Source organism: Pimelobacter sp. 30-1 (assembly GCF_018831735.1).
Lineage (GTDB): Bacteria > Actinomycetota > Actinomycetes > Propionibacteriales > Nocardioidaceae > Nocardioides.
This window is the reverse complement of record NZ_NHTS01000001.1, coordinates 1-55852: the sequence shown is the minus strand read 5'-3', so window position 1 is coordinate 55852 and position 55852 is coordinate 1. Positions and strand designations below refer to the sequence as shown.

Annotated in this window: 55 protein-coding genes and 1 tRNA gene (1 of these 56 cut by a window edge); 24 read left to right on the top strand and 32 right to left on the bottom strand. The window is 69.6% G+C overall.

From position 1 onward, the window contains the following. On the bottom strand, window positions 1-35 hold the start of the coding sequence (locus tag CCO04_RS00280) for an ABC transporter substrate-binding protein (RefSeq protein ID WP_215812099.1). It extends 1534 nt beyond the left edge of the window; 35 of the gene's 1569 nt are visible here — the first part of the coding sequence; the start codon lies at window positions 33-35; its stop codon lies beyond the left edge, outside the window. A gap of 222 nt (window positions 36-257) precedes the next feature. On the opposite strand from CCO04_RS00280, the gene CCO04_RS00275 reads away from it, so the two are divergent. Next, the gene (locus CCO04_RS00275; protein WP_215812098.1) at window positions 258-1475 is read left to right on the top strand and encodes an aminopeptidase P family protein; all 1218 of its coding nucleotides are present in this window, start codon (window positions 258-260) and stop codon (window positions 1473-1475) included. A 3-nt stretch (window positions 1476-1478) separates the two neighbouring features. Further along, complete coding sequence (locus tag CCO04_RS00270) at window positions 1479-2159, top strand: GntR family transcriptional regulator (protein ID WP_215812097.1); 681 nt, start codon at window positions 1479-1481, stop codon at window positions 2157-2159. Between the two features lie 14 nt (window positions 2160-2173). On the opposite strand, the gene CCO04_RS00265 is transcribed toward CCO04_RS00270, so the two are convergent. From CCO04_RS00265 to CCO04_RS00250, 4 genes are read right to left on the bottom strand one after another with little or no spacing between them, the layout of a single operon-like run. Next, window positions 2174-3583, bottom strand: a complete 1410-nt coding sequence (locus CCO04_RS00265) for a DUF1116 domain-containing protein (RefSeq protein WP_215812096.1) — start codon at window positions 3581-3583, stop codon at window positions 2174-2176. Then, a complete protein-coding gene (fdrA, locus tag CCO04_RS00260) occupies window positions 3580-5136 on the bottom strand; it encodes an acyl-CoA synthetase FdrA (RefSeq protein ID WP_215812095.1) in 1557 nt (518 codons plus the stop codon). Before fdrA ends, CCO04_RS00265 begins: the two co-directional genes overlap by 4 nt. Next, window positions 5133-5750, bottom strand: a complete 618-nt coding sequence (locus CCO04_RS29555) for an ankyrin repeat domain-containing protein (protein WP_215812094.1) — start codon at window positions 5748-5750, stop codon at window positions 5133-5135. The genes fdrA and CCO04_RS29555 overlap by 4 nt, the downstream gene beginning before the upstream one ends. Continuing rightward, window positions 5747-6679, bottom strand: a complete 933-nt coding sequence (locus CCO04_RS00250) for a DUF2877 domain-containing protein (protein WP_215812093.1) — start codon at window positions 6677-6679, stop codon at window positions 5747-5749. Before CCO04_RS00250 ends, CCO04_RS29555 begins: the two co-directional genes overlap by 4 nt. 105 nt (window positions 6680-6784) lie before the next feature. Here CCO04_RS00250 and CCO04_RS00245 point away from each other — a divergent pair, with 105 nt between their 5' ends. The 7 genes from CCO04_RS00245 (at window position 6785) to CCO04_RS00215 (ending at window position 13687) form a co-directional block, all read left to right on the top strand. Then, window positions 6785-7732, top strand: a complete 948-nt coding sequence (locus CCO04_RS00245; protein WP_215812092.1) for a carbamate kinase — start codon at window positions 6785-6787, stop codon at window positions 7730-7732. Window positions 7733-7771: 39 nt separating this feature from the next. Next, window positions 7772-8425 (top strand): GntR family transcriptional regulator, encoded by a 654-nt coding sequence (locus tag CCO04_RS00240; RefSeq protein ID WP_215812091.1) that lies wholly within the window; start codon window positions 7772-7774, stop codon window positions 8423-8425. A gap of 664 nt (window positions 8426-9089) precedes the next feature. Beyond that, the gene (locus CCO04_RS00235) at window positions 9090-10091 is read left to right on the top strand and encodes an ABC transporter substrate-binding protein (RefSeq protein WP_215812090.1); all 1002 of its coding nucleotides are present in this window, start codon (window positions 9090-9092) and stop codon (window positions 10089-10091) included. Then, entirely contained in the window at window positions 10088-10894 is an 807-nt protein-coding gene (locus tag CCO04_RS00230) for an ABC transporter ATP-binding protein (protein ID WP_215812089.1), read from the top strand. Before CCO04_RS00235 ends, CCO04_RS00230 begins: the two co-directional genes overlap by 4 nt. Continuing rightward, a complete protein-coding gene (locus CCO04_RS00225) occupies window positions 10881-11765 on the top strand; it encodes an ABC transporter permease (RefSeq protein ID WP_215812088.1) in 885 nt (294 codons plus the stop codon). The genes CCO04_RS00230 and CCO04_RS00225 overlap by 14 nt, the downstream gene beginning before the upstream one ends. 90 nt (window positions 11766-11855) lie before the next feature. Further along, window positions 11856-12410: an HD domain-containing protein gene (locus tag CCO04_RS00220; protein ID WP_215812087.1), complete on the top strand. Its 555-nt coding sequence runs from the start codon at window positions 11856-11858 to the stop codon at window positions 12408-12410. 107 nt (window positions 12411-12517) lie between these two features. Then, the gene (locus CCO04_RS00215) at window positions 12518-13687 is read left to right on the top strand and encodes a mandelate racemase/muconate lactonizing enzyme family protein (protein WP_215812086.1); all 1170 of its coding nucleotides are present in this window, start codon (window positions 12518-12520) and stop codon (window positions 13685-13687) included. Window positions 13688-13740: 53 nt separating this feature from the next. Here the strand turns inward: CCO04_RS00215 and CCO04_RS00210 are convergent. After that, window positions 13741-13824: transfer RNA gene (locus tag CCO04_RS00210), tRNA-Leu, on the bottom strand. Between the two features lie 180 nt (window positions 13825-14004). Between CCO04_RS00210 and CCO04_RS00205 the strand changes: the two genes are divergently transcribed. The 7 genes from CCO04_RS00205 to pknB are packed head-to-tail and all read left to right on the top strand — an operon-like array spanning window position 14005 to window position 23187. Next, on the top strand, window positions 14005-14754 hold the full coding sequence (locus CCO04_RS00205; protein ID WP_215812085.1) for a DUF3662 and FHA domain-containing protein: 750 nt from the start codon (window positions 14005-14007) through the stop codon (window positions 14752-14754). Further along, window positions 14747-15211, top strand: a complete 465-nt coding sequence (locus CCO04_RS00200; protein WP_215812084.1) for an FHA domain-containing protein — start codon at window positions 14747-14749, stop codon at window positions 15209-15211. Before CCO04_RS00205 ends, CCO04_RS00200 begins: the two co-directional genes overlap by 8 nt. 3 nt (window positions 15212-15214) lie before the next feature. Next, window positions 15215-16750 carry a PP2C family serine/threonine-protein phosphatase gene (locus CCO04_RS00195; RefSeq protein WP_215812083.1) on the top strand — a complete coding sequence of 512 codons (1536 nt, stop codon included), beginning with the start codon at window positions 15215-15217 and terminating at the stop codon, window positions 16748-16750. A gap of 17 nt (window positions 16751-16767) precedes the next feature. Beyond that, window positions 16768-18132: an FtsW/RodA/SpoVE family cell cycle protein gene (locus CCO04_RS00190; protein WP_215812866.1), complete on the top strand. Its 1365-nt coding sequence runs from the start codon at window positions 16768-16770 to the stop codon at window positions 18130-18132. Further along, window positions 18129-19658, top strand: a complete 1530-nt coding sequence (locus tag CCO04_RS00185) for a penicillin-binding protein 2 (protein WP_215812082.1) — start codon at window positions 18129-18131, stop codon at window positions 19656-19658. Before CCO04_RS00190 ends, CCO04_RS00185 begins: the two co-directional genes overlap by 4 nt. Then, window positions 19655-21184, top strand: coding sequence for a serine/threonine-protein kinase (locus tag CCO04_RS00180; protein ID WP_215812081.1), 1530 nt, complete (start codon window positions 19655-19657; stop codon window positions 21182-21184). The genes CCO04_RS00185 and CCO04_RS00180 overlap by 4 nt, the downstream gene beginning before the upstream one ends. Then, complete coding sequence (gene pknB / locus CCO04_RS00175) at window positions 21181-23187, top strand: Stk1 family PASTA domain-containing Ser/Thr kinase (protein ID WP_215812080.1); 2007 nt, start codon at window positions 21181-21183, stop codon at window positions 23185-23187. The genes CCO04_RS00180 and pknB overlap by 4 nt, the downstream gene beginning before the upstream one ends. Here pknB and CCO04_RS00170 read toward each other — a convergent pair. Further along, entirely contained in the window at window positions 23117-23923 is an 807-nt protein-coding gene (locus tag CCO04_RS00170; protein ID WP_215812079.1) for a DUF881 domain-containing protein, read from the bottom strand. The genes pknB and CCO04_RS00170 overlap by 71 nt on opposite strands. Window positions 23924-24003: 80 nt before the next feature. On the opposite strand from CCO04_RS00170, the gene CCO04_RS00165 reads away from it, so the two are divergent. Then, a complete protein-coding gene (locus CCO04_RS00165; RefSeq protein ID WP_257753017.1) occupies window positions 24004-24510 on the top strand; it encodes a cell division protein CrgA in 507 nt (168 codons plus the stop codon). A 316-nt stretch (window positions 24511-24826) separates the two neighbouring features. Here CCO04_RS00165 and CCO04_RS00160 read toward each other — a convergent pair whose 3' ends face one another. Next, on the bottom strand, window positions 24827-25729 hold the full coding sequence (locus tag CCO04_RS00160; RefSeq protein WP_215812078.1) for a rhomboid family intramembrane serine protease: 903 nt from the start codon (window positions 25727-25729) through the stop codon (window positions 24827-24829). 19 nt (window positions 25730-25748) lie between these two features. Continuing rightward, window positions 25749-26258: a peptidylprolyl isomerase gene (locus CCO04_RS00155; protein ID WP_215812077.1), complete on the bottom strand. Its 510-nt coding sequence runs from the start codon at window positions 26256-26258 to the stop codon at window positions 25749-25751. Between the two features lie 106 nt (window positions 26259-26364). On the opposite strand from CCO04_RS00155, the gene CCO04_RS00150 reads away from it, so the two are divergent. Then, window positions 26365-26745: a hypothetical protein gene (locus CCO04_RS00150; RefSeq protein ID WP_215812076.1), complete on the top strand. Its 381-nt coding sequence runs from the start codon at window positions 26365-26367 to the stop codon at window positions 26743-26745. A 29-nt stretch (window positions 26746-26774) separates the two neighbouring features. Here the strand turns inward: CCO04_RS00150 and CCO04_RS00145 are convergent, their stop codons facing one another. Together CCO04_RS00145 and CCO04_RS00140 are read right to left on the bottom strand one after the other, a co-directional pair. Then, entirely contained in the window at window positions 26775-27110 is a 336-nt protein-coding gene (locus CCO04_RS00145; protein WP_215812075.1) for a DUF3817 domain-containing protein, read from the bottom strand. After that, window positions 27107-27901 (bottom strand): SURF1 family protein, encoded by a 795-nt coding sequence (locus CCO04_RS00140; protein ID WP_215812074.1) that lies wholly within the window; start codon window positions 27899-27901, stop codon window positions 27107-27109. Before CCO04_RS00140 ends, CCO04_RS00145 begins: the two co-directional genes overlap by 4 nt. Before the next feature lie 338 nt (window positions 27902-28239). On the opposite strand from CCO04_RS00140, the gene CCO04_RS00135 reads away from it, so the two are divergent. From CCO04_RS00135 to CCO04_RS00125, 3 genes are read left to right on the top strand one after another with little or no spacing between them, the layout of a single operon-like run. After that, entirely contained in the window at window positions 28240-28962 is a 723-nt protein-coding gene (locus tag CCO04_RS00135; protein WP_215812073.1) for a FadR/GntR family transcriptional regulator, read from the top strand. Next, entirely contained in the window at window positions 28959-29654 is a 696-nt protein-coding gene (locus tag CCO04_RS00130) for a sterol desaturase family protein (RefSeq protein WP_308281090.1), read from the top strand. Before CCO04_RS00135 ends, CCO04_RS00130 begins: the two co-directional genes overlap by 4 nt. An 11-nt stretch (window positions 29655-29665) precedes the next feature. Next, complete coding sequence (locus CCO04_RS00125) at window positions 29666-30460, top strand: MBL fold metallo-hydrolase (protein ID WP_215812072.1); 795 nt, start codon at window positions 29666-29668, stop codon at window positions 30458-30460. On the opposite strand, the gene CCO04_RS00120 is transcribed toward CCO04_RS00125, so the two are convergent. The 7 genes from CCO04_RS00120 to CCO04_RS00090 all read right to left on the bottom strand — a co-directional run bounded on the left by CCO04_RS00120 (window position 30441) and on the right by CCO04_RS00090 (window position 38010). Further along, the gene (locus tag CCO04_RS00120) at window positions 30441-31385 is read right to left on the bottom strand and encodes a hypothetical protein (protein ID WP_215812071.1); all 945 of its coding nucleotides are present in this window, start codon (window positions 31383-31385) and stop codon (window positions 30441-30443) included. The two genes, CCO04_RS00125 and CCO04_RS00120, sit on opposite strands and share 20 nt — an antisense overlap. Before the next feature lie 107 nt (window positions 31386-31492). After that, complete coding sequence (locus CCO04_RS00115) at window positions 31493-33100, bottom strand: alpha/beta fold hydrolase (RefSeq protein ID WP_215812070.1); 1608 nt, start codon at window positions 33098-33100, stop codon at window positions 31493-31495. Between the two features lie 112 nt (window positions 33101-33212). Then, a complete protein-coding gene (gene egtD, locus CCO04_RS00110) occupies window positions 33213-34190 on the bottom strand; it encodes an L-histidine N(alpha)-methyltransferase (protein ID WP_215812069.1) in 978 nt (325 codons plus the stop codon). After that, complete coding sequence (gene egtB, locus CCO04_RS00105; RefSeq protein ID WP_215812068.1) at window positions 34187-35473, bottom strand: ergothioneine biosynthesis protein EgtB; 1287 nt, start codon at window positions 35471-35473, stop codon at window positions 34187-34189. Before egtB ends, egtD begins: the two co-directional genes overlap by 4 nt. A gap of 53 nt (window positions 35474-35526) precedes the next feature. Next, window positions 35527-36195, bottom strand: a complete 669-nt coding sequence (locus CCO04_RS00100) for a response regulator transcription factor (RefSeq protein WP_215812067.1) — start codon at window positions 36193-36195, stop codon at window positions 35527-35529. Next, a complete protein-coding gene (locus CCO04_RS29550; protein WP_215812066.1) occupies window positions 36192-37310 on the bottom strand; it encodes a histidine kinase in 1119 nt (372 codons plus the stop codon). Before CCO04_RS29550 ends, CCO04_RS00100 begins: the two co-directional genes overlap by 4 nt. 13 nt (window positions 37311-37323) lie before the next feature. Beyond that, the gene (locus CCO04_RS00090) at window positions 37324-38010 is read right to left on the bottom strand and encodes a DUF2306 domain-containing protein (RefSeq protein ID WP_215812065.1); all 687 of its coding nucleotides are present in this window, start codon (window positions 38008-38010) and stop codon (window positions 37324-37326) included. Window positions 38011-38137: 127 nt separating this feature from the next. Here CCO04_RS00090 and CCO04_RS00085 point away from each other — a divergent pair, with 127 nt between their 5' ends. Next, window positions 38138-38542 carry a VOC family protein gene (locus CCO04_RS00085; RefSeq protein WP_215812064.1) on the top strand — a complete coding sequence of 135 codons (405 nt, stop codon included), beginning with the start codon at window positions 38138-38140 and terminating at the stop codon, window positions 38540-38542. On the opposite strand, the gene CCO04_RS00080 is transcribed toward CCO04_RS00085, so the two are convergent. Both CCO04_RS00080 and CCO04_RS00075 read right to left on the bottom strand, forming a co-directional pair. Further along, on the bottom strand, window positions 38473-39186 hold the full coding sequence (locus CCO04_RS00080; protein ID WP_215812063.1) for a helix-turn-helix domain-containing protein: 714 nt from the start codon (window positions 39184-39186) through the stop codon (window positions 38473-38475). The two genes, CCO04_RS00085 and CCO04_RS00080, sit on opposite strands and share 70 nt — an antisense overlap. 33 nt (window positions 39187-39219) lie before the next feature. Further along, window positions 39220-40290: a hypothetical protein gene (locus CCO04_RS00075; RefSeq protein WP_215812062.1), complete on the bottom strand. Its 1071-nt coding sequence runs from the start codon at window positions 40288-40290 to the stop codon at window positions 39220-39222. Between the two features lie 437 nt (window positions 40291-40727). Between CCO04_RS00075 and CCO04_RS00070 the strand changes: the two genes are divergently transcribed. Beyond that, window positions 40728-40934: a hypothetical protein gene (locus CCO04_RS00070; RefSeq protein ID WP_215812061.1), complete on the top strand. Its 207-nt coding sequence runs from the start codon at window positions 40728-40730 to the stop codon at window positions 40932-40934. Between the two features lie 95 nt (window positions 40935-41029). Here the strand turns inward: CCO04_RS00070 and CCO04_RS30055 are convergent, their stop codons facing one another. Further along, window positions 41030-41206 carry a hypothetical protein gene (locus CCO04_RS30055; RefSeq protein ID WP_215812060.1) on the bottom strand — a complete coding sequence of 59 codons (177 nt, stop codon included), beginning with the start codon at window positions 41204-41206 and terminating at the stop codon, window positions 41030-41032. 65 nt (window positions 41207-41271) lie between these two features. Between CCO04_RS30055 and CCO04_RS30050 the strand changes: the two genes are divergently transcribed. Beyond that, window positions 41272-41802, top strand: a complete 531-nt coding sequence (locus CCO04_RS30050; protein ID WP_374196918.1) for a tyrosine-type recombinase/integrase — start codon at window positions 41272-41274, stop codon at window positions 41800-41802. On the opposite strand, the gene CCO04_RS00055 is transcribed toward CCO04_RS30050, so the two are convergent. From CCO04_RS00055 to CCO04_RS00005, 11 genes are all read right to left on the bottom strand, one after another. Then, entirely contained in the window at window positions 41791-42726 is a 936-nt protein-coding gene (locus tag CCO04_RS00055) for a hypothetical protein (RefSeq protein WP_215812058.1), read from the bottom strand. The two genes, CCO04_RS30050 and CCO04_RS00055, sit on opposite strands and share 12 nt — an antisense overlap. Further along, complete coding sequence (locus CCO04_RS29545; RefSeq protein ID WP_215812057.1) at window positions 42716-44470, bottom strand: AAA family ATPase; 1755 nt, start codon at window positions 44468-44470, stop codon at window positions 42716-42718. Before CCO04_RS29545 ends, CCO04_RS00055 begins: the two co-directional genes overlap by 11 nt. A gap of 59 nt (window positions 44471-44529) precedes the next feature. Next, the gene (locus CCO04_RS00045; protein WP_215812056.1) at window positions 44530-44739 is read right to left on the bottom strand and encodes an excisionase family DNA-binding protein; all 210 of its coding nucleotides are present in this window, start codon (window positions 44737-44739) and stop codon (window positions 44530-44532) included. 1 nt (window position 44740) lies between these two features. After that, the gene (locus CCO04_RS00040) at window positions 44741-44953 is read right to left on the bottom strand and encodes a DNA-binding protein (RefSeq protein ID WP_215812055.1); all 213 of its coding nucleotides are present in this window, start codon (window positions 44951-44953) and stop codon (window positions 44741-44743) included. 95 nt (window positions 44954-45048) lie between these two features. Continuing rightward, complete coding sequence (gene mobF, locus CCO04_RS00035; RefSeq protein ID WP_308281089.1) at window positions 45049-47712, bottom strand: MobF family relaxase; 2664 nt, start codon at window positions 47710-47712, stop codon at window positions 45049-45051. Between the two features lie 201 nt (window positions 47713-47913). Next, on the bottom strand, window positions 47914-48561 hold the full coding sequence (locus CCO04_RS00030; RefSeq protein ID WP_215812054.1) for a hypothetical protein: 648 nt from the start codon (window positions 48559-48561) through the stop codon (window positions 47914-47916). Beyond that, window positions 48558-50060, bottom strand: coding sequence for a class I SAM-dependent DNA methyltransferase (locus tag CCO04_RS00025; protein WP_215812053.1), 1503 nt, complete (start codon window positions 50058-50060; stop codon window positions 48558-48560). Before CCO04_RS00025 ends, CCO04_RS00030 begins: the two co-directional genes overlap by 4 nt. Beyond that, a complete protein-coding gene (locus CCO04_RS00020; RefSeq protein ID WP_215812052.1) occupies window positions 50057-51106 on the bottom strand; it encodes a hypothetical protein in 1050 nt (349 codons plus the stop codon). Before CCO04_RS00020 ends, CCO04_RS00025 begins: the two co-directional genes overlap by 4 nt. Beyond that, window positions 51091-51765, bottom strand: a complete 675-nt coding sequence (locus CCO04_RS00015; RefSeq protein WP_215812051.1) for a hypothetical protein — start codon at window positions 51763-51765, stop codon at window positions 51091-51093. Before CCO04_RS00015 ends, CCO04_RS00020 begins: the two co-directional genes overlap by 16 nt. Next, a complete protein-coding gene (locus CCO04_RS00010; RefSeq protein WP_215812050.1) occupies window positions 51762-52991 on the bottom strand; it encodes a restriction endonuclease subunit S in 1230 nt (409 codons plus the stop codon). The genes CCO04_RS00015 and CCO04_RS00010 overlap by 4 nt, the downstream gene beginning before the upstream one ends. Then, a complete protein-coding gene (locus CCO04_RS00005; RefSeq protein ID WP_215812049.1) occupies window positions 52988-55747 on the bottom strand; it encodes a DEAD/DEAH box helicase family protein in 2760 nt (919 codons plus the stop codon). The genes CCO04_RS00010 and CCO04_RS00005 overlap by 4 nt, the downstream gene beginning before the upstream one ends. Window positions 55748-55852: the final 105 nt, after the last annotated feature.

The window sequence follows — 55852 nt, the reverse complement described above, 5'->3', positions numbered from 1 at the left end:
AGGCCGAGCGCCATCTTGGTCCGATTCGTGCTCACTCCGTGCTCCTTGTGTCCGGGTCGGCCTGTGAGCAACCTCACCCGGCCTGTATACATACAACACCACATGGCCGGCAATCCGCACAAGCCTTTCATGTAACTTTCTAAGCACTTAAATATTACGGAGGGCCTTGCTAGCGTGGGATTGGGCGCCAAACGGGCTCCCATCGGCGACACGCCACCGGCTGCGCCGTCATCCATTTGGTATACGAGGAGACCGCTGTGACCGAGTTCCCCACCGTGACGACCGCCGAACGGGACCGGCGCTACGCCGCCCTGCGCGCCCTCATGGACGAGCGCGGCATCGACGCCGTCCTCGTCTCGGGCCAGGGGCGCGACCAGCTCGACCGCTACCTCACCAACGAGGGCACCCGCAGCTACTGCGTCCTGCCGCGGCACGGCGACCCGGTGTCCGTCGTACCGACGGGCAACATCACGCTCGGCCGGTTCGACGAGCCCGGCAGCCGCTACGAGCGCTGGGTCGCCGACCAGCGGCTGACCCGGCCGGGCCACCAGCTCGGCGACGTCCTGGCCGACCTCGGGCTCACCGCGGCGACCATCGGCGTCGTCGGGCTGCGCAGCCGGGCGCCGGCCAGCATCGCCGGGACCATCCCGTTCGGCACCTGGCAGCGCGTCCTCGAGCGGCTCCCCGCGGCGACCTTCGTCGACCTGCACGCCGAGTACGAGCAGCTGATGCTCGTGCACAGCGACGAGGAGCTGGCGATGATCCGGCACTCCGCCGCCATCGGCGAGGCGGCCTGCGCGGCGATGATCGCGGCCGCCGGGCCCGGGGTGCGCGAGTCCGAGATCGTCGCGGCCGGCATGCAGTCGGTCACCGCCGCCGGCGGGCTGTGGCTCAACGGCCCGCAGCGCAGCGGCGCCGAGCGGCTCGGCTGGGCCGGCGCCGACTGGCCCTGGATGGGCGGCGGCTCGCGAGTGCTGGAGAAGGGCGACGTCTTCGGGGCCGAGCTGTTCACCCTGTACGGCGGCTTCGAGTCCCAGCAGCAGGTGGAGATCTCGATCGGCGAGCCCGACGACGTCCACCGGCGCCTGGAGGACGTCGCGGTCGAGGCCTACCGGCGCGGTGTGGACTACCTGCACGTGGGCGGTACCTTTGCCGAGCTGTGCGAGGTGATGGAGAGGCCGCTACGAGAGGCAGGCGCCTGGAACATGGGACCCGTGGTGCAGACGGTCTCGCCGGTGATCTACAACGGCGCGACCCACGTCGGGCTCGACCTGCAGCCCGCCCTGGCCGGCGTACCGCTCCCGCACACGACCCCGCGCGACGGTGACTTCGTGATCGAGCCGGGTGTCGCCTTCGCCTTCGAGCCCAACGCCTGCCGCGACCGCGCGCGGGTGAGCATCGGCGGCACCGTGATCGTCACCGGTGCCGGCGTCGAGGAGCTCAACACCCTCTGCCTCCAGGTCAACGTGGTGTAGTCGATGAGCCTGCCCCTGCACACCCACGGCGACGAGCTCGAGGACGACCTGCTGGTCGACCGGATCTACGTCGACCTCCTCGAGCGCATCGTCTCCGGCGTCCTCGCCCCGGGCGAGCGGCTGCGCGAGGTCCATCTCGCGACCCTGCTCGACGTCTCCCGGATCCCGGTCCGCGAGGCGCTGCGCCGGCTCGAGTTCGACGGCCTGGTCGAGATCCGGCCGCGCCGGGGTGCGACCGTGCGCCAGCTGACCATCGCGGACGTCGAGGAGCTCTTCGACGTCCGCGAGGCGCTGGAGGTCCTCGTCGCGCGGCTCGCGGCCCGGCACATCTCCGAGCACGGCATCGCCCTGCTCGACGAGGCGCTGGCGCAGAGCCAGGAGGCCCACCTCTCCGGCGACGACCGCCGGATCGCGGCAGCCAGCGCGCGCTTCCACGAGGTCATGCTCGAGCTCACCGGCAGCAGCCTGCTGAAGTCGCTGATGCGCATGGTCTCCGGCCGCGTGCACTGGCTGTTCCGGCTCACCACCTTCCGCGGCGACCACGGGCACCGCGCCGAGCACGACGCGATGCTCGAGGCCATCCGCAACGGCGAGGAGGAGATCGCGGCGGCCCTGGCCTATGCGCACGTCGCGCGCGGCCGGCGTCCCTCGATCGACGCCTTGCGGGCCATCCTCGACGGCTGAGGCCCGCCCACCCTTCAGGCGAGCGCGAGCAACGCCTCGGCGAAGGCCTCGGCCGGCGGGTGCACGATGCCGGCGCCGATCATGCCGATGCCCGGCTCGCGGTGCGCGATCGCGGTGTTGATCAGCGGCAGCACGCCGGTCTCGACGACCTTGCGCACGTCGATGCCGGTGGGGACCCCCATGAAGTCCAGCGCCGGGATCGTGATGTTGGGGTTGTTGGCCACGGTGATGGCGTTCATCGTGCGCGAGTGGCCCATCGCCTCCTGCACCGTGCCGCCGACGAGGGCGACGATGGCGGGCGCCGCGGCCATGGCGAACCCGCCGACGCCGTACGTCTCGGTGATGGCGGAGTCGCCCATGTCGAGCCCGGAGTCGGCCGGGGTGTAGCCGGCGAACATCGGCCCGACGACCTGCTGCGCGGGACCGGTGAACCAGCGATCACCCGTGCCCGAGACCCGGATCCCGAAGTCGACGCCGTTGCGGCACATCGCCGTCACCACGGTGGATCCCTCGACACCGGCCGCGGCGTCCGTGGCGGCCTTGGCCGCGACCATCCAGGTCGGTCCGGAGAAGTAGTCCGACGACGCCACGAAGTCGAGCACCTCGCGCTTCTCCTTCGTGGAGAACGACGTCTCGACGATGTAGGGCGTCAGCGCCTGGATCAGCAGGGTCGTGCCCGCCACGTTGCGGTTGTGCGCCTCGTCGCCCATGTGCAGCGCCTGGGAGAGCAGCAGGCGCAGGTCGAGGCCGTCCTCGTCGAGCGCGGTCGCGGCCGCCAGCACCGGGCCGAGGACGTCGCGCATCCAGCGCAGCCGGTCGATCACCGACGCGTCGTTCGCCCCGAACCGCAGGATCTTCGAGAGCTGCTCGGAGAGGTTGGAGTAGGCGGTGTTGCCGTGGGTGCGGTTGGTGACGCGGTGCACCCACATGCTGGCGCTGGTCACGCCGGCCATCGAGCCGACCGACTGGTGCTCGTGGCACGGGGAGAAGGTGATCTCGCCCGAGCCGGCCAGCTCGTCGGCCTCGGCAAGGTCGGCGGCCAGGCCCTCGAAGACGAGGGCTCCGGTCACCGCACCCCGCATCGGGCCGCACATCCGCTCCCAGGTGATCGGCGGGCCGGCGTGCAGGATCGTCGTCCGGGTCATCCCCGGCACGGTGTCGATCGCCTGGCCGAAGCCCTCCAGGAACGGCTGCGCGGCCAGCATCCGGCCCACCGCCACCTCGTTGGCGGCGTCGATCCGCTCGGCGACGTCGGGGCGCTCCAGCCGGGCGAGCGCCGCGACCAGCGCCGGGTCGCCGCCACCCGGCGGCCGCCAGTCCATCCGCACCGGTACGGCGCCCTGCGCGGCGAGGTCGTCGGCGAACATGTCGAGGCCGAGGTTGACGGGCCGCAGGCCGCCGGAGAACAGGCTGTCGATGCTCATCGGTGGGCACCCTTCATGACGAACTCACGGGCCAGCAGGCCCAGGTTGGTGGACGAGGAGGCGATCGTGACGCCGGCCTCCTCGAGCTGGGCGACCTGGCCGGCGAGTGCCGGGGTGTCGAGGTCGGTGCCCAGCACGTAGCCGAGGATCTCCAGGTGGTGTCCGCGTGCGGCGGCCTTGGCCTGGGCCTCCCGGATCGCCGGGAGGGTGACGCCGACCGGGTCCTCGTGGGCCCCGAAGCCGAGGACGAAGTCCATCGCGATGACGCCCACCTCGGGGTCGTCGGCCTCCTCGACGAGGCGCTGCAGACGCACCGACGGATCGATCATCGGGTGCGGGCGGCCGTCGGTGAAGTCGTCGTCGCCCAGGTCGAGGAAGGTGTGGGCGCGCGAGGCGTCGGCCGCGGTCAGCACCCGGGCCGGGTCCTTCTGGATGTTGGACCAGACCTCGTCGTACGTCGCGAGCGCGGCGAACATCGCCTCGTCGCACAGGGTGCCGCCGCAGAACAGGCCGCGGACGTACTTCTGCTCGGGGGCGAGCTTGCCCCGGACCTCCTCGATCAGCGGGAGGTTGAGCGCGTGCAGGTCGAGCGTGGACTCGTCGACCCCGGTGGCGAGAACGGCCGCCAGCGCGGCGGGCTTGGTCCCGGCGACCACCTGCACGTTCGGGTAGCCCGACTCGGTGCGCGGCGAGCCGAGGAAGCAGACGACGGCGGGCTTGCCGGTCGCGCCCAGGACGCCGAGGACCTTGTCGGCGACCTCCGCGGCCGGCGGCTTCGAGACGACGACGATGACGTCGGTGCCCGGATCGGCGGCCAGCGCCTCGATCCCGTCGATCATCATGAGCCCGCCGACCTCGGCGGACAGGTCGCGACCCCCGGTGCCGATCAGCTGCGAGATGCCGCCGCCGAAGTCGTGCACCCGCACCGAGATCTCCTGGCTGCCGGTGCCGGAGGCACCCACGATGCCGATCGAGCCGCGGCGCACGGCGTTGGCGAACGCCAGCCCGGTGCCGTCGATGATCGCCGTGCCGCAGTCGGGCCCCATGAGCAGCAGACCGCGGTCGTGGGCGAGCCGCTTGAGCTCGATCTCGTCCTCGACCGGGACGTTGTCGGAGAAGATCATCACGTGCTTGCCGGCGGTGAGCGCCGTGCGAGCCTCACGGACCGCGAACGCGCCGTTCACCGAGATCAGCACCAGGTTGCTGTCCGGGGCCTCCTCCAGGGCGCCGGCGAGCGTGCGGTGCCGGATCTCTGCGGGACCGTCGCCACCGGTGGGCCGGCGGGCGAGGATCGCCTCGACCTCGCCGATCGCGGCCGTGAGCTCCGCGTCGTCCCCCGCGACGTCGACGACGATCATCAGGTCGCTGGGCCGGGCCTCGGTGATCGCCGGGTCGGCGATGCCGAGGTTGGCCAGGACCTCCTTGTTCATCGGGGTCGCCATCGCCAGGAACGCCTGGGTGACACCTGCGACGGCGTTGGCTCGGGTGCTCATGGACATCAGCGACACCGAGTCGAGGTAGGTGTTGCGCCGGATCTCCACGTGCCGGGTCATCGCGTGGCCTCCTCGAGGTGGCGCTCGATGACGGCGGCGAGGTCGTCGAACCCGCGCTCCCGGGCCAGGGCGAGCGGGGTGACCCCCCACTCGTCGGTCATGCCGGGCTTGGCCCCGTGCGCGAGCAGGAGCTCGGCGGTCTGCTGGCGGACCGGCCCGCCGTCGCCGAGGATGATCGTCTCGATCAGCGCGGTCCACCCGACGCTGTTCGTCAGGTTGACGTTGATCCGGGTGTTCTCCAGCAGGTAGCGGACGATCTCGAGGTGGCCCTTCTCCGCGGCCGGCGTGAGGCCGTTGCCGCCGAAGCGGGTCCGCCGGGTCAGGTCCGTCCCGGCCTCGACCATGATCCGCACGAGCTCCAGGTCGTCGTGGATGCAGCCGTGCAGGAACGGGTTGAAGCAGGTCTGGTCCTGGGCGTCGATGTCGACGCCGGCGGCGACGAGGAAGCGGACGACGTCGTGGTGCCGGCCGCGGGCGGCGGCGAGGATCGCGCTCACCTCCTCGCGGTCCACCGCGTCCCGGTCCGCGCCGGCCGCCAGCGCGGCCCGGACGCCGTCCAGGTCGCCGGCCGCCGCTGCGGCGAGATAGCGCTCGTCGACGGGGGATGTGCTCACCGGTACTCCTTCAGGTCGGGGGTCAGGTCCGCCGCGGCGAGGAGGCCGAGGCGGACGCCCTCGAGCACGTCGGTGCCCGAGGTGTGGCCGATCGCGCGGACGGCGAGGACGGCGGCGCGAAGGTCCGGTCCGCCCGGCGCCGTCGTGGCGATCGTGGTCAGCAGGTCGTGGATCCGCCACCGGGCGCGGCCGGCCGCCGCCTCGGCCAGCATCGCCGCACCGACCGCGGTGGTGCGCTCCTCCAGCGGCGTGCCCGCGGTGAGGGCGCGCGCGATGCCGTCGCGGACCGCGCCGAGCCGGCCCTCGTCGGCCGCGGCCACCACCGCCAGGCCGGTCAGGACGTCGTCCCCGCTCGGGGTGAGGCCGGCGCCCAGCCCGACGAGGGCGGCGGCGGCCGCGGAGACGGCGGTAGTGACGGCCGCGGGGTCGTGGTGACGGATGGCCGCGGCGAGGCCGGCGGTCCGTCGTCCCAGCACCTCGGCGGCCGCGGCCTCGAAGGGGGACCGCTCGGCCGGCGTCGGCAGCAGGCCCGCGATCACCGCGGCCGCGGCGCGCAGCCGGTCGGGGCCGAGGGCGGAGAGATCCGTGGTCGGCGGCTGCCGGCGCTCGGCACCCGCCAGGACGACGTCCACACCGGCGGGTTCAGGACGGAGCACGGGGCCCGGGCCGAACCGGACCGTGTCACCGCGGTGCCAGCGAAGCGCAGGCCAGGCGGCGGCGTCGACCCGGATCGTGCGCGGCGCGTCGTCGAGGACGGCACTGGCCAGGCAGCAGAGCAGACCGTCGGGGGTGCGCAGGTTGATCACGTGCTCGTGCACGGAGTGGACCTCCCCCCGGCGACCGTCCTCAGGCAGCCGCGCGACGAGGTCGGCGTCCACGGAGACGGCCGCGACCTGTCGCACCGCCTGCTCCTGCACCGCCACCGTCACCTCGGGCTCCTTGGTTCGCGACCGGCGGATCACCGCCGAGCAAGAATGGTATACCATTCTTGCAGTTGGTATACCAAACAAACTCAGGCATCGGAGAGGACGTTCATGCGAGTCGTCGTAGCACTGGGGGGCAACGCGCTGGCGCGCCGTGGCGAGCCCATGACCGCCGAGCACCTGCGGGCCAACGTCCGCTCGACGTGCCAGGCGCTGGCCGAGCTGGCCCGCACGACCGAGCTGGTGATCACGCACGGCAACGGACCCCAGGTCGGCCTGCTGGCGCTGCAGAACCTCGCCTACCAGGACGTCGCGGCGTACCCGCTCGACATCCTCGGCGCCGAGACCCAGGGCATGATCGGGTACGTCGTCCAGCAGGAGCTCTCCAACGCGGTGCGCGGCGAGCGCGAGGTGGCCGGCATCCTCACGACCACGGTCGTGGCCGAGGACGACCCGGCCTTCGACCGGCCCACCAAGCTGATCGGGCCGCAGTACTCGGCCCACGACGCCGCCGAGGCGGCCGCGGCGTACCGGTGGACGATCGCCAAGGACGGCCCCGCGTTCCGCCGTGTCGTCCCCTCACCGCAGCCGCTGGCCATCGTCCAGGCGCCCCTCATCCGCCGACTCCTCGAGGGCGGCACGCTCTGCGTGTGCGTCGGGGGCGGCGGCGTACCGGTCCGGCTCGACAGCCAGGGCCGCCAGGTCGGCGTCCAGGCGGTCGTCGACAAGGACCAGGCGAGCGCGGCCCTGGCCGCCGAGATCGGCGCCGACCTGCTCGTCATGCTCACCGACGGCGACTACGTGAGCGAGAACTGGGGCACCCCGGACCAGCGCGACATCGTCACCGCCTCGGCCGACGCCATCGCCGCCCTGGCCTTCGCGGAGGGCTCGATGCAGCCCAAGGTCGACGCCGCGATCCGCGTCGCCCGCGCCGGCGGCCGGGTCCTCATCGGCCCCCTCGACCGCCTCGACGACCTGCTGGCCCGCCGGATCGGCACCGAGATCGTGCCGACGCTCGACGAGGGCATCGTCTTCCTCGGCGCGGAGGCCACCGGCTGAGACGCTACGCTCGGCGGCGCGCGAGGAGAGGCGGACACGGTGGGACCAGCGGCTGAGGCGCCCCAGGAGTCCGCCCGGGTGGCGGAGTGGCTCCGCAACCAGATCATCGACGGCGCGCGCCCGCCCGGCAGCAAGCTCATCGAGCGCGACCTCGCCACCGAGTTCGGCGTCAGCCGGGTGCCGGTCCGCGAGGCGCTCAAGCTGCTCGACGCCGAGGGCCTGGTCACCCTGCGCCCCCGCACCTGGGCCGTGGTCCGGGAGTTCTCCCCCGATGACCTCGCCGAGCTCGACGAGGTCCGCTCGGCCCTCGAGGTCCTCACCTTCCGCCTCGCCGCCCAGCGCCGTACGGGACCCGGGCTGGCTCGCCTGCGCGTCGCCCTCGACGCCGAGCTCGCCGGCGCCCACGCCGCCGACCCCGTCGCCGCCCGCCGCGCCGCCGCCGACTTCCACGAGATCGTCACCGACCTCGCCGGCAACCGCCTCCTGAGCGAGCTCACCCAGACCATGCGCAGCCGCCTGCGCTGGCTCCTCGGCCAGCACGACGACCTCCTGCACGTCACCGAGGAGCACCAGGTCCTCTACAACGCCATCGCCGCCGGCGACGTCGACGACGTCGAGCGGCTGGTGCTCGCCCACATCGCGAGCAGCCACCGCCAGCGGGCCGAGCACGAGCGGGCCCGACGCGGCGGGTGACGCCCTCGGCTTGGCGGCGTGGGGCGACGGCCCGGTCCTGCCGACGGACGCGTTCGACGAGCAGCAACGGACCGTCCGAGGCACCGACGACGTCGCCAGTTGTGCACGCTCTCGAAGCGAACGCCAGGGGCAACGGAAATCGTTGACAGGAGATATCTCACATGCCAACATGGCGTATCGCTTGACGTGAATAGGGTTCTGCAAGCGGTCGAGATGTAGATCGACGGTCACGGTGATGCCGAGTGCCCCGGTGGCCGACCTTCTGCTGACGTATCCAACCGTTCGATGCACGCCGTGAATGGCGCGTGACGGACGCTACGTCAGGAAGGAGTCGATCCGAATACCTCACCATCTGTTGCGGCTCATCCCCTTTGGGTCGCACTCGCCGCTCAGTATCCGGGCCGTCGTCGGCCGTTACTGAGAACGCGACCCCCCGTCTCTGATTCGACGTCGTTCCCGCGACGTCTTTTCGTGACGCCCTGAATTTGGGCCCGAGCCTCTTTGGCGACCCAAAAATCCGATCGCTGCCTACAAGTGAGGAACGATGAAGACCATTTCAAAGTTTGTGCTCAGCGGATTGACCGTTGTTCTCGGATTGACCATCAGCGCGTGTGGTTCGGACTCGAACACCGCCGACAAGTCGGCCCGCCAGCCGGTGGAAGGCGTGGCCGACATCGCGGGCTACGCCCCCGACGACGAGGCATGTCAGCGGAACAAGGATGCCGGGAAGATCACCTACATCTCGTCCTACAGCTACGCCGCCAGCGGCTCGATCATGGACGTCTTCATGGCGCGAGACCTGGGCTACTACGACGCCCTGTGCCTCGACGTCGAGATGAACACCGCCGGTGCCTCGGGCCAGCAGCTGGTCAACGCCAACAAGGCCCAGTTCACCTCCGTGGGGTCGGCACCGAGCGTCCTGGACACCGTGGCGAACGCCGACAACATCACCGCGGTGGCGACCTACGGCACCACCGACCCCCACTGCATCCTGGCCAACAAGAGCATCAAGACCCTCAAGGACCTGGAGGGCAAGCGACTCGGCTACTTCACCCAGGTCGCCCCGGTCGCCCGGGCACAGCTCGCCAAGGCCGGCGTCGACCTGGACAAGGTGAAGTTCACCAAGATCACCAACTACGACCCGACCATCGTCACCCGGGGCACGATCGACGCCGAGATCGCCTACGCGTCGAGCCAGTGCGCCAGCCTCAAGGAGCAGGGCATCGAGTTCAGCGAGTTCCTGCCGGCCGACGCAGGCGTCGAGAGCACCTACAGCGTGATGGAGGTGAACTCGACCTTCCTGAAGGAGCACCGGGAGACCGCCGCCGACTTCATGCGGGCCACGCTGAAGGCGCTCCAGTACTGCCTGGACAACGAGGACAAGTGCGTGGAGCACGTGACCGAGCTGGCCCAGGAGGACAACCAGGGCGACTCGTTCCCGCTGGACCAGCAGAAGCGGACCTGGGCCGTGGAGTCGCAGTGGATCCGGGACAGCACGGTCAAGCCGCTGGGTGCCCACACCCGCGAGGAGTGGGAGGCGGCCGCTGCGCTGACCCTGGAGTTCAGCGACGTCAAGGAGATCCCGGATCTGGACACCGTGGTCGACTTCGACCTGGTCACGGACTTGTACGACGCCGACGACGTGCTGATCTGGCCGGGCGAATGAACGCGGCGCTGACCACCACGGGTGCCGAGGTCCTGGCACGAGGAGTCACCAAGAGGTTCGGCGTCCGGGGCCAACCGGTCACGGTTCTCGATGACGTCGATCTGCGGATCGCCCCGGGCGAGTTCGTCTCGGTGATCGGCCCCAGCGGCTGCGGGAAGTCCACCCTGCTGCGCATCATCGCCGGCCTCCTGGACGCCGACGAGGGCTCGGTCGCGATCAACGGCGAGACAGTTCCCCAGGCGATCCGCCACAAGACGATGGGACTGGTGCCGCAGACCCCGGCCCTGCTGCCGTGGCGCTCGGTGCGCGACAACGTCCTGTTGCCCACCCAGGTGAACACCGCTGCCAACGCGGGCCGCAACCTGTTGGACGTCGACGAGCTGCTCACCTCCTTCGGCTTGGGCAACGACCTGCGCAAGTACCCGCGGCAGCTGTCCGGTGGCATGCAGCAGCGCGTCGCGATCGCACGCGCCTTCGTGTTCGACCCGCCCGTCCTGCTCATGGACGAGCCGTTCTCGGCCCTGGACGAGATAACGCGGGACCAGCAACGCCTGGGGCTCCTGGACTTCTGGCAGTCCAACCGCCGGTCGGTCATGTTCATCACGCACTCGGTTCCCGAGGCGATCCTGCTCTCGGACCGCGTGGTGCTGATGGCCGCTCGACCGGGACGAATCGCCGAGATCACCGAGATCGACCTGCCCCGACCCCGGGACGAATCGGTGTTCCTGAGTCCGCAATTCCGTGAGTACGAGATCCGCATCCGCGAGGGGCTGAGGAGGGTGATGAAGAATGCCGAGCACTGAGAACGTGTCCAGCGCGATCGTGGAGCTGGAGCAGACGCGTCGACCACGTGCCGAGAAGGCCGCCGGAAAGTCCGTGAGGAGTGCGGCGCCCAAGTCTTCCGCCCTGGCGCGGTGGCGTTTCGGTCTCTGGGTTCCGCCCCTGGTCACCTTTGTGCTGCTGGGGATCTCGTGGGAGTACGTGGCCCACTCGAACCCCTTCGTCATCCCGCCCCTGGGCAATGTCGTCGAGAGCATCACCAACGACCCGAGCGCCTACTGGAACAATCTCCTGGTCACCCTGAAAGAGGTGGCTGTTGGAGGCGGGGCCGCGATCGTCCTGGGTTATCTGCTGGCCGTTCTGATGTGCGAGTTCAAGATCCTGGAACGCGCTCTCATGCCGGTCGTGATGGTCATCATGGTGACCCCGGTCATCGCGATCGCTCCGGCCCTGGTGGTGGCCTTCGGATTCGGGATGCTGCCCAAGTACATCGTCACCATCATCGTGGCGATCTTCCCGATCCTGATCAACTCGCTGGCCGGGCTCAGGGCGGTGGACCCGGGCACGCTGGACGTGCTCCGGGTGGTCGACGCGAGCAGGTGGGAGATCTTCTGGAGGCTCCGGTTCCCGGGGAGCATGCCCTACTTCTTCGCCGGGCTGAGGATCGCCATCCCCTTCGCCATCATCGGGGCCGCGGTCGCCGAGTTCGTGGCTGCCGGAGAGGCGGCCGGCTTGGGAGCCATGGTCTCCATCGCCGCATCCCAGGCGAACCTCGAGGTGACCTGGGCCGGGATCTCGATGTTCTGCGTGCTCGGACTGCTCTTCGTCGCCGCGTTGACGCTCCTGCGCCGTCGGATCCTGTGGTGGGACAACCACGGCCGCGCCCCCAAGTAGTGCCAGAGCCGGCCCGAGGCCCGCGCACACGGGCGGCCGGCAGTGACGTTCAAGAGTCCACACATGAGTGAGAGAAGAAAGGTGTTCGTTGTGAACGACGGAGTCAAGTTCACCAGCATGATCGAGTCCACGAAGGAGGACTGGGACCTCATCACGCCGGGCTGGGCGACCGAGCAGAGCAAGGTGCCCGAGCACGCCCTGCAGATGTTGCGGACCCTGGGGGACGCCAAGGGCGAGTTCCCGATCACCCGGCTCGAGCACTCCCTGCAGACGGCCACCCGCGCCGAGGCAGACGGTCGGGACGAGGAGTACATCCTCTGCGCCTTGCTGCACGACATCGGGGACGTGATGGCTCCGGCCAACCACCCCGACATCGCCGCGGCGATCCTGAAGCCGTTCGTCTCCGAGGCGAACCACTGGATGGTCGCCAACCACGACGTCTTCCAGGGGTACTACTTCTGGCACCACCTCGGGTGGGACCGCAACACCCGGGAGAAGTTCCGTGGCTCCGAGTACTTCGAGTACACCGAGGAGTTCTGCTTCAAGTACGACCAGGCCGCGTTCGACCCGGACTACACGAGTGCCCCGCTGGAGCACTTCGAGCCGCTGGTGCACAAGATCCTGTCCCGCAGGAACTCGTTCTGACCGGCGGGGGCGGGGCCGGCTCGAGCCGGCCCCGCCCCCGCTTGCCGCGCCCCGGCCCGGTGTCGCCGGGGAGCTCGTTCATCACGATCCGGAGTGGAGGAGGAGAGATGTCGCTGCCTGCGTTCAGGGTCGAGGACCTGCGTGTGTACGACTTCGAGTTCGACGGGTTGCCCCACGCCATGGTGCGGGTGCGACTCGACCAGGGGGTGACGGGATTCGGCGAGGCGAGCGACGGATACGGGTTCGCCCATCCCGGCCTGCTGCGCACGATCGTCCAGGACGTGCTGGCTCCGCTGCTGGGACGACCGGGCCTGGTCTCGGTGCCCCAGGTCGCCGGTCTCCTGAAGTCGGAGCTACGGCGCCGCCCCGGCCTCGCCGGCCCGGTCGGCCACGCCGTGAGCGCGGTCGAGATGGCCCTGTGGGACGCGGTGGGTCGCCGGGACGGGCGCAGCGTGCGCAGCATGCTGGGCGGCCACCGGGAGCGGCTCGGGGTCTACGCCTCCAGCCACTTCCTCTTCCAGGGCGATGCCGACTGGCACGTGCACCACCTCGAGCCCTGGCTGGCGCGCGGGGTGAGCGCGGTCAAGCTCCGGCTGGGGCTGGACTGGCGTACGGACCTGGCGACCCTGGCTCAGGTGCGCGAGCGACTGGGGCCGGCGGTCGACGTCTTCGTGGACGGCACCGAGCACTACAGCCTGGACACGGCCCTGCGGGTCAGCCGAGCCCTGGCCGACCTGGGGGTCTCGATGTTCGAGGAGCCCATCCCCCAGGAGCGGCACCTGGGCGTGCAACGGCTGGTGGACCAGTCCGCGGTGGCGATCGGGTACGGCGAGCACTTCGGCATGGCGGGGGACTACGACCGCGCCGTCAGGGACGGGCGTGCCGACGTCCTCCAGCCGGACCCGGCCACCTCCGGAGGGCTGCTCGAGATGGTGCGGATCGGGGAGATCGCCGAGCGGGCCGGCGTCCCGGTGATGCCGCACTCGGCCGCCGGTCCGGTCGCCTTCGCCGCGAACCTGCACGCCTCCAGTGCCCTCACGACGCTCCGCCTGGTCGAGTTCCCCTACTCGATGGCGGCGCCGTGGCACGAGATCCTCGACACGAACCCCTTCACCCTCGAGCACCTGGAAGCAGGTGCGTTCGCGGTGCCGACGGGGCCGGGACTGGGCATCGAGGTGGACGAGGCCGCACTGGCCGGACGCTCCACCCGGGTCGTCGACATCGAGGTGCCGGCCAGCACGGCTGCCTGGACCGACTGGTCCCAGGGCAACGTCTGACCTGCGCTGAAAACGCACGAAGCCCCAGGTGATCACCTGGGGCTTCGTTCACGTGCGCGAGGGGGGAGTTGAACCCCCACGTCCTTTCGGACACACGGACCTGAACCGTGCGCGTCTGCCTATTCCGCCACTCGCGCGTGAAGCCCCGCAAGGTTAGCCCAGTCCGGCCGCCGCACCCAAAACCAGGCCGCACCGACCCCCACCTGCCGACGGTGAGAGGGTGAAGGTCCCGGGGGGACGGGGGCGTCACCGATACGATCGACAGACCCGTCGACGGCGGGACCGTCGAGCGAGCCGTGCGAGAGGAGGGCAGGGACGTGGGGGGTTTGCAGCGCTTCGAGCAGAAGCTCGAGCAGGCGATCTCGGGCGTGTTCGCGCGTACGTTCCGTAGTGCCGTCCAGCCGGTGGAGATCGCGGCGGCCCTCCAGAGGGAGCTGGACAACAAGGCGCAGGTGCTGTCGCGGCAGCGGCGGTTGGTGCCGAACAGCTTCATCGTCGAGCTCTCCGGGGGGGACCTGGAGCGGTTGGCGCCGTACGACTCGACGCTGGCCGGTGAGCTGGGAGAACAGCTGACCGAGCACGCGGAGCTGCAGTCGTACGTCTTCCCCGGGCCGATCCGGATCGGGTTCGAGTCCGCGGACGACCTGGGGACCGGGCGGTTCCGGGTGCGGAGCCAGGCGGAGGCGGCGGTGACGGGGCACTCCCGGCGCGCCGGGGGGCAGCGGACCCGGGCGGTCCTCGAGGTCAACGGCACGCAGCACCCGCTGCAGGCGCCGGGCCTGGTGGTCGGCCGGGGGAGCGAGGCGGACCTCCGGATCAACGATCCCGGGGTGAGCCGGCGGCATGCGGAGTTCCTGATCACGATGGAGCAGGCGGCCGGAGTGGCGCCGGGCGAGGGTCCGGTGCACGTCGAGGTCCATGACATGGGCTCGACCAACGGCATCCGGGTCGATGGGCAGAAGGTCGCGCGGGCGACGCTGCGGGACGGGTCGCGGGTGCAGATCGGGCACACGTCGCTGGTCCTGCGGTTGCTCCAGGAGGCGGACCGAGAGGTGGACGTTGTCTGAGCTGACCCTGTTCCTGGTCAGGATCGCGTATCTGGCGATCCTGTGGATCTTCGTGCTCTCGGCCATCTCGGTGATCCGCTCCGACATGTTCGGGGCGCGGGTCCCGGCGCCGGCCGCGCCCGGCAAGCAGCCGAAGCCGCCCAAGACCTCCTCGCCGCGCCGTGGGCAGCCCACGCACGTCGCCGTCGTCCAGGGCGTCAACACCGGCATCACGGCCGACCTGGCGCAGGCGCCGATCCTGATCGGGCGCGGGAACGACGCCGCGATCCGCCTGGACGACGACTACGTCTCCACGCGGCACGCGCGGATCGTGTCCTCCGGCGGCCAGTGGTACGTCGAGGACCTCGGCTCCACCAACGGCACCTATCTCGGCAGCCAGCGGCTCACCCAGCCGGTCCCGGTGGGCCTGGGCTCGCAGATCCGGATCGGGAAGACCATCGTGGAGCTGAGGAAGTAGGGCATGTCCGAACCCGGCAACGAGGCCTCCCCCGACGCGCTGGCCCCGGACGAGACGTCCGGCGCTGCACCCGAGACGCCTCCCGAGGCCCCGCCCGAGACCGTCGACGTCCCCACGCCGGCGGCCCGGCCGCTGCTCCAGCTCCGCTTCTCCGCGGTCTCCGACGTGGGCCGGGTCCGCAAGGACAACCAGGACTCCGGGTACGCCGGCCCCTGGCTGCTCGCCGTGTGCGACGGTGTCGGCGGCGCGGCCCGCGGTGACATCGCCTCCAGTACGGCGGTCGGCGAGCTCCGCCAGCTCGACGAGCCGCCCGGCTCGGCCGACGTCCTCGACCGGGTCAACGACGGCATCCACGAGGCCCACAACGCCATCGGCGCCCAGGTCGACCACGACCCCGCCCTCAACGGCACCAGTACGACGGCCACGGTCGCCCTCTTCGACGGCAACCGCCTGGCGATCGGCCACGTCGGCGACTCCCGCGCCTACCTCCTGCGCGACGGCGAGCTCTCCCAGCTCACCAACGACCACACCTTCGTCCAGAGCCTCATCGACGAGGGCCGGATCACCGAGGCCGAGGCCCGGGTCCACCCCCACCGCAACCTCATCCTCAAGGCCCTCGACGGCCTGCACGAGGTCGAGCCCGACCTGTTCGCGCTCGAGGTCGTCGCCGGCGACCGCCTGTTCCTGTGCAGCGACGGCGCGTGCGGCGTCCTCGAGGACGACCGGATCACCGAGCTGCTCTCCGACGGCTCCCCCGAGTTCACCGCGATCGAGCTGGTCCGGGCCAGCCTCGACGCCGGCAGCTCCGACAACGTCACCTGCGTCGTCGCCGATGTCGTCGACCCGGCCGCCACCGCGGCGGAGTCCCCCGCCGACCTGCCCGCTCCCCAGGAGCCGCTGGTCGTCGGTGCGGCCGCCGACCTGGGGCGGCGCCGGCCGCGCGCGCTGTTCCGCGGGCACCGCTCCGGTGACACTGGTGAGCTCGAGCCGGTCACCGCCGAGATCCCCGAGGGCATCGACCGGGCGATCCCGGCCGACCCGCCGCTCGACAGCGAGGCGCTGCGCTACGCGCCCCAGCCGCCGCCCCGCTTCGTGTGGGCCCGCCGGCTGCTGGCGGCGGCCGTGGTGATCGGTCTCGGCTGGATCGCCGTCGGTACGGCGTACTGGTGGAGCCAGCAGCAGTACTACATCGGCGAGGACGACGGCCACGTCGTCATCTACCGCGGCCTCAACGTGCCCGGCCTGTCGAGCGTCTACCGGGTCTCCGACCTCGAGATCGAGCAGCTCCGCGACTCCACCCAGGAGCAGATCCGCGGCGGCGACATGATCTTCGACAGCTTCGAGCGCGCCCGCGACGAGGTCACCCGGATCGGCCAGAACGCCCGCCAGAGCGACCCGGCCACCGACCCGAGCACCGACCCGAGCGCGCCCACGACGACGTCGACCACCGCGCCCCCCGCCTCGGAGGCACCGACCGCGCCGTCGACCCAGGGCGGCGCCGCCGACCTGACCAGCGTCGCCCCCGGTGGCGGTTCGTGAGCGCCAACTCCGCCCTGATGGGTTTCGTGCACCGCCGCCGGCGGGGTGCGGAGCTCTTCTTGCTGATCCTGGCGCTCATCGTCGGGATCGGCGCCTACGCCGCGGTCGGCCTCGGCGTCGACGGCGAGGTCCCCACCAACCTCCTCGGGTACGGCGGCTGGCTGGCCATCCTCGTGGTCGGCGCCCACATCGCGGTCCGCCTCGTCGCGCCGTACGCCGACCCCGTGCTGCTCCCCGTGGTCGCGGCCCTCAACGGCCTCGGCCTCGCCGTCATCCACCGGATCGACCTGGCCCGCGACACCAGCCTGGCCAGCCAGCAGCTGACCTGGATGACGCTCGGCGTCGCCCTCTTCATCGGCACGCTCATCGCGCTGCCCGACCACCGCCTGCTCGCGCGGTTCACCTACACCTCGGGCCTGGCCGCCATCGTGCTGCTGATCCTGCCGATGATCCCGGGCCTGGGCACCTCCATCAACGGCGCCAAGATCTGGATCTCCCTGGGGCCCTTCAGCTTCCAGCCCGGCGAGGTCGCCAAGCTGCTGCTGGTCATCACGTTCGCCGGCTACCTCGTGGTCCACCGCGACGCGCTCGCGCTCGCCGGACGCCGGGTCGTCTTCGTCGACCTGCCCCGCGGCCGCGACCTCGGCCCGATCCTGATGATGTGGGTGGTCAGCCTCGGCATCCTCGTGCTCCAGCGCGACCTGGGCTCGAGCCTGCTGTTCTTCGGCCTCTTCCTGATCATGCTTTACGTCGCCACCGAGCGACCGGGCTGGCTGGTGGTCGGCGGGCTGCTCTTCTTCGGCGGCGCGACGGTCGCCTTCCGGATCTTCGCCCACGTGCAGAACCGGGTCGACATCTGGCTCGACCCGTTCGCGGACCCCAACGGCAACGGCTACCAGCTCGTCCAGGCGCTCTACGGCTTCGCCTGGGGCGGCCTGATGGGCCGCGGCCTCGGCGAGGGCATGCCCCAGCGGGTGCCCTACGTCGAGTCGGACTTCATTCTCGCCGCCATCGGTGAGGAGCTCGGTCTCACCGCGGTGATCGCGATCCTGCTGCTCTACGGCCTCGTCGTCGAGCGTGCGCTGCGCGCCGCGCTGATCTCGCGCGACGGCTTCGGCAAGCTCGTCGCGACCGGCCTGGCCGCGGTCGTCGCGCTGCAGGTCTTCGTCGTCATCGGCGGCGTGACCCGGCTGATCCCGCTGACCGGTCTGACCACACCCTTCCTGTCGTACGGCGGCTCCTCGCTCGTCGCCAACTGGGTGATCGTGGCGATCCTGCTCCGCATCTCCGACCAGGCCCGGCGGCCGCTGCCCGACCTGACCGCCGATGCCGACGACCCCGACGTGGAGGCCACCCAGGTGGTCAAGGCGGTGCCGCGATGAACAAGCCGATCCGCACGGTCTCGATCTTCTGCATGTTCCTCTTCCTCGCGCTGATGGCGAACGTGACCTACGTGCAGTTCTGGAAGGCCGAGGACTACAACACCGACCCGCGCAACGCCCGGGTCGCCGAGGCGTCGTTCAGCCGCGAGCGCGGCCAGATCCTGGTCGGCGACGAGCCGGTCGCGACCAGCCGGCCCTCCGACGACCGCTACAAGTACCTGCGCGTCTACCCGGCCTCGGGCGCCCGGATGTTCGCGCCGATCACCGGCTACCTCCAGCTCGGCAGCCAGACCGGCATCGAGCGCAGCCAGAACGCCGTGCTCACCGGCGAGGACCCCCAGCTGTTCGTGACCCGGCTCGTCGACCTGCTCAAGGGCGACCAGACCCAGGGCGGCAATGTCGTGCTGACGCTCAACGCGGCAGCCCAGAAGGCCGCCTTCGAGGGACTGCGCGACACCCTCGGCCCGCGCGGCGAGGGCTCGGTCGTGGCGATCCAGCCCAAGACCGGGCGGGTGCTGGCGATGGCGTCCTACCCGTCGTACGACCCCAACGAGCTGGCCACCCACGACTTCAAGAGCGCGGCCTCGGCCTACGAGCGCCTCGACAAGGACCCGCGCGACCCGCTGGTCAACCGGGCCATCCAGACCCGGCTGTTCCCGGGCTCGACGTTCAAGCTCGTCACCGCCGCGGCGGCGATCGAGAGCGGCAAGTACCACGGCGACGACCAGGTCCCGGCCGGGGCGACGTACCAGGCGCCGGGGACCACGCGCACCATCGGCAACGACGGCCGCAGCCAGTGCAACCCGAGCAAGATCTCGTTCGCGACGGCGCTCGACTGGTCGTGCAACACGACCTTCGCGCACCTGGCCGTCGAGGTCGGGCCCGAGAAGATGCGCGAGCAGTCCGAGAAGTTCGGCTTCAACAGCAACTACCTGCTCGACCTCAAGGGTCAGGCCCAGTCGGTCTACCCGACCGGCGTCCCCCTCAGCGAGAAGGACGGCGGCGGCACCCGCGAGCTCAGCGACGCCGAGACCGCGCAGACCGGCATCGGCCAGTTCGAGGTCCAGTCGACGCCGCTCCAGATGGCCATGGTCACCGCCGCGATCGCCAACCAGGGCACGCTCATGCGGCCCTACCTGGTCGAGCAGGTGCAGACCGCGGGCTTCGACGTGCTGCGCACCACCGAGCCCGACAAGCTCAACGACGCGGTCTCGCCCCAGACCGCCCGTGAGCTGACCGACCTGCTCGTCTCGGTCGTCGACAACGGCACCGCCTCGCCCGCGGCGATCCCCGGCGTCAAGGTCGCCGGCAAAACCGGTACCGCGCAGCGCACCTCCACCCGGTGCTCGGCGGGCGGCAAGCCCCCCTACGCGTGGTTTGTCTCGTACGCCCCGGCGGACAACGCCGAGGTGGCCGTGGCCGTCATGATCGAGGAGGCGCCCGACCGGGCGTGCAACGAGATCGCCGGCGGCCAGCTCGGCGGCCCGATCGCCAAGGCAGTGATGGAAGCGGTGCTCAAGAAGTGAACGACGTCCAGGGCAGCTACGCCGACCAGGCCGGTCGCTACCGGCTCGACTCCCGCATCGCCACCGGCGGTATGGGTGTCGTCTGGCGGGCGACCGACACCCGGCTCAACCGGCCGGTCGCGGTCAAGGTGCTCAAGGCCGAGTACGCCCACGACCCGATGTTCCGCACCCGCTTCGACGGCGAGGCCCGCAGCGCCGCGGCGCTCCACCACCCGGGCATCGCCGGCGTCTACGACTACAGCGCCGGCGACGACGACCACCCGCCGTACCTGGTGATGGAGCTGGTCGACGGCCAGCCGCTCTCGACGCTGCTCGCCGGCGCGCGCAACAGCGGCCGCACGCTCGACGTGGCGGTCGTCCAGGACCTGATGGCCCAGGCCGCCGACGCGCTCGGCGTGGCCCACCGGGCGGGCATCGTGCACCGCGACGTCAAGCCGGCCAACCTGCTCGTCACGCCCGACCGCAAGATCAAGATCACCGACTTCGGCATCGCCCGTGCGGCCGACTCGGTCGCGCTGACCCGGACCGGCTCGGTGATGGGCACGCCCCAGTACCTCAGCCCGGAGCAGGCGCGCGGCAACCCGTCCACGCCCGCCTCCGACGTCTACTCGCTCGGCGTGGTGACCTTCGAGTGCCTGACCGGACGCCGTCCGTTCGAGGCCGAGACGCCTGTCGCCACCGCGCTCGCGCACCTGCAGCAGCCGGTGCCGCAGCTGCCCCCCAACATCCCGGGCCCCCTCGCGGCCGTCGTACGACGAGCGCTGGCCAAGGAGCCCGCCGAGCGGTACGACGACGGCGCGGCCTTCGCGGCCGCCCTGCGCGACCCGTCGGTCGCGGCCGCCACCGGCGCGGCGTCCTCCCCGCTCGGCGACGACGACGGCACCCGGGTGCTCACCGGCGTCGTCCCGCCGGTCCCCGTCCCGGTGCCCACCCCGGGCCCCCGCACGCCCGCCGAGCCGATGCGCCGCCTGGACACACCGGCCGCCTACGCCGGCGACGACCCGGGCGAGGAGCGCCGCAAGTCGCCCTGGCCGATCGCCATCGCGGTGATCCTCCTGGTGGTCGCGGCGGTCGCGATCGCCGCGGTGCTCATCGGCCGCGGTGGTGGCGACGACGACCCCGACGCCGGCACCACGCCGACGACGGAGCAGACCACCGAGGACACCCCGACCGAGCCGACGACGCCGACCGAGCCGACGACGCCGACCGAGCCGACCACGCCGCCGACGACCCAGGACACCTCGGTCTCGGTCGACGAGGACGAGTACACCTGCTTCAAGGACTACCGGGTCGCCGTCGCGGACCTGCGCGCCGAGAAGCTCAAGGTCAGCTGGGAGCAGGACAGCCAGCCCAACGACGGCACCTGCGCCGCCGGCACGGTGTCGCGCTTCTCACGCAGCGGAGACCTCAACCAAGGCGACTCCATCATCGTCTACTACTGGGGCGAGCCGGAGCCGACCGACACCCCCACCGACACACCCACCGACACCAGCAGCCCGCTGACCCTTCCGAGAGGCACGGAATGAGCACTCCCCCGACCGAACCCGGTTCGGGCCGGCCCGTCGTCGGCGGGCGGTACGAGCTCGGCGAGCTGCTGGGCCGCGGCGGCATGGCGGAGGTCCGCAAGGGCACCGACACCCGCCTCGGCCGCGTCGTGGCGGTCAAGCGACTGCGCTCGGACCTGGCCAGCGACCCCACCTTCCAGGCCCGGTTCCGCCGCGAGGCGCAGTCGTCGGCCTCGCTCAACCACCCCGCGATCGTCGCCGTCTACGACACCGGCGAGGAGCGCACGGCGCAGCCCGACGGCAGCACCGAGGTGGTCCCCTACATCGTGATGGAGCACGTCGCCGGCCGGACGCTGCGCGACATCCTGCGCGAGGGGCGCAAGATCCTGCCCGAGCGTGCCCTCGAGATCACCAGTGGTGTGCTCTCGGCGCTCGACTACAGCCACCGCGCGGGGATCATCCACCGCGACATCAAGCCCGGCAACGTGATGCTGACGCCGTCCGGCGACATCAAGGTGATGGACTTCGGCATCGCGCGCGCGATGAGCGACGCCCAGTCCTCGATGACCCAGACCGCGGCCGTGGTCGGCACCGCGCAGTACCTCTCCCCCGAGCAGGCGCGCGGCGAGACCGTCGACTCCCGCTCGGACGTCTACTCCGCCGGCTGCCTGCTCTACGAGCTCCTCACCGGGCGGCCGCCGTTCGTCGGTGACTCGCCGGTGGCCGTGGCCTACCAGCACGTCCGGGAGCCCGCCGTACCGCCGTCGCGGCACGAGGACGACCTCACGCCCGAGATCGACGCGATCGTGATGAAGTCCCTCGCCAAGCGCGTCGAGGACCGCTACCAGTCCGCCGCGCAGATGCGCGCCGACATCGAGCGCTACCTCGCGGGCCGTCCGGTCCAGGCCGTCGCGCCGGAGTCGACCGGCGTCACCGCCGCCGTCCCGCCGACCCCGCCGCCGCCCGCCGGCGGCGAGACCGCCATCCGCCCGCCGCTGCCGCCCGCGCGCGATGACGAGCGGCGCAGCAAGGTCGGCCTGTGGGTGGTCCTCGGCCTGCTCATCGCCGCCATCATCGCCACCGCCTACATCGTGTGGCCCCGGCTCTTCGACGACACCCCGACCGACAAGCGGGTGCCCAACGTCGTACGGATGAGCGAGGAGGACGCGCGCAACGCCATCGGCGAGGCCGGCCTCCAGGTCGGCACGGTCAGCGTCCGCAATGACGACACCATCGAGGCCGGACAGGTCATCGAGCAGGACCCCGCGGGCGATGACTACGTCGCGCCCGACACCAAGATCAACCTCGTCGTCTCGATCGGCCCCGGCCAGTTCGCGCTGCAGTCGGTGGTCAAGATGCCCAAGAAGGAAGCGATCCAGACGCTCCTGGCCCAGGGCATCCTGCGCCGCAACATCACTGAGAAGGAGTGCGACACCGACGACGAGAAGGGCACCGTCGTCGAGCAGGTGCCGCCTGCCAACACGATGATCGAGAAGGACGCGACCGTCGAGCTGTGCATCTCCGACGGGCCCGAGCAGGTGCCGCCGCTGGTCGGTCTCAAGCAGGCCGACGCGGTCCAGAAGATCAAGGACGCCGGCTTCGAGCCGGTCGTGCGCGACGCCTCGGCCGACGACTCCAGCCAGAAGAAGGGCAGGGTCACCGAGCAGGACCCCGCGCCGGGCGAGCCGCTCGACCAGGGCAACCGGGTCTACATCTTCATCTCGACCTACACCGCGCCGCCGACCCCGGTCGACACCGACGGCGACGGGCTGTCCGACGCCGACGAGGCCACCCGCGGCACCGACCCGAACAACCCCGACACCGACGGCGACGGCATCTCCGACGGCGCCGAGGTCCAGGCCGGGACCGACCCGCTCAACCCGCTCGACCCGCCCCCCGTCCCGGGTGGCGGCGGACAGAGCAACGGGCGGGTGCCGGCGCTGCCGCCGACGCCTAGCGGAGCGGCTTCGCGTAGTGCAGGTCGACGACGCCGTCGTACGCCGGCGCCTCGACCCGCTCCTTGAAGTCCAGCGACCAGCCGATCCCGATCTCCGGGTTCTCGGAGTCGGTGCGGTAGCCGGCGACGATGTGGTCGGTGGCGACGCTCGAGTAGAGCTCGGACGGGTCGCCGACCGCCTCGATGACGTAGGGCTGCGGGTAGGGCACGCCCTGGAGCTGGACCGCATTGCCCTCGCACTTGATGCCGGTCGTGGAGATGACCCGCTGACCGGCGATGGTCACCGCGCTCGCGCCGCCGTTCCACAGCGCGTTGACCAGCGCCTGGATGTCCTGCTGGTGGACGACGAAGCGGTTGAGGTTGACCCGCTTGTCGGGCTCGGCCTGCTTGTTGCGCTCGACCGCGTCGTCGACGAGGTCCTCGGGCGCGTCGGACAGCGTGATCCGCAGACCCGGGCCGGCGTGCGGGGCCATCCCCGCGGGATCGCGCAGCTGGGCGATCTCGCCGCGGGCCTCGTCGACGCTCTTGTCCTTGACGCCGGCGCTGAGCCGCTCGACCTCGTCGGAGAGCTTGTTGAACCGGTCCTCGACCGTCCGGTAGTTCGCGGCCTCGCCCTCGACCAGCCCCGCGAGGTCGGTGTAGCGGCCCGGACGCAGGTCGGTTCCCTCGCTGTTGGTGGCCGAGACGGCCAGGAGGCTGCCGCTCAGCAGGGCCACGACAGGCGTGCCGATCCGCCACCCCAGGGACCGGCGCCCGGACCCGGTTCGGCGGCCCGTCGTACCTCCGGCGTGGCTACCCGTCATACTGACAGTGTCCACCACTGGTCGAGCGCGCGCCCGCAGGGGCGAGCGAGCGGCCACCGAGTCTCACCGAGGAGCCCCCTGTGGCCAAGCCGACCCGCCTGTCGAAGCGCAAGGAGCGCGAGGTCTTCGGCGACCCCGACCGCGGCCCGGTGATGAGCCTGCGGTTCGCCATCGCCCTGCTGCTGATCCTCGGTGGTATCGCCTGGATCCTGTACTACTACTTCGGCATCCGGCCCACCGACGGCTTCGGCAGCATCAACGCCAAGGGCAAGCCCAACCCGGCCGGCGGCCCGTCGTTCCTCCAGGACCTCGAGGGCAAGAACTACCTGATCGGGTTCCTGCTGTTCTTCGCCGGCCTGATCTTCTCGGCGCACCCCAAGACCCCGCTGGGCCGCGGCCGCGGCGTCGTGGTCGGCATGCTCGGCTGCTTCCTCATCGGCCTGCTGTGGATCTGCGTCTTCTACATCTTCCTCACCGGCAACGACCCGGCCGACATCCCGATCATGACCGACCTCGGACAGAAGAACCTGTTCGTCGGCATCGGCTTCATGGCCGTGGGCTTCGCCTTCGCCACCCGCTGGGAGTAGGCCCCGCGCCCACCCACCCGCACGTCGTACGCCGCGCCGGTCGCCCGCCAGGGCACCGGCGCGGCGCTCGTTTTCCCCCAGGTTTCTCCACAGCTGGGGAGAACTACACCCCTGTCATTCATCCACATCGGTGGAGAAACCTGGGGATAGCCGCCGCCCACCCGACGAAGTAGCAGGGTTCGACCGGCGAAGGAGCGAGGTTCGCCCCTCGAGGTGGCAGGTTCCGGCGGGCTGAGGGCGCACGAAACCCACACCTCGACCCAGCAACCACCTGACTTCGGCCCAGCAACCGCCCGACTTCGGCGGCGGGGGTGGGTCAGACCCGGAGCGCGACCCCGGCCAGGACGACGGCCGCCAGCGCCGCGAGCCCCGCGGTCTGGATCAAGGTGCGGTGCTCACCGCGGGGCGCGAAGGCGAGGATCGCAGCGGCGAGCCCGCCGCCGATGAACCCACCGAGGTGGCCCTGCCAGGAGATCCCGGGCAGGACGCTGATGATGACCGCCAAGATGATGGTGGTGCGGAAGATCGAGAGGTCCGCGCCCGACCTCCAGCCGGCGACGAGGATCGCGGCCAGGAGGCCGAAGATCGCCCCGGAGGCTCCTACGGTGATGGTGAGCTCGTCGGCGAGCCAGTAGACGGCGAGGGCACTCGACGCACTGGACACCAGGTAGAGAACGACCAGGCGACCCCGGCCGACGAGCCGCTCCACGATGGGACCGAGCTGCCACAGCGCGATCATGTTCATCGCGATGTGCCACGGCTGGACGTGAACGAAGGAGCCGGTGACGAGCTGCCACCAGGCGCCGTCCTGGAGTCCGGGGATCCAGGTCGCCTGGATCCCGGCATCGCAGATCTGCTGGCTGGTGCGGAAGACCGACTCGCCGTCCTGGCACCGACCCACGAAATGAACCGACAGCCAGGTCATCAGGGGGCTGCGGCTGCCTCCGGTGGCCGTGATCGCCACCCAGACGGCGACGTTGATCGCGATGAGCACCGCGGAGGTGACGCCGGGGTTGTACGAGATCGCGCCGCCGTACGCCGTCTTGGCCTGGCGTACCGAGCGCTGGCCCTCAGCGACGCAGTCAGGGCACTGGAAGCCCACGGAGGCGTCGCGCATGCAGTCCGGACAGATCGGACGCTCGCAGCGCTGGCAGCGGATGTAGGTCTCGCGGTCGGAGTGCCGGTAGCAGGTCGGCACTCCGACCGGAGGGGTGCTCATCGTGAGATCGCGGAGGTGTTCAGCCGACGAGCTCGACGGACTCGATGACGACCGGCTCGACGGGGCGGTCCATCGCGCCGGTCGGGACGGCGGCGATCGCGTCGACGACGTCGCGGCCAGCCTGGTCGGCGACCTCACCGAAGATGGTGTGCTTGAAGTTGAGCCAGGTGGTCGCGCCGACGGTGATGAAGAACTGCGAGCCGTTGGTGCCCGGGCCGGCGTTGGCCATGGCGAGCAGGTAGGGCTTGTCGAAGACGAGCTCGGGGTGCGGCTCGTCCTTGAACTGGTAGCCCGGGCCGCCGGTGCCGGTGCCGAGGGGGCAGCCGCCCTGGATCATGAAGCCCGGAATGACCCGGTGGAAGGTCAGGCCGTCGTAGAACGGACCGGTCGCGCCGTTGCCGGCGTCGTACGCCTTGTCGCCGCTGGCGAGGCCGGTGAAGTTCGCGACCGTCTCCGGTGCGTGGTTCGGGAACAGGTTGAGCGTGATGTCGCCCTTGTTGGTCTTGAGGACGGCCTGCTGCGCTGCCATGGAAGTGCCTCGTCTCCGGCTGATCGGGGTGAGTGGTGCATCGGTGATGCGGACGCCCTCGATCCTACTGACCTCGTGTCCTGGCCCCGTCCCGTGCCATGGTGGGATGGACGAACGGCCCGACCGGGTCGCCCCACTGGTCGAAGGAGAGCTCGGGATGAAGAAGCTGAAGAAGCTGGTGGTGCTCGGCGCGCTGGGTGCGCTCGTCGCCACCATCGCCAAGAAGCTGCAGGCCGGCGGGGCCGACGACGCGTCGCTGTGGCAGTCCGCCCCCGAGCCCGCCGGTACGACGCCGCCGCCCCCGGCACCGTCCGTCCCGACCCCTCCGCCCGCGCCGACGCCCCCGCCGGTCCCCGAGCCGCCGGCGCCCCCAACCCCGCCGGCTCCTCCGGCCGTGGAGCCCCAGGCGGTCGACAACGCGCCGGAGCCGGCCGCGACGCCGGACCCGCTGACCGACCCGCTCCCGGAGGAGCCGCAGCAGGGCTGAGGCTCTGAGACCCGCGCCCGGAGAGCTGACTAGCTGCGGGCGAGCTCCGGGTGGTCCTCGCGCAGGCGGACGGCCACCCGGTGCTCGACCCAGAAGATGAGTCCCGGGATCAGCCCGGCGATGAGCATGAGCAGCAGCTGGGGGATGCTCCAGCGCGCCTTCTGGCTCAGCAGGAACGCCACGACGACGTAGACGATGTAGATCCAGCCGTGCACCAGCCAGATCGGCGTCAGGTCGTCGCCGAGCTGCTGCAGGGTGGAGCCGTCCTCGAGCAGGTACTTCAGCAGCGAGCCGAGGGTGCCGACGACGAGCAGCACGCCGACCACGAGCGCCAGCGCGCGGTAGACGTTGAAGAGCTTGGTCACGGCTTCGAGGGTACGGCGTCGTCCCCGGCGTCCTCGGCGTCGGCCTCCTCGAGGTCCGGCTCGGCCGTGGCGTCGCGCACATAGCGGAACCAGATGAAGGCCGCGAAGGCGGCGAAGACCCACCACTCGATCGCGTAGAGGATGTTGCGCAGCGCGGTGAACCGGCTCGCCTCGGGGAGCTGGTCGAGGGTCGCGTGGTCGACCCCGGCGGCGGCGTCGGCCGGCAGCGGGACCTCGGCGACGACGTAGGCGCCGTAGAGGTCCTGGTCGACGCGCTGGACCAGGTCGGCGATCCGCAGCTCGGGCAGGACGTCGTCGTTCGGGTCGTCGTCGACCTTGCCGGTGCCCTCGGGGGGCTGGAGCCAGCCGAGGACGTCGACCTCACCGGTCGGCGGGGCCGGCAGGGAGGCCGGGTCGGTGCCGTCGGGGACCCACCCCCGCACCACCGGTACGGCGGGCGCGGTCGCGTCGCCGACGGTCAGCGGGGTGACCAGCCAGGAGCCGGAGCGCCCGTCGTCGCTGGGCCGGTCGGCGACGAGCACCGTGCCGGCGGGCAGGAAGGTCCCACGGACCTCGACCGGGCGGCCCAGGCCGGCGGTCGGGAACGGGTCGTCGGAGCCGATCACCTCGGTGATCGGGACGGGCTCGGACTTGGTCAGGTCGACCCGCTCGGCCGCGCGCCGGGTCTGCCAGGCGTCGTACTGCCACAGGCCCATGCCGACCGCGATGCTGACGCAGAGGAGTCCGAGCAGGTGGGCACCCCACAACCGCACGCTCCACCACCGCACCACACCAGCAGCCTACGAGGCGGCTCCTGGGCGTCGCGGCGCGGGGCGGAGGGTGTGGTTCAGCGCACGCGCGGGGCCGTCGCCGGAAGAACTCGCGGCGCAACCGTCAGGTTCGCAGCCGCTGGTGCGTCTCCCCGGTACCGGGCGAGGCCAGTCCCTCTGCATCTCTCGTCCGGGGCGGGCCGCCGGGGGGCGGTCCCCACCCTTCGTCGCCGGGCTGCTCGGTCCCCACGGCTCCAGCTCGGCGGCGGAGGTCACGCTGAGATCCCCGCGGTTTGGTCCCAAACCGCATACAGGTAAGACCACTTGACCACCGGACCAGTCCGGTCTACGGTCCCTGCATGGCCCTGCGTCCCGTCACCCGCCGCACCCTGTCCGACGAGGTCTTCGACCAGCTGCTCGACAGCGTGGTCGACGGCGAGCTCACCGTCGGCGAGTCCCTGCCCAGCGAACGCCGCCTCGCCGAGGTGCTCGGCGTCTCCCGGCCCGCGGTGCGCGAGGCGCTCCAGCGGATCGCGCAGACCGGGGTGGTCGAGGTGCGCCAGGGCGGGGCGACCCTGGTCCGCGACTACCGCCGGGCCGCGGGCCTCGACCTGCTGCCCCGGCTCCTGGTGCGCGGCGGGCGGCTCGACGCGGCGATCGCCCGGAGCGTGATCGAGGCCCGGGCCGAGGTCGGGCCCGGGATCGCGGCGCTCGCCGCCACCCGCGGCGGGCCGGTGCTGGCCACCGAGCTCGACGAGCTCCTCACCCGGATGGGTACGACGACCGACCCGGTCACCTGGCAGCTCGGCGCCCTCGACTTCTGGGACCTGCTCGTCGACGGCGCCGACTCGATCGTCTTCCGGCTCATGTTCAACAGCCTGCGCACGGCGTACGAGCCGGCGCTGCCCGCGCTCGGGACGCTCCTCGCCGAGGAGGTCGGCCAGGTCGAGCCCTACCGCCTGCTCGCCGCCGCGATCCGGGCGGGCGACGCGGCGACCGCGCGCGCCGCGGCCACCCGGGTGCTCACCCCGACCGCCGAGGCGCTGCTGTCGGCGTTCGCCGCGGTGGAGGCGGACCAGTGAGCCCGCGCGAGGTCGAGGCCTTCGCCGAGCAGCAGGTCGCGAGCGACGCCCGTCGTACGAACCTCACGATGGGTCAGGTGCTGCGCGAGTTCTGGCGGCACCCGAGCCCCTACCTGCTCACCGCGGCCCTCGGCGCCGCGATTACCGGCCGGGTCCTCGCCGGCCCCGGCAGCTGGTGGGAGCTGGCGATCCCGGTCGGCCTGGTCGCGATCCTGCCGGTCGTGGAGTGGGTGGTCCACGTGGGCATCCTGCACTGGCGTCCCCGCCGGGTCGCCGGGGTGCGCATCGACCCCCTCCTCGCCCGCAAGCACCGCGCCCACCACGCCGACCCGCGTGCCCTCCCGCTGGTCTTCATCCCCTGGCAGGTCCAGCTCTACCTGGCGCCGACCTGGGCCGCCGTCGCCTGGTTGGTCACGCCGACGACGAGCTCGATGTTCACGCTGCTGGTGGCGGTCTATGCGATCAAGTCCGGCTACGAGTGGACCCACTACCTGCTCCACAGCGACTACCGGCCGCGCTCGGAGCGCTACCGCACGATCTGGCGCAACCACCGGCTGCACCACTACAAGAGCGAGCACTACTGGTTCACCGTCACCTCCGCCGGTACGGCGGACCGGCTGTTCGGCACCGCCCCCGACCCGAGCACCGTGCCGACCTCGCCGACCGCCCGCAACCTGCACGGATCCGTGTGAGGATGCACGGCGTGCGGATCCACCACCTCAACTGCGCGACCATGCGCCCGGCCCTCGGCCCGGCGATGGTCGCCCACGTGCTGCTCCTGGAGCGTCCGGACGGTCTCGCCCTGGTCGACACCGGCTTCGGCACCGACGACCTGGCCCAGCGCCGGCGGCTCGGCCTGCCCTTCCTGACCACCGTCCGGCCCGTCCTCGACCCGGCCGAGACCGCGCTGGCGCAGGTCAAGGCGCGCGGCTTCGCGGCGTCCGACGTCACCGACATCGTGCTCACCCACCTCGACCTCGACCACGCCGGCGGGATCGGCGACTTCCCGCAGGCGCGCGTGCACGTGCACGCGCGCGAGCACGCCGCCGCGATGGCGCCGAGCGCCCGGGAGAAGGCACGCTACGTCTCCGGCCAGTGGGCGCACGGTCCGCGCTGGACGCCGCACACCGAGGGCAACGACGCGTGGTTCGGCTTCCCATCGGTCACCGCACTCGACGATGACGTCCTGATCATCCCGCTGCCCGGGCACACCCGCGGGCACGCCGGGGTCGCCGTACGACGCGACGACGGGACCTGGCTGCTCCACGCCGGCGACGCCTTCTTCCACGGCGGTCAGCTCGACGTACCGCCGCGCTGTCCCGCGTCGCTCACCGCCTTCCAGCGGCTGATGGCGGTCGACAACCGGCGCCGGCTCGACAACCTCGCCCGGCTCCAGGAGCTCGCCCGGAGTCGCTCCGGCGAGGTCACCATCGTCTGCGCCCACGACCAGGCTCAGTACGACGCCCTGCGCACGGGGATCAGTCCGGGCACACCGTGAACGGCAGGTGGTGGGTCCGGGTCAACCGGGCCGCCGCCGCCGGGTCCGCGAGCACGTAGCCCAGCCGGCCGCTCGCCGGGTCGGCCACGCCGCGGCTCATCACGAGCCCGAAGTCCGGGTCGGTCGGCGGCATCACGTCGGCCAGCCGGGCGCGCTCGAAGGCGTCGGAGCGCTCCGCGCCGAGCCGCGCGGTGACCAGGTCGGTGCCGAGCGCGACGGAGTAGGCGTTCAGCGGGTCCAGGCTGTCGAGTGCGGCTGCAGGCGCGGCGGCCAGCTGGGCCTGCATGCCCGCACCGAAGACGGTGTCGAACGGGTCGCACCCCCGCTGCAGGTACGTCGCCACGGCCTCGCCGCCGCTCAGCGCGACCAGGTCCGGCTCGGCCGCCCACGACTGCGCCGCCTCGGGCGGCGCCACCGAGGTGACCAGCCGCCGGTCGACGTCGACCACCGCGCCGCGCAGCGGGCCGGCACCAGCCTCCACCGCACGCCGTACGGCGGCCATCGCGATGTCGTCGCGGAACGCCAGCACCCAGCCGTCCGCGCCGCCACCGGAGTAGGTCGCCTCCCAGGCGACATCGTCCTGGCCGAAGCCGAAGCGGTCGCGCAGCTGGGCCTCGGCCGGGCGGAGCAGGCCGGTCGACAGGCTGGCCGTGCGCGGCACCTGGCGCCAGAATCGCTCCCGCTCGGGAGCCGGGCTCGCGCCCTTGAGCGTGGCGAAGCCGAGGACCAGGCGGAGCTGGTCGAAGTCGGTGACCGCGAGGGTGGTCGCGGCGGTGGGCACGAGGGCCAGCACGGCGGCGGACGGCTCCTGCGATCCGTCGTACTCGCTGACCACGGCCTGGGGCTCGGGAGAGCGCTGGTAGACGGGCTTCGGGTCGCTGCTGCAGGCGGCCAGGAGGACCACCCCCGCAAGCGCCGTCCCCATCCGGATGCCCCTCACCAGCCAGATCTTGCCAGAGAAGCAGGCAGGGGCGCCGACATCTCGGTGTCGACGCCCCTGCGCGCGGTGTTCTCGTGGTGGTGCGGGGTGGCTCAGCGGCCGATCAGCTGTGCCTCGATGAGGAGGTCACGGAAGCCGTCCGACCCGCTGCGGCGCTCGGCTCCGGCCGACGCGGGCGGCGGCGGAACCGGGTCGCACTTGCGGTCGCTGCGCTTGCCGGGCTTGCGCGCCGGCAGCTTCCCGGTGTCGAGATAGCTCGCGACCAGGTCGTCGGTGCAGGCGATGCCCGAGAGCGAGCCCGAGTGCGTCGTCCCGCCGACGCCCTCGATCAGGAAGGACGACGGGAAGACCTGGCGCGTGGCGAGGGCACCGGTGAACACGGTGGCCGCGTCCCGGGTCTCGCCGATGAGCAGGATCCGCGACTTCACCTTCTTGCCGTTGACCTTGAACGCCTTGCTGGAACGGGCCGGCCAGTTGAGGCAGGGCGCGTTGTACCAGGTGTTCCCCCAGGTCAGGAACGGGTGCTTGCGGTGGATCCGCCAGGCGTCGGCCTTGGTCTTCTGCCAGCCCGGCCACTGCGCGTCGGTGCACTGCACGCCGTTGTAGACCGCGAACCCGTTGTCGTCGCCGGGACCGGCGTACTGGGCGAGGACGTCGGCGCCGTCACCGGTCCGGACCAGCTTGGCGTACGCCGCACCGATCTCGGCCCAGCCGTAGACGTAGTAGCCGGCCCCGAGCATCACGTCGTCGAGCTCGTCGGGACCGAGCTTGCCACCGGCCGCGGGCGTGCGGTCGAGCTTCTTGCGGAGCTGGTAGTAGCCCTTCTTGATGGCCTTCCAGTTGCCGCCGAGGTGGTAGGTCGCGTCGTTCTTGGCGAGCCAGCGGAAGTAGACGTCCATGTTCTTGTCGAACTGGACGTTCTGCTCGAGGTTGGCCTTGTAGAAGGCGTTCTTGGCGTTGAGCACGCCGTCCCACACGAACCGGCCGACCCGCTTCGGGAACATGGTCGCGTAGACCTGGCCGAGGTAGGTGCCGTAGGAGAAGCCGTAGTAGTTCATCTTCTGCTGCCCGACGGCCTTGCGCAGGCTGTCGAGGTCACGCGCCACGTCGGTCGTCTTCATGTGGGGCAGCAGGCGCCGCGCGTCGGCCTTGCCACACGCCTTGGCGTAGTTGCGGGTGACCTTGCGCCACCAGTTCATGATCGACGGCTTGGTCGGCACGTAGTTGGGGCGGTTGAACCCGGCGCCCTTGTAGTTCGGGTTGCAGCTCAGCGCAGGCTCGCTGCTGCCGACACCGCGCGGGTCGAAGCCGTACCAGTCGTACTTGGCGCCGACGCCGTTGGGGATCGCGCCGCCCAGCGTGGCCAGGCCCAGGCCCGAGCCACCGGGACCGCCCGGGTTGACCGCGATCATGCCCTTGAAGTCGGCGTCGGTGTGCAGGACGCGGCTGACCGCGATCTTGATCTTCTTGCCCGCCGGCTTGGCGTAGTCGAGCGGCACCGTCAGCATCGTGCACTGGGCGCCGGCGCTCTGCAGCCGCTGGCTCTCGCACGCGCCCCAGACCAGCGGGGCCCGCTCAGCGGCGCTCGCCGCGCCCGTCGCCGTCGTACGCGTGGCGGGGGCGGCGGTGCTGCCGGCCGCCGGCACCAGCACCGCGGCGCCCACCGCGAGCGAGGCGAGGATCGTGAGTGGTCTCTTCACGTGGTTCATCCCTCCGAGTGAGAACGGCCGGGATCTACCCGGCACCCGACCGACCTTGCCTCGTCCCCGGGGTCCGCGTCCATACCCAATCCCGGGAAAAATTGCGGTCGGTTCAGGACTTGACCGCAAGAGTCAGCGCGAAGTCGCCGCCCGGGTCGGTCCACACCCGCGCCACCCCGAGCCCGGCCCCCTCGAGCTCGGCCGCGATCCGGCTGACCCGGAACTTGGTCGAGATCTCGATCCGGATCTCCTCGCCCACGGCGAGGTCGAGGACCAGCTCGGCGCCGGGGATGGTGACCCGCTGGGGCACCTCGACGCGCAGCCGCAGGTCCATCCGCTCCATGTGCGGGTCCCAGAAGGGCACGTAGGAGAAGCCGTCCGGGTCGAAGTCGCCGCCCAGCTCGCGATTGACGACGACCAGCGCGTTGCGGACGAACGCCTCCGTCACGCCCTGGCTGTCGTCGTAGGCCGCGATGAGCCGGTCGGCGCTCTTGACCAGGTCGGTGCCCAGGAGCAGCGAGTCACCCGGCTCGAGGACGTCGGCGACGGCGCCGAGGAAGGCGCGGCGCTCCTCGAGGTAGAGGTTGCCGATGGTGCCGCCGAGGAAGGCGACCATGCGCCGTCCGCCGGCGGGCAGCTGGGCGAGGTGGAGCGTGAAGTCGCCGACGACGGCGACCACCTCGAGATCGGGATAGCGCCCCGCGATCTGGTCGGCCGCCTCGCGCAGCGTCGCCTCGGAGACGTCGACCGGCGCGAAGCGGGTCAGCTGGCCCGCGCGGGTGAACGCGTCGAGCAGGAGCCGGGTCTTCTCGCTGGTGCCGCTGCCGAGCTCGATGAGCGAGGTCGCTCCGCTGGCGGTGACGATCTCGTCGGCATGGGTCTCGAGGATCGCCCGCTCGGCGGTGAAGGGGTAGTACTCCGGGAGCCGGGTGATCTGGTCGAAGAGCGCGGAGCCGTGGTCGTCGTACAGCCAGCGCGGGGGGAGGGTGCGCGGGTGCCGGGTCAGCCCCCGCCGTACGTCGTCGGCGAGGCTGCCGCTGGCCCAGTCGGGCTCGAGCAGCACGGTCACCTCGGGCTCGCGGCGGCTCATGCGGCCACCCCGCCGTCGGCGAGCCGGACACCGCTCAGCGCCCACCGCGCCCCCGGTGGGAAGAAGTTGCGGTAGCTGGCGCGCGCATGGCCCGGCGGGGTCAGCGCACAGCCGCCGCGCAGCACCATCTGGTTGGACATGAACTTGCCGTTGTACTCGCCGATCGCGCCCGCCGCGGGGTGGAAGCCCGGGTAGGGCAGGTAGGCCGACGACGTCCACTCCCAGCAGTCGCCGTAGACCTGGCGCAGCCGTCCGGTGCTCGGTCCGGCGGCGCGGGGGTGGTAGGTCGCGGTGTCGGCGAGGTTGCCCTCGACCGCGGCCGCGGCGTCCTCGTCGCGGTGGACGGCGTGCTCCCACTCGGCCTCGGTCGGCAGCCGCTTGCCGGCCCAGGTGGCGTAGGCGTCGGCCTCGTAGTGGCTCACGTGGCTCACCGGGAGACCGGGATCGACGGGGAACGTGCCGTGCAGCGTGTGCTCGAACCACGTCCCGTCGACCTCGGCCCAGTAGAAGGGCGCCTGCCAGCCGTGGGTCTTGACCTGCGCCCAGCCGTCGGACAGCCACAGCTCGGGACGCCGGTAGCCGCCGTCGGCCATGAACGCGCGCCACTCGCCGTTGGTGACGAGCCGGTCGGCGAGCCGGAAGGGCTCGAGCCAGACCTGGTGCGGCGGCAGCTCGTTGTCGAAGGAGAACCCGGCGCCGCGGTGCCCGATCTCGACCAGACCGCCCTCGACCTCGACCCAGCCGAGCCGGTCGGGCTCGCTGCCGGGCGCGGGTGCGCCGGCGTAGACCGGGCGGAGCGGATTGAGCGACAGCACGTGCTTGATGTCCATGAGGAGCAGCTCCTGGTGCTGCTGCTCGTGGTGGAAGCCGAGCTCGATCGTGCCGGCCAGCTTGTCGATGCTGCCCTGGTCGAGGCGGGCGACCAGGTCGCGCATCCGCTCGTCGACGTTGCCGCGGTAGAGGCCGACGTCGTGTGCCCCCGGCCGGCTGATCACGCCGCGCTCGGCGCGGTTGTAGCGCGGCCCGACGGCCTCGTAGTAGCTGTTGAACAGGAACCAGTACTGGTCCTGGTACGGCGCGAATCCGCTCTCGTTGTCGGCCAGCACGAACGTCTCGAAGAACCACGTGACGTGCGCCCGGTGCCACTTCGTCGGCGACACGTCGGGCATCGACTGGACCGTCTGGTCCTCCGGCGAGAGCGGCGCGGCCAGCCGTTCGGTGTGTCCGCGCACCTCGTCGTACCGGGTCAGGAGAGCATCTGCCGTCCACTGGGTAACGGTCATGGTTTCGACAGTAGGCCGGACCACCGACAATGCCCAGGGGCCCGGACGAGGCGTCAGGAGATGTTCACGAGTCCGCTGCGGTAGGCGACGACGACGGCCTGCGCGCGGTCGCGGGCGCCGACCTTGGCCAGGATCCGCTTCACGTGGGTCTGCACCGTCGACTCGGCGAGGGTCAGCGTCGCCGCGATCTCCCGGTTCGACAGACCCTCTCCGACGAGCGCGAGGACCTCGACCTCGCGCTCGGTCAGTGCCGCCAGCACCGCCGCCCGCGCGCCGTCGTGCCCGGCCGGGCGCGGCGCGCTGTCGAGCGAGCGGGCGATGACGGCACGGGTGACCGCCGGGTCGAGGAGCGCCTCACCCCGGGCGACCGTGCGGACCGCCTCGAGCAGCCGCTCCGGCGCGACCCGCTTGAGCAGGAAGCCGGACGCTCCGGCCCGCAGCGCCCGGGCGACGTACTCGTCGTCGGGGAAGGTGGTCAGCACCAGGACCCGCGCCGGGCTGCCGCTCGCGACGATCCGGCGGGTGGCCTCGATGCCGTCGACGCCGGGCATCCGGACATCCATCAGGACGACGTCGGGCTCGTGCTCCTGGGTCAGCCGAACGGCGTCGAGCCCGTCGGCCGCCTCACCGACGAGCGCCAAGCCCGGGTCGGTCCCGATGACCACGGCGAGCCCGGCGCGGAGCAGGGCGTCGTCGTCGGCGACGAGCACGCGGACGGTCATGACGCCGATCCTGCCGTGGCCCGCGGGATCCGGGCGAGGACGCGGAAGCCTCCTTCGGGGCCCGGCCCGACCTCGACGGTGCCGCCGAGCCGGGCCGCGCGCTCGCGGATCCCGCCGAGCCCGCGGCCCGCGGTCCAGCCGGGCACAGGGCCGGGGCCGTCGTCCTGGACGGTGACGACGAGGTGCGCATCGGCCTCGCGTCGTACCGTCACGGCGGCGGCGCACGGCGTCGCGTGCTTGAGCGCGTTGGTGAGCGCCTCCTGGACGATCCGGTAGACCTCACGGCCGGTCCGGCCCGCGGCGAGGTCCGCGGCCGCCGGGTCGACGTCGAGGCTGACGACCACGCCGGAGCCGGCGAAGCGCCGGACGAGCTCGGGCAGGTCGCCGATGCCCACCGTGGTCGGCCGCAGCTCGCCCTCGGCGGACGCCTCCCCCAGCATGCTGATCGCGTCGTCGAGATCGGCGAGCGCGTCGCTGCCGACGTCCTCGATCTGGCGCAGCAGCGCGCGGCTGGTCTCCGGAGCCGCATCGATCGAGAGCCGGGCCGCGCCGGCGTGCACCACGACCACGTTGAGCGTGTGCCCGATGATGTCGTGCAGGTCGCGCGCCATCTGGGTGCGCAGCTCGGCCAGCAGCAGCGCCCGGTCCGCCCGGCGGGCCCGCTCGGCCTCCTCGTCGCGCCGCGCCCAGGCATAGGCGACGCCCCAGAACGCGCCGTACGCCGCCAGCGTCGAGACGAGCTCGGCCGGCGACCCCGGCGGGCTGAAGGCGTAGTAGCCCAGCACGCTGACGATCGCCACCACCAGCCCCACCACCGCACGCCGCCGGTCCGCGAGCCGGCCCACCACGAAGATGCTCACCAGCGTCGCGGCCGGCGAGATCGCGACGTCGGCGTGCGTCGCGGACTCGACCGTGATCGTCGCACCGGCGATGAGCAACGCGGTCAGGGGGAGCTGCGGCGCGACGACCATGGTCGCGCTCAGCACCAGCGTGCCCGCGACGCCCACCGCGACCTCACCGGCGGACCGGCTCCCGTCGCCGAGCAGGTCGGTCAGCGCAACCGCCGCATAGGCCGCAGCCAGCAGCGGGAGCAGGCGGCCCAGGGCGTCACGCACGCGCACGAGTGAATCACCTGGCACGGCGCTCCCGCCGCAGGTACCACTCGGCGACGAGCAGGTTCGGCACCCAGCACGAGAACGTCACGACGTAGTAAGCGCGGTCGAAGGCGGCCCCCGCGTCGGCGCCGAACGCGACCTGGAGCGTGACGAACAGGATCGTCTGCAACCGCAGGGTCACGCCGGCGTACGTCAGGGCGAAGGTGCGGATCGCCCACCGCCGGTGGGCGCCGAAGTCGCGACGCCGCGCGGCCCGGTAGGCCTGGGACGCGCTGGCTAGCCAGACGATCGCCAGCCCCCCGAACCCGAAGACCCCGATCAGCCCGGCCTCGTTGACGAACGACAGCACCAGCCCCGCGACGCCCGCGACGGCGATCGCGGCGAGGACGACCTTGCCGATGGTGCGGTGGAGGCGGGGGTTGCGGCGTCGGATGCGGGCTGCGAACTGGAGTGGGGACAGCAGCAGCGCCAGTCCGGCGGCGCCGGCGTGGACGTAGAGCGCGCCCTGGAAGAACGCCGAGCGGTCGACGTAGTTGCTCGCGACGCCGTGGTCGTCGGCGCTGAGCTGGGCGAGCGAGGCCGTGAGGTAGGGGCCGACGGCGAGGACCGTGATCGCCAGTGAGCTGAGGGCGAACCAGCCCCACCACCCCCGATTCTTCGGGGCTCTGGTGGGCTCGCGGGTGGGGAGCGTGGCGGTCATGGCTCCACCTTCGCGGTGGCCGACCGGCCGATCGTCCCTCTGGGTGGGTGGATCCGCGTACCCCAGCGCAGGTACGTGGCCGTTCTGTTCACGACCGCGGTCGGTGCCGACCTCTAGCGTTGCCGGCATGGCACTGCGACTCGGCTTCATCGGCATCGTCACCCAGGACATGGGCGCCTCCCTCGCGTTCTACCGCGCCCTCGGCGTCCCCCTCCCCGACGACATCGACCCCACCTCCCCCCACGTCGACGCCCACCTCGAGGACGGCACCGCCCTCGCCTGGGACACCGTCGCCACCATCCGCGGCTTCGACCCGTCCTATGAGCCGGCGACCGGCGGGCACCGGATCTCCCTCGCCTTCGACCAGGGGACCCCGGACGCCGTCGACGCGACGTACGCCGCGATGGTCGCGGCCGGCCACACCGGCCACGTGGCGCCCTGGGACGCCTTCTGGGGGCAGCGCTACGCGACGCTGCTGGACCCGGACGGCAACGCGGTCGACCTGTTCGCGCTGCTGGCTCCCACGAGCTGAGCCGGGCTGACGCCCGCCAGGCGGCGGAGCTCGCGGGAGAGGTGCGGCTGGTCGGCATAGCCGGCTGCGGCCGCCGCCTCCGCCGGCGTCACGCCATTGGTCAGCAGGCGGTGCGCGTGCTGCCCGCGCCGGATCCGCACCAACGTCGCGTACCCGTAGCCGAACGCCTGGCCCATCCGGCGGCGGAACGTCCGCTCGGACCAGCCCAGCTCGCGCGCCACGTCCTCCGCCGACGCACCTCCGGCCGCCCGCGCTCTGACCACGTCGGCCCACCCCTCGCCCGGCCGCAACGCCCGCTCGATGTGCTCCGGAGTCGCCGTGGCCCGGGTCTCGAGCAGGACCGACCGCCACCGCCGTACCTCGTGCGGTGGCACGAGGTCCCCCAGGGGAACGAGCCGGTCGCTGATCTCCCGGAGATCCACACCCAACGCCCTCGCCCCGCTCCCCGGCGCCAGCCGCACCCCCAACGACCCCTCCCCGCCATCCGCCCGCGTCGCGATCCACCGCGTCGACGGGCCCGCCACCGCGACCTCGTCGCCGCTGAGGATCAGGTCGACGCAGCCGTCGGCGGGGATGACGGCCGGGCCGGCGTCGTACGAGAGCCAGAGGGCCGCGCGCTGGGTGAGCGGGGTCTCGGCGTACATGGGGTCAGGATGGCAGGGCGACCCGCAGGCGGACTACGAACGCTGCGACTTGAGCCCGAGGTGCTCACGGATCTTGTCGTCGGCCATTCCCGCAGCGACGAAACACTGCTCGATCACAACGTCGATGGTCTCCTCCCAGGCTCCGAAGTCCCAGCCGAGATAGGCGTCGATACGGTTGCAGAGTTCGCGAAGCACGATGAGCGCCGCGACCCCATGGCGAGCAACGACCTCCGTCCGCTGCCACTCCTGCAAGTTGTGCACAAGTGCGTACTCGTCGTAGAGGAGCGTGTGTGCGCGTCGCGAGTGCGCCACAGCGGACAGGTTTCGCCAGATTGATGCACCTAAGCCGGGAAGTACTCCGTCGATGATCGCGCGAGTCGAGTCTGACGGCTCGTTGCCGGTCCCGGCGATCACTGGAGGGGACCAGCCGCTCGGCTTGTACCTGCGCAGCGTGAATCCACATGATGCGGCGAACTCCATGATCTCGTTCAGCTCCACCGCGCGTTCAGAGGAGTGATCGAGCCCAGCGGACTCGAGAAGCGCCTCTTTGGTCTGAGCCAAGTGGAGGTTGAGGACACGACGCAAGCGCTCGCTCGCAGTCACTTCGATGTCGAGGAGGAAGCAAGCCGTCGCGGCAGCCTCAATGACGGCACGCATCAGGGTGAGAGGAGCTCGAAGGTGGCGCCCGGTGTCGGTAAGCACCCCGATCGCGCTGGTGCACTCGGCCACGGTCTTGAAGCAACGCACTACGTATCCGAGGCCCCAATCGACCGGGTTCCGGGTGGGGTTCGTCTCCAGCCAGTGACTGCTGCTGCGCGGGTGCTTACAGAAGTCCAAGAGGTAGGGCTCCGCAAGCTCGATGTCAGCCGCCGCAAGCGACCCCGCCAGCGGGAGCCAAGAGGAGCCGCTTTCCGGATCGAGGCCACGAGCAGCAGCGGCGACCTTTCTGGACGCCTCCCCAAAGTCGGCGAGGAGCGCCCCGAACTGCTCGAAGGACTTTGCCAGTTGAGCGGCAGTTGGCCGAAGAGCGACGACCTTCTGGTGGTCTGCAGTCGCCCTCGCGAGCTCAACGAGGATCACCGCCGCGTCGAACGGAGGGTCCATGGGTGGGCCAGGATCGTCCACTTACTCGACTGCCTTACTCTTTAGAGTGCTGAAGTAGAAAGTCGGCGCGTGGCGCTGAGACTCTGTTGATGGAGCCTAGGGGACTCGAACCCCTAAACCCCTGCTTGCAAACCGCCTCGGAGCACCCGGGATTTTGGTCTCTGAGCGTGAAACTGCAGGTCAGAGAGGTACAGGCGAGGACCAGAACTGACATCATTTCCCCCTAATAGCCCCATTGTGCTGCTGCCAAGGCAGGGGGTTAATTAGAACGATCGTTCCATCGGCGATCTCGGGAGGTACCTGCAATGACACGACGGCGAGGCTTTGGCGAGCTCGAGCGACGCAATGGCGCGACCGGTCCGTCGTACCGGGCTAGGTATGCGATGCCGGACGGTTCACGGCACTCGCGGAACTTCCGGACGAAGATGGATGCGGAGATGTGGCTGGCCAGCGAGCGGTCCCTGATCGATCGCGACGAGTGGAGCCCGCCGAAGTACCGCAAGGCCGCCGAGGCCCGCCGCGAGCGCGAGCAGGCCAGGAGCACAGTCGGTGCCTTCGCCGAGCAGTACGTGCTCGAGCGTGGCCTGCGGCCCGCCACGATGCGTGGCTATCGCGCACTGTTGGAGAGCCGGATCCTCCCCTAATTCGGAGCGATGCCTCTTCGGGACGTGACCCTCTCGGAGATCAAGGCTTGGCGTAGGACCCTCGACCCGAAGACGGAGTCGTCCAACGCGGCGGCCTATCGGCTGCTTCGCTCGATCCTCCAAGCTGCCCAGGAAGAGGAGTTGATCGACCGCGTGCCGCCGAAGATCCGCGGTGCCGGCAATGCTCCGGTCAGGCAGGTGGTCATCCCGGCGACCTTCGACGAGATCACGACGATCGTCAACGAGATGCCCGAGCGGCTGAAGCTGTTCATCGTGCTCGCCGCCTTCGTCGGCCTGCGCGAAGGCGAGCTGATGGAGCTCCGACGCTCCGACGTCGATGGGCTCACTGGCCGGATCAGCGTCACCCACAAAGTCGACAAGGATGCCGACCCTTCAGTACGCGGAGCCTGCCCCGAGTGCGGCCGCTTCATCAGTGCGCCGAAGACCCGGAGCGGCATCCGGGTCGTGCACGTCCCCCCGCCCTTCATGCCCATGCTGCAGCAGCACCTCCTCGAACATGCCGCGCCAGGCTTCGAAGGGGCTCCTGTTCCCCGGCGACCGAACCGACCACATGAGCGCTCGCTTCCTGATGGACCGCTACCGCCCCGCACGCGAGAAGGCCGGCCGCCCGGACCTGACGATCCACCACCTCCGTCACACGGCACTCACCATGGCGGGCCAGCACGGTGCCACCGCGGCCGAGCTCCAGGCCCGCGCCGGCCACGCATCCCAAGCCGCGATGGCGATCTACCAGCACGCCACGCTCGACCGTGACAAAGAACTAGCGGCGAAGATCGGGCGGTCCTACGAGCGGTGGAGAGACGACTCCGCGCGAGAAACCGAGCCGGCCCGGCATCTAGACAGGTAGGTGATCACAAATGGTACCCACATGGACGATTCCATCGACGATTTCAAAGTGAATACGCCCCGTCGTCGGCTCCAACTTGACGTGCCATTCGCAGCGGATCGTCTCGGAATCGAATTTGAAGTCCCGCTTGGTTATGGCCTTCTTGTTTCGGCGAGTATTCGGGCTCTCCGGTGACGCGGCTACGCCTAAGGACGCCAATGCTCTCTGTCGTGCAATGTTAGTACTGAGAGTCGACCAGATTTGCACCGCAGAATCATTAAGGGCCGACAACCTTTGGAGGACCGCTTGAGGCGAGGAGTCTGGCGACGAACCCAAGGACGCTATTCTATTCCACGCATCCTTCGCGAATTTAATATTAGGGAAAAGATCACGTTGCCCGGTTTCAATATCAGCGAAAGTCAGCGACTTCAGCAACTCAAGTTCGGAGCGTTTGATTTTCGCAACGCCCAAGGCGTATTCCTTGGAATCACTGGAGAACACTTTGTGTAATCCCATATCGACGCAGGATTGACAATCCGCGTCGACCTCCCCTGTCCAGCACCGCTCGTCTGTGGCAAGCAACGTTGGCCCAGGGCCCACCGCGCTCAGGTCAGCTAGAAGGATTTTGGGATTGTCGTCGTGACCGAGGGTTGGCTGGTAGATCTCCATGAGATGTCCTTCGCAGGCTTTCGCGCCAGCACGAGGCTCGACAACTCTGGACATAAACTTCCCTAGAATTGTCCAAACGTCCGGATAGCCGAGGCCGGGTACTTCCGGACCACTCGCGCACAACAGCGATATCGCGCGCAGGCCCTCGTGACCGACTTTCAAGTCCGTCCTCTCTGACCAATCAAGCATGCGCTTCCAGAAGTCTAGGTTTCCGACGTTCTGGTCAGACGGATAAACAATCTCCGGATCGACTAGGTGGACGATCTCAACGCTCACCAAGACTCCCTGCCGTGCGAGCGAGATTGGCAGTAATGATAGCTTTTAGATCCTCAGAAGAATCGGACAGAAACCCGCGCGGCCACTCACTCAGATCGCCGAACTCACTAATCCCAAGTTTACGTGAAAATGAACCGCCTGCCTTCGGTTCAACGAAGGTAATATCCACGTCATTCACGTCCAGAAGACCCTCAGCGGCCCGTCGGCGAATCCGGGTGATGAAAGCCTCGCTATGGGTTTCCACGATAAGAGCTAGGTCTGGCCGTGCAGTCACCATGAAGTCTGCAAGTCGCGCTTGAACCGAGGGATGAAGATGGAGTTCTGGCTGCTCAACGATGAACACCGAGTCGTCAGGTGATGCGAGAACCCCCACTAGGAGTGGCAATGTCTGGCTCACCCCGACTCCAACTGAGGTCAAGTCCCGAATATGGCCATCTACACGCAAATCGAACCCGACCCCGAGCTTTCCGTGCGACCGGGCAGCGACATTATCGCCGATTTCTAGATAGGAAATCCACCGATTGACGGCATCTACGAGCATCTCCTCGCGTTGGATGCCGTCAGGATCGCGATGCTTGGTGGTTGACGTCCCGAACCGAGAAAGCACCGCAGCGCTATATTCGCCACGCGTTCCCACAGGCAACCCTCGTGCCAGTTCATTCCAGTGATTCCATACCACTCTGGGTTCATCTCGAAGCGGTCCTAGATATTGCACTCGTGAACCCAGTCCCATTAAGGTCTCAGACAGCGCCGCGAGACCTTCGAAAGTCGTTCCTAGTTTCTCGAGGAGCGCACTTTCCAGTACTCCCTGGCTGCTAAATAGACCAGACGCCCATCCAGTTCGCACAGGCAGCACGACCCACGGTCGGCGCGATCGAACCTTGACTGCGAGATCGACAAGTTGCCTTCTCGATTCCGAGCCGATCTGCCCCCATTCGCGATCGAACGAGGAGGGATTTCCCAGTCGAATCCGGAGAATCCGCGCAAGCGCCTGAGCCGTGTTCGGATCAATTTCCTTGGGGTCCGCTCGATCAAGCAGTTGCAAGAACTCACGGACCGGCGCGGAACTCCATCGCGAAGTGGCGGTCAAATCCCTGCTCGGTGTCTTGGTAACAATCGTCTCGTTGAGGAATCCACTCAAGCTCGCCTGATATCTGGCAGCTACATCCTCGGCCTTCATCAATTGCACCAAAGCCAACGGCAGCATGCCCTGCATGGCTACATAAGTCCGCAGCTGCCGGCGGTGGTCGCCCAGGAGGCGCTTCAGGTGTAGTGCCTCGACTGCGCCCAGATGGGCTGTCGCCTCGACTACCTGCCGAATGTCGTCAGATCGACCGTTCTCGCGACTGCAGAGCAGGCCTTGGTCCCCAAATTGACCTCCACTGATTTCAAGCTTCTGGGGCCTGAGTGAAGCCGAATCCTCGGCAGGACCCAACTTGATGGCCGCGCGCACCTCTATCGGGACTTCACCACGGAAACGTCCGGATTCGATGCCGAAAGAAAGTTCCACTGCGTTACTGTCGGAGCCCTCGCGGACTAGGTCTTTCGCATCACCAAGTCGAACCAGAGGGCCATTCAGGACTACTTGGCTTCCGCTGTTTACACTCTGTGCTGCCAACAATAGCGACTGAATTATTGACGATTTTCCACTACTATTGACCCCAGTTAGTACAGTCGACTTTCCCTTTCGCACATCCAGTTCAGCCGTAACAATTCCTTTGAAGTCGCGAACGCGCCAGAGCACCTTGCGATTCTGGCAGATGCTGGGCGCGTTCGCAGGCGGTTCGCATGCCCGATCGAACCTCACCAGTCCTTCGCCGACGGCACCGGCCGCATCATCGCCTCCAGGTCGTCGGTCTTGATGCGGATCGTCTTGCCGCAGCGGTAGGCGCGCAGCTCGCCCGCTGCGATCTTGCGGCGGATGGTCTTGGCGGACATGCTCACCCACACGGCGGCACCGGTGATGCTCAGCCAGCGCGGACGCTCCTCCGCGGACCCCGCAGCGGCGGTCATCTCAATCCCCTGCCTTGAGGAAGCGGCGCAGCTCGGCGACGGTCGTGTAGAGGCGGCCGTTGCCGTTGAAGCGCCACCAACGTGGGCCGCGCTTGAGGCGGCGCCACTCGCGGACGGTGCGCTGCGGCGTGCGGATGAAGGCGCAGAACTCCTCGAACGTGAGGATGTGGTTGTCGTCCCACTCGTCGGGGACGCCCAGCGGCTTGATGCTCATCGATGACTCCCTTGGGTTGGCGAGCGACCGACGTCGGCCGCTCAGTCACCTATGTGCGAGAGGCGGGTCGCAGCGATCAGGTCCGAGCACGGATGTCAGCGACCGACGCCGCGGACGCGTTGCTGAGCACCTGTTGTCGGCCGGACCTCGGACCGGTCGCGCCCGAGCGGCCTCGGCGCCGGCGTCCAGGACTCGTCGGGGAGGCGGGTGCCGTAGCGGTCGATGTCCTCGTCGACTCGGGTCGCGGCGTGGCCGGGGCCGAGGTCGGCGCGGTCGCGGCCGAAGACCTCGATCCACTGCTGGCGTGCTTCGTCGATGGTGTCGGCGACGAGGTGGGCGACGTTGTTGTGGCGGCCACGGGTCATCGCGACGTACGCCGCGGCGGCGCCGGTGTTGTCGCCGACGACGAGGTGGGCGGAGTCGACTGTCTGGCCCTGGGCGCCGTAGGCGGTGGAGGCGAAGGCGAGCTGGACGTGGTCGCTGACGTAGTCCTTGGGCAACGTGCGTTGGCCGGCGCGGCCGGCGACGATCAGGCTGCCGTCGTCGCCGATGCCGGCAACCGTCCAGATGTCGCGGTTGGCGACGCCGAGGTCGCGGTCGTTGCGGCGAGTGGCGACGCGGTCGCGGAGTCCGATGCGTTCGCCTCGTCGGGTGACCGGTTCACCGATCTGATCGCTACCGAGCTGTCGTCGGTCGCGGATGGCGGCGTTGATGCTCGCGACCTGTTCGCGGGTGTCGGCGACGATCAGCTCGTCGCCGCGGGCACCGATGTCGGCAACGGCGGCCGTGCGTTCGACGTCGCTGGCGTGCACGACGATCTGCCCGCGCTCGAGGAGGGCGTCGAACACGGCGACGGGGCGTTCGCCGGTGCGCATCAGGAGGCTGAGGTCGGCGTACGTCTCGTCGCTGAAGCGGTGGACGGACTCGAGCTCGAGGTGCGCTTCGGGCGGCGCCCATCGGGCGGCGAGGTCTAGGACGCCGCCGCGGCCGACGGCGGGGAGCTGGTGGCGGTCGCCGAGGAGCGCAACAGTCGCGCCCGCCTTGTCGGCGATGGCGAAGAGCGCGCGGGCGGTGTCCTGGTCGAGCATGCCGGCTTCGTCGACGAGGAGTACGTCGCCGGGGAGCAGCCGCGCTCGTGCGTCGGGAGCGGGATCGACGCGTGACCAGTGGCCGTCCTCGTCCCATCGGAAGCCGTGTTGGTGGATCAGCTTCGCGGCGGAGAAGGCGTCGGCGCCGACCTGCTGCTGCGCGGCTTGCGCAGCCTTGAGGGTGGGGGTGACGACGACGAGTCGGCGGTCCTGGAGTTCGAGGGCGCGGTGTGCGGCGGCGAGGGTGGTGGTCTTGCCGGTGCCGGCTGCTCCTTCGATGACGAGCACGCCGGCGCGGCCGGCCAGTGCTCCGACCACCTCGTGCTGAGCAGCGTCCAGCTGGCCGCCGCGAACGGCGACGGGCTCGACCGGTTGCAGCGCGCGGGTGGCGATGGCGTCGATGAGGTCGGCCTCGACGGCGAGGACGTGGTCGGAGGTGAGGTTACGGATGTGGTCGGGTACGTCGGTTCGGTCGCGCAGGTTGCGGCAGGTGTTGACGGCGCGGGCGGTGATGTCCTCGGCGAGCTCGATGCGTGCGGGTCGCTCGGCGACGAGTCCGATTGAAGCGATGACCTTCTCGGCCTCGCCGCGAATGTCTGCCGCATTCCAGGACGATCGCTTGGCACCGAGTCGGGTGAGGATGAGTTCGGCGACGGCGTCGCGTCGTACTTGGCCGATCGCCGCCGCCTTCGCGACGGATGGCTCATTGGGAGGTCGGAAGCCCAGGTCGTGGAGCTCGTCGTTCCAACGGCGGACGAGGTCGGCGCCATCGGCGGGTGCGGCCTTGTCGGGGCGGGCGTCCGCCCAAGCGCGTCGGTCCCAAGAGCGGCGCAGCCTCGGGCCGGGCTCGTGTCCGGGGTTGTCGGCGCGCCACTCGGCTTCGTAGCGGTCGATGTTGCGGCCGATCTGTGAGGCGCGTTGGCTGAACCGTCCGGCGTACGGCGTGAGCTCGTTCATCTCGCCGGCGTCGTCGAGGGTGTAGCCGCGGGCGGCGAGGGCGGCGCGGAACTGCGGGTCGCACATGACGGCGGCGTGGCCGATGCCGTTGAGGGCCTCGATGGAGTCGACGACGCCGACGGAATGGAGGCCGCGCCAAGCGCCGCGGGCGAAGACGCGGGCGTTGATCTGGAGGTGGAGGTGGCGGTGCGGGTCGCCGGCGCGGGAGGTGTAGTGCCGGACGAGCGCTGCGTCGATCTTCTCGACGGGCGCCTGTACCTGTCGTCCGCGTGGTCCGACGCGTGTCGTCGCGTGCTGCGCGACCCAGCTGATGATCTCGTCGGCGGCGCGGGTCTGCGCGTCCTCGTAGGCCGCGGCGATGTCGGGATGGAGCGCGGCGGCGAGCGACCAGGTCTTGGGTCCGTTGACGACGACCTCAACGAAGCGCAGGGCGTGGTCGTCGTCGCGCAGTCGACCCTTCGCCTGGCCGGTGGTGACGTCGTACCCGGCGACCCAACGTTCGTAGCTCGCGCCGTCGAGGTCGGGACGTCGTTCAGTGCGCATGCCATCGACCGCGATGGTTACGGCGTAGTGCTCGGCGACGCCGCTGCCCTCGGCGAGGTAGTCGTCGTCGGCACGCGAGTGGTCGGCCTCGACGTAGGAGCGCGCGGCGGCTGCGGACCCGCGGTAGAACTTCACTCCACCGTGCATGATGTCGCTGTCACCGCCCGTCACGTCTCGTCAAACGCCCCTGAAATGACGCTGGTCCGTCCCCGGGGGGACGGACCTTCTACGGAACTTCGTAGCATGCGTGCCGCTGGTTTGGGAGGGTTGGGGACGGCGTCGGAGCAGGTGTGTTCAGGCTTCGTCAACGGACGTCAATGAGGATCGGATCGACGGCCTCAGTGAGCGCGCTCGGATGGACCTGTCAGAGGCTCAAGAAGTGGGCCAGGAGTGGGTGCGCGATTCGACGAGCCGCCGGATTGGCCCAGCGGCCGAGTGGTCCTTCGAGCGAAGGATGGCCTCCAACGGACGGCCGTCAACGACATCGAAGACCGCGATGCGAGCCAACCGGATACCCGGAAGAAGGTCCTTCACGGCGTCGTAGAAGGCCCGTTGGCGCCACCGCGGCGATCCCACTCCGGTGAAGTCTCCCGGCGCCGATGCTGTGCCGAAGTAACGGGGTGCTGAGGCGTTGGTCCAGCGCCCACCCGAGATGAACTTCCGTGCGAGGTCGGCCTCATGGAGACGCGCATAGTCGCGATAGGCACTCAGCCACGGGAGCGCTTCTGCCCAGGGAAATGAGAGCGTCGTTGCGCGATACCGGTTGAAGTGTTGCTCCTCGTCGAGCTCGACGATGACCGGGCCGTCGGCGGCGGAAACACACAGATCGAAGGCGTCCGGCTTGGCTTGATGCAGCAGGTCCGGGTTCCCGTTGAGAGCCCGATAGACGTCGTCGATCCGGACTCTCGCGACGCCGGGAACCTCGTTGATCCTGGGCCTCGGTGGTCGCTCAGCGGCCGTGAGTCCGCCCGCCTCCAGCAACTCGGAGAGCGCTGCGGCACGAGCACCCGTCCGTGTCATCGATCATCCTCTGCTGCCGGCGCTACGGCCTCCAGGGCGGCTGCCACAGCTTCGAACTCGGCAAGCGCGGCGGTCAGGTCCTCGACGATCTCCCGGGCAATCACCTCGGGCGCTGGAAGGTTGTCCATGTCCTCGAGCGATTCGTCGCGCAGCCACGTGATGTCGAGGTTGACCTTGTCGCGAGCGATCAACTCGTCATAGTCGAAAGACCGCCAGCGGCCGTCCTCGCCGCTCTCAACCCGCTCGTCGTGAGCCTTGCCCGGAAGGTACGAGTCGACGAACTCGTCGAGGTGGTGGCGCCGCAGCGGGTTCTGCTTGAGCGTGAAGTGCTGGTTGATTCGCAGGTCGTAGACCCACAGTTTCTTCGTCCACGGCTCCTCCGACGCGGGCTTCTTGTCGAAGAACAGCACGTTGGCCTTCACACCTTGGGCGTAGAAGATCCCGGTCGGAAGCCGCAGCACAGTGTGCAGGTCGAAGTCGGCCAAGAGCTTGCGGCGCAGCGTCTCGCCGGCGCCGCCCTCGAAAAGCACGTTGTCCGGAAGTACAACCGCCGCGCTGCCGTTGATGTCCAGGATCGTCATGATGTGCTGGAGAAAGTTGAGCTGCTTGTTGGACGTCGTGACGACGAAGTCCTGCCGCTCGACCTCCGTGTCTTCACGCACCTCACGGCCATCGGCGCCGACCATCGTCAGCGACGACTTGCGGCCGAAGGGCGGATTGGAGAGGACGACCGACCAGCGCTTGCCGGGGTCGGCAATGAGTGCGTCGCGTACGTCGATCAGCGACTCGCCGTCCGCGGAGCCGATGCCATGCAACAGCAGGTTCATCGCGGCGAGGCGAGCCGTGCCGTCGACGAGTTCGTAGCCGCTGGCGAACCGATCCCGCAGGTTGTCCCGTTGCGTCGGGGTCAGGTGCTCGGCGTCCTTTGAGGCGTACTCGTGAGCGACCAAGAGGAAGCCGCCGGTGCCGCAGGCGGGGTCGACGACGGTGTCGTCGGGCGTGGGCTGCATGACGTCGACAATCGCGTGAATGAGATCGCGCGGCGTGAAGTACTGCCCGGCGCCCGAGCCCTTGTCGGAAGCGCCCTTCGAGAGCAACTCCTCGTAGGCGTCGCCCTTCACGTCGGTGCCGGACTCGGACCACTTCTCCTGGTCGATGAGATCGACGATGAGGCGCTTCAGCTTGGCCGGGTCCTGGATCCGGTTCTGCGCCTTCCGGAAGATGGTGCCGAGCGTTCCGGGCTGTTGCGCGAGCCCGACGAGGATGCGTGTGTACTCGAGCTCGAGATGCGTCCCTTCGGCGTCAAGCAGGCGCTGCCAGGAGTACTCCTCGGGCACGATCTGCTGCGGCTTGAGCTTCCTGGTCACGCGCTCGTGCGCCATCTTCAGGAAGAGCAGGTAGGTCAGCTGCTCGGTGTACTCGATGATGCCAACGCCGTCATCCCGCAGGACGTTGCAGTAGGACCAGAGCTTGTCGACGAGGCGACGGGATTCACTCACTGGGACTGTGCCTCCGCTCGTACGGTGCCGCTTGCGAGGTTGCTGAGCGCATCGAGGAACTCCTGGGTGCGTGTGCCCCAGTTGCTGTGCAACACCCATATCGTGTCGCCATCGGGGAAGGGCGCGTGGAGATGCCACCGACCGTCCTGATCAGACTTGAGGCCGAGTTGGCCGACCATCGCGTCCCACAGCAACTCCCCTTCCGCGAGGGGTCCCTCGACGGCACGAAACTTGCTTCCGGGGAGCACGGATGCGATCTGGTCGCAGGTCACACCCGCATCGCGTACGGCTTGGATCATGCGCAGCATGGCGTGGCGTTTCGGGAGCGGCGCTGATTGCTCCGTTGGCGTTGTGATGACGAACTTTGTGAAGTTCTTTGACGACTCAGCAGCCTTCTTCACCGCCGCTTCGCGCTTCTTGAGCTTGACGGTCAGCTCGGCCGCCTCTGGCAGCGGAATGACGTGCTGGACATCGAGGAGAAGCCGACCATCGAGGTTGTACGGCGAAAGGCGGACGCAACGGATGTCCATTTCGTAGAACTCGTTGAGCCACAGCACCGTCGTCGTGACTTCCTGACTGAAGTCCGCCGACGCGAGCACGATCGCGACCTGCCGGGGCACGACGGGTTCTTCGTCCACATCGTCGAGCCACTCGATCAGGCGGGCACGCGCGTCGTCGGAATCAATGGGCGCACCCTCGGTCTTCGTGAGCTGCGCGGCGAACGTCTTCACCAAGTCGTCAAAGGTCATCACCGAGATCATCGCGGCGTACCGAAGCGCCTGGAGTTCCATGTGGCCGCCGTCCTCGGTCCGCTTCAACTCGACGACGACGAGGCGGGCTGACTTGTCGACGCAAAGGAGATCGATGCGCCGATGCGTCGCCTCGAAGTCTCCGAACTCCTCGGCGATAACCAGAAGGTCCTCGCCGAGCACGCCAATGTTGTCGCGGATCGCGGCTTGAAGATGGGTCCGCTCGAGGACCTTCTCAGCCTGGAAGCTGGTCTTGGTGACGGCTGTCAATGAGCCGAGGGTCAGGTCATAGAGCATGGTGCCGAGCTCCCACCGGGACTTGCGTCCGATCCGATCGGGATGACGAGCGCGCGGAAGGAACCGGCCGCGCTGCCATCGAGCTTGCTGTAGTCGGTCCACGTCAGCGTATGGGCTCCTTGGAGGACCAGCGGCGCTTCGCGGCCGCGGGCAGTGCCGCCCGTGTTGGGCCCCCATCTCCGCTCGCCCGAGAGGATGGTCCCGTCGTAGAGCCGGAAGGCGTCGGCGTTGGTCACCCGCCCATGTCCCGGCGATCGCCAATAGCCGGCCTCGTTCGTCAGTGCGACCACCAGACCGCTCCACCCCGGCCGAGCCGCCACGAACCGCTCGACGCGAACGACGTCCTTCACCACGTCGTAACCGCGCAGATCCGAGGCGCCATGGTTCTTGAGTGCGTACGACTCCCCGCGGACCGACCCGGACCAGCGTCGGGTCATGTACTTCAGTTCGATTGCGATGCCCTGCCCCGAGGGCGCGATCAGCTCGAGGTCGAGACGAACTTCTGGCTCGGGATGAGTCTCGAGGCGGACCGCAAGGTCCGGGTTCCTCGACTTCGCCTGCCAAGCGAACGCGAACTGGAAGTCGGCTTCAGAGTGAAAGACCGGCCGGCGCTCGGCCAGAGCCTCCAGGATGCGAGCCGAGTCGAAGTGCCCCGTCATGTGCCAAACATCTGCCCATCGGCCGACACATCCGCCGCTGTTCCCGGCAGACGGCCTGAGAATGCCGAGGCGAAGAGAGACCGGCGCAGTCCATCGCCGCGCGCCTGCGCAGCAACCAGACCTGAGCGCAGGCGGCTGATCTGCTCGTCGAGCACCTCGAGCCGATGCAGGGCAGCATCCTGCGACACAAGGGGCGGGACCGGCAGTTCCAGAGGATCCAGTTTTCCAAGACTCAGGTTGTGCTGACCGGCGCTGGAAGCAGCCAGCGATTCGATGCGCGCTCGGATCGGTGGAGCACTGAGCATGGCCTGGACCCAACCGGGACGCACGACGTCCCGTCGAAGTCGGTAACGTATCAAGTAGGACGCAAAGGCCGCCTCGACGTCCGTGCCTACAACCGCCGAGCGGCCGATCAGGTCGACGGATCCGTTAGTTCGGACGATCAGGAGGTCGCCCGGAGCGAGCAGGTAGCGCGAGACGTCAGCGCCGGCGTCGGCTACACGCTTCTCGTCAACGAGGTTGACTCGTCCGTCAACAAGGTTGGGTATCCGCACCACCGCGGGACCGGGGCCACCGGGGATGCACTTCTCTGAAGTGCCGTACCCCGAAGCGGCGGCGAGATCGCCGAGTCGAACTGGGTCCCCGGAGCAAAGGTCGACGAGGACGCGGGCTCGCAGGACCGTCAGACGATCTATCGCTTGTCGGATGGCGGCATCGGCGGCATCGACGCGGGAGAGGTGGTCTTCGAGTGTGGCGACGATGCGGCGCTGCTCCGCAAGCGATGGAAGCTGTGGGAGCGGGATCCGTCGAACGTCCGCCACGTTGATGTGAAGGACGGTGGATCCGGCCGAATTCTCACCGATCCATTGCTGTGACGGCGGCGACATCAGCGCATACAGGAGGAACCGCTGGTCAATCCGGTCTCGGTCCAACCGCAGGAGCACGGTGCGCTGGCCAAGGCAGACCGGGACCTCGACAGGCACCGCCCCAACCTCACCCATGGGGGCCTCACGGGAGAAGATGAGATCGCCCTCCGATGGGATGGCGCGGCGGGTCCAGGACAGGTAGGTCTCCTTGGACACCGGCTTGGCGCCGTGGAGGTCGATACGGCCATTCCTGACCGCCCGAGTGCCGACCGAGACGCCGAACGGTTCCTTGTCTTCCCGCGGCGCAGTCCGGTGCTCGCAGTCGATCACCTGAGCAACTTCACCGACAACGACAGTCACGCCGTGAGCTCCTGGTTCAGCGCATCGATCAGCTCGCCGGCACCATCGCCAAGGTCTCGGAGGGCGCCGTCGACGCCGCCGCGTTCGGTGAAGGGTGCTTCATCGAGATCGTCGGCGGTGATCCCGGCGGATGCGGCGATGACGGCGACCATGCGGTCGAGCCACCACCTCTCCGTGTTGCTGAACGTGACGCCCGCCTGTCCCTGCTGGGCGAGCCAACCTACGTACCTCTCCTGAACCCGATCAGCGTAGGGGACGAGCTCATCGTCGACACCAACGGTGTAGCGCAGCAGCGAGACGAGATCAGTGAGGGAGTGACGGGTTCGAGTCCCGTTACTCCCTCGGTAGTTCGCCCCGAGTGCGACATAGGCGTCCCAGATGAAGTCGGGCGTCCAGTTGTAGGGCGGCCGAGAGATGCGATCTGCGAGCTCCTGGATGTCAGGGAAGGCGATCCGGCGTTCCTTGGACTCCTGGATCACCTGGATGGCGGTGATCTCGGCGCGGTGCTCCTCGAGGTAGGCCTTCCACGACTCGATGGTGGCCTTGGCTCGGTCTGTGTCGACCACGCCGTACGCGTCGACCAAGGTGTCGGCGCTGACCTCATCGATGACCCGGTCGTGGGCTCGGCGCAGCTCGATGATGCGAGCGCGGAGGTCGGGGTTGGCCGCGATCGGCTCGATGGCCGCATCCAGTAGATCCTGGATCGCGCTGCCGGCCTCGACGTGCTTAGCCTGCCTGTCGGGGTCGACGGCGTCCACCAGCGCACGGACAATTGTGCGGAGCGGCTGGCCGGCGACGCCGTCGAGTTCGGTGCGCTCTTCTGGGGCGAGCTGAGCTTCCAAAGCGGAGAGCCGTGAGGCGAGGGTTGCGGTCTCCGCCTCGGTCAGGTTGAGGGTGGCAGCCTTGTCGAGGAGCTGCTTGAGGCTGATCGACTTGTCACGGTTGAGCGGCGGCTCGACGTACTCGTGCTCAGTGACGCCGACAGCGTCGACCAGGACGAAGCGGGTCTTGTTCTCCGCGTCCGGGGTGACGCCCTGGAAGGTGGCCTTGTCGATGGTGCGGGCGCCGCGGCCCTTCATCTGCTCGAAGTACTGCGCCGAGCGGACGTCGCGCATGAAGAACACGCATTCCAGCGGCTTCACGTCGGTGCCGGTGGCAATCATGTCGACGGTCACCGCGATGCGGAGGGTCGGGCTGGTTCGGAAGGCTTGGAGTTGACCCTTGGGGTCTCGGGCGTTGTATGTGATCTTTGCCGCGAAGTCGTTGCCCTTGCTGAAGACCTCGCGGACGGTGGTAACGATCTCCTCGGCGTGTGCGTCGTCCTTGGCGAAGATGAGTGTCTTGGGCACCGTGGAGCGGCCGGGGAAGATCTCGGTGAACAGCCGATCGCGGAACGTCTCCAGCACCAACCGGATCTGGGACTTCGCAGTGACCGCTCGGTCAAGCTGCTTGCCGGTGTACTCCAGGTCCTCGTCGAGCTCCTCGAGCCGCTCGACGCGGGTGCGGCGGTCGACCTTGGGGACGATGGTGCCGGCCTCGATCGTGGAGCCCTGCTCGCTGATCTCGGTCTTGATCCGGTAGATGTCGAAGTCGACGTTGACGCCGTCGGCGACCGACTGGGGGTAGGTGTACTCGGAGACGAGGTTCTGCCGGAAGAAGCCGAAGGTCTGCTTGCCCGGTGTGGCGGTGAGGCCGACGACATGAGCGTCGAAGTACTCCAGCACGCGGCGCCACACGCCATAGATGCTGCGGTGAGCCTCGTCGACGATGACCAGGTCGAACGCCTCCGGTGGGAGATCTGGGTTGTAGGCGACCTCGACGGGAGCCTCAGGGACGAAGTCGTCGATCCCTTGGTCGTCGCCCTCGGGGACCTCTTCGTTCTTCAGGACCTTGAACACCCGCTGGATCGTGGAGATCGCGACCTTGGTGGAGTCGGGCATACCGCCGCGGTTGAGCTTGGCGACGTTGTAGAGCTCGGTGAATCGGCGGCCGTCATCAGGCGTGCGGTAGTTCTGGAACTCTGCCAGCGTCTGCTCGGCGAGGTTGTTGCGGTCGACCAGGAACAGGATCCGGTTGAAGCCGCCCCACTTCAGTAGCCGGTAGGACTGGGTGACCGCTGTGTAGGTCTTGCCCGCTCCCGTGGCCATCTGGACGAGGCTGCGGTCGAAGCGCTGCTCGGCGAGGCTCTTCTCGATGCCGTTGATCGCGGTGATCTGTGCTGGCCGCAGCGGAGCTGTGTCCAGCTCGGGAAGGGTCCGAATCCTGCCGCGCCATGTCGCGGTGTCCGGGTCGTCGTTGGCGGCTCGGACGGTTCGGGCCAGCGTCTCAGGTTTAGGGAAGTTGAAGATCGCTCGTGCTCGCGGCTCGGGGTCGAAGCCGTTGGTGAAGTGGGTCTCGCTGCCGGAAGCCTCGAAGACGAACGGCAGACGGCCGTCGGTCGTGAGCGCCTTGAGTCGTACATCGGCTGGCAGGCCTTCGGCGTACATCGCCGACTGCCACTCCACCCCCGACAACGGCGTTCCCTGCGGCTTGGCCTCGATCACACCGACGACGGCCTTGTCGACGTAGAGCAGGTAGTCGACACGGCCGTGGCCGGGCTTCATCACGACCTCGCGGACGGCGATGCCGGGGCCGGCGAAGAGGTTGAGATCCTTCTTGTCCTGGACCACCCAGCCAGCAGCCTCGAGTTGCTGATCGATGAGCACGCGAGCGCGCTGCTCGGCAGCGAGCCGATGTGCTTCATCCGAGGGGCTCATGATCCCGCAGGCTATCGAGGCGGCGGCGTCGAGACAGCGGTTTGGCCTGAGTTCGGACATTCGGCTTAGTGCCTGAGTTGTGAATGTCAGGTGAGGGCGTCGAGG

What these genes read in the sequence shown, in the direction of transcription:
- CCO04_RS00075 (WP_215812062.1), bottom strand. Translation starts at nt 40,290, where the DNA reads ATGGACCCTCCGTTCGACGCGGCGGTGATCCTCGTTGAGCTCGCGAGG.
- CCO04_RS30055 (WP_215812060.1), bottom strand. Translation starts at nt 41,206, where the DNA reads ATGAACAGCTTCAGCCGCTCGGGCATCTCGTTGACGATCGTCGTGATC.
- CCO04_RS00070 (WP_215812061.1), top strand. Translation starts at nt 40,728, where the DNA reads ATGTGGCTGGCCAGCGAGCGGTCCCTGATCGATCGCGACGAGTGGAGC.
- CCO04_RS00185 (WP_215812082.1), top strand. Translation starts at nt 18,129, where the DNA reads ATGAACAAGCCGATCCGCACGGTCTCGATCTTCTGCATGTTCCTCTTC.
- CCO04_RS00080 (WP_215812063.1), bottom strand. Translation starts at nt 39,186, where the DNA reads ATGTACGCCGAGACCCCGCTCACCCAGCGCGCGGCCCTCTGGCTCTCG.
- CCO04_RS00085 (WP_215812064.1), top strand. Translation starts at nt 38,138, where the DNA reads ATGGCACTGCGACTCGGCTTCATCGGCATCGTCACCCAGGACATGGGC.
- CCO04_RS00190 (WP_215812866.1), top strand. Translation starts at nt 16,768, where the DNA reads ATGGGTTTCGTGCACCGCCGCCGGCGGGGTGCGGAGCTCTTCTTGCTG.
- CCO04_RS00265 (WP_215812096.1), bottom strand. Translation starts at nt 3,583, where the DNA reads ATGAGCATCGACAGCCTGTTCTCCGGCGGCCTGCGGCCCGTCAACCTC.
- CCO04_RS00170 (WP_215812079.1), bottom strand. Translation starts at nt 23,923, where the DNA reads ATGACGGGTAGCCACGCCGGAGGTACGACGGGCCGCCGAACCGGGTCC.
- CCO04_RS00225 (WP_215812088.1), top strand. Translation starts at nt 10,881, where the DNA reads ATGCCGAGCACTGAGAACGTGTCCAGCGCGATCGTGGAGCTGGAGCAG.
- pknB (WP_215812080.1), top strand. Translation starts at nt 21,181, where the DNA reads ATGAGCACTCCCCCGACCGAACCCGGTTCGGGCCGGCCCGTCGTCGGC.
- CCO04_RS00155 (WP_215812077.1), bottom strand. Translation starts at nt 26,258, where the DNA reads ATGGCAGCGCAGCAGGCCGTCCTCAAGACCAACAAGGGCGACATCACG.
- CCO04_RS00215 (WP_215812086.1), top strand. Translation starts at nt 12,518, where the DNA reads ATGTCGCTGCCTGCGTTCAGGGTCGAGGACCTGCGTGTGTACGACTTC.
- egtB (WP_215812068.1), bottom strand. Translation starts at nt 35,473, where the DNA reads ATGACCGTTACCCAGTGGACGGCAGATGCTCTCCTGACCCGGTACGAC.
- CCO04_RS00090 (WP_215812065.1), bottom strand. Translation starts at nt 38,010, where the DNA reads ATGACCGCCACGCTCCCCACCCGCGAGCCCACCAGAGCCCCGAAGAAT.
- CCO04_RS00135 (WP_215812073.1), top strand. Translation starts at nt 28,240, where the DNA reads ATGGCCCTGCGTCCCGTCACCCGCCGCACCCTGTCCGACGAGGTCTTC.
- CCO04_RS00120 (WP_215812071.1), bottom strand. Translation starts at nt 31,385, where the DNA reads ATGGGGACGGCGCTTGCGGGGGTGGTCCTCCTGGCCGCCTGCAGCAGC.
- CCO04_RS00020 (WP_215812052.1), bottom strand. Translation starts at nt 51,106, where the DNA reads ATGCTCTATGACCTGACCCTCGGCTCATTGACAGCCGTCACCAAGACC.
- CCO04_RS00045 (WP_215812056.1), bottom strand. Translation starts at nt 44,739, where the DNA reads ATGACCGCCGCTGCGGGGTCCGCGGAGGAGCGTCCGCGCTGGCTGAGC.
- CCO04_RS00040 (WP_215812055.1), bottom strand. Translation starts at nt 44,953, where the DNA reads ATGAGCATCAAGCCGCTGGGCGTCCCCGACGAGTGGGACGACAACCAC.
- egtD (WP_215812069.1), bottom strand. Translation starts at nt 34,190, where the DNA reads ATGAGCCGCCGCGAGCCCGAGGTGACCGTGCTGCTCGAGCCCGACTGG.
- CCO04_RS00005 (WP_215812049.1), bottom strand. Translation starts at nt 55,747, where the DNA reads ATGAGCCCCTCGGATGAAGCACATCGGCTCGCTGCCGAGCAGCGCGCT.
- CCO04_RS00195 (WP_215812083.1), top strand. Translation starts at nt 15,215, where the DNA reads ATGTCCGAACCCGGCAACGAGGCCTCCCCCGACGCGCTGGCCCCGGAC.
- CCO04_RS00160 (WP_215812078.1), bottom strand. Translation starts at nt 25,729, where the DNA reads ATGAGCACCCCTCCGGTCGGAGTGCCGACCTGCTACCGGCACTCCGAC.
- CCO04_RS00270 (WP_215812097.1), top strand. Translation starts at nt 1,479, where the DNA reads ATGAGCCTGCCCCTGCACACCCACGGCGACGAGCTCGAGGACGACCTG.
- CCO04_RS00245 (WP_215812092.1), top strand. Translation starts at nt 6,785, where the DNA reads ATGCGAGTCGTCGTAGCACTGGGGGGCAACGCGCTGGCGCGCCGTGGC.
- CCO04_RS30050 (WP_374196918.1), top strand. Translation starts at nt 41,272, where the DNA reads ATGGGCTCACTGGCCGGATCAGCGTCACCCACAAAGTCGACAAGGATG.
- CCO04_RS00100 (WP_215812067.1), bottom strand. Translation starts at nt 36,195, where the DNA reads ATGACCGTCCGCGTGCTCGTCGCCGACGACGACGCCCTGCTCCGCGCC.
- fdrA (WP_215812095.1), bottom strand. Translation starts at nt 5,136, where the DNA reads ATGACCCGGCACGTGGAGATCCGGCGCAACACCTACCTCGACTCGGTG.
- CCO04_RS00230 (WP_215812089.1), top strand. Translation starts at nt 10,088, where the DNA reads ATGAACGCGGCGCTGACCACCACGGGTGCCGAGGTCCTGGCACGAGGA.
- CCO04_RS00015 (WP_215812051.1), bottom strand. Translation starts at nt 51,765, where the DNA reads ATGACGGGGCACTTCGACTCGGCTCGCATCCTGGAGGCTCTGGCCGAG.
- CCO04_RS00030 (WP_215812054.1), bottom strand. Translation starts at nt 48,561, where the DNA reads ATGACACGGACGGGTGCTCGTGCCGCAGCGCTCTCCGAGTTGCTGGAG.
- CCO04_RS00150 (WP_215812076.1), top strand. Translation starts at nt 26,365, where the DNA reads ATGGACGAACGGCCCGACCGGGTCGCCCCACTGGTCGAAGGAGAGCTC.